Below are 57,671 nucleotides of genomic sequence, written 5' to 3'. Positions count from 1 at the left end.
CAGCGGAAGCCGGCGCGGGCGACGGGCGCGGCGCCTTCACCGGCGTATCGCGCACGAGGCGGAAGTCGATCTTGCGTGCATCGAGATCGACGCGGCTCACCTGCACGCGCACGCGATCCGACAGGCGATAGCGGATGCCCGTGCGCTCACCGCGCAGCTCGTTCTTGATCTCGTCGTACTGGAAGTAGTCCGAGCCGAGTTCCGTGACGTGCACGAGCCCTTCGATGAACAGCGTGTCGAGCTGCACGAAGATGCCGAACGACGTGACGCCGTTCACCATCCCGCCGTACTCCTCGCCGAGCTTGTCGCGCATGAAGTAGCACTTGAGCCAGGCCTCGACGTCGCGCGATGCTTCATCCGCGCGGCGCTCGTTCGCCGAGCAGTGCAGGCCGAGCTCTTCCCAGATCGCCGTGTTCGAACGCGAGCGGCCGCGCGATTCGTCGTCGGCCTGCTGCATCGCGCGGGCGCGCGGCGACAGCGCGGTGTTCAGTTCGAAGCCTTCCGGCGCCTTCGGCACGTATTTCTTGCCCGACAGGATCGCGTAGATCGCGCGGTGCGTGAGTAAGTCCGGATAACGGCGGATCGGGCTCGTGAAGTGCGCGTACGCCTCGTAGGCCAGGCCGAAGTGACCGATGTTGTCCGGGCTGTAGACGGCCTGCTGCATCGAGCGCAGCAGCATCGGCTGCAGCATCTGCGCATCGGGCCGGTCGCGGATCTGCGCCATCAGCGCCGCGTAGTCGCTCGCATGCGGCTTGTCGCCGCCGCCGAGCGACAGGCCCATGCCGCGCAGGAACGCACGCAGGTTCTCGAGCTTCTCCGGCGTCGGCCCCGCGTGCACGCGGTACAGGCCAGGATGCTTGTTGCGCTTCAGGAAATCGGCCGCGCAGACGTTCGCGGCCAGCATGCATTCCTCGATCAGCTTGTGCGCATCGTTACGCTGGCGCGGCACGATCTGCTCGATCTTGCCCTGCGAGTTGCAGACGATGTAGGTCTCGGTCGTGTCGAAGTCGATCGCGCCACGCTTCTGCCGCGCGGCGAACAGCGACTTGTAGACGCCGTACAGATCCTGCAGGTGCGGCAGAAGATCCGCGCGACGCGCAGCCTCCGGCCCCTTCGTGTTCGACAGCACGGCAGCGACTTCGGTGTACGTCAGGCGCGCGGCCGAATGGATGACGGCCGGATAGAACTGGTACGCCTTGATCTCGCCGCGCGCGGTGATCACCATGTCGCACGCGAGCACGCAGCGGTCGACCTGCGGATTCAGCGAGCAGAGGCCGTTCGACAGCTTCTCCGGCAGCATCGGAATCACGCGGCGCGGGAAGTAGACCGACGTGCTGCGCTCGAGCGCGTCGGCATCGAGCCCGCTGCCCGGCTGTACGTAGTGCGATACATCGGCGATCGCGACGATCAGCCGGTAGCCGTCGCCGCGGCCGACCTTGACCGGCTCGCAGTAGACGGCGTCGTCGAAGTCGCGGGCGTCCTCGCCGTCGATCGTCACGAGCGGCACGTCGCGCAGGTCGACGCGGAAACGCAGGTCGGTCGGGCGCACCTTGTCCGGCAGCGCGGCGGCTTCGTCAAGCGCCGGCTGGCTGAACTCGTGCGGCACGCCGTACTTGCGCACCGCGATTTCGATTTCCATGCCCGGATCGTCGATGTCGCCGAGCACCTCGACGACGCGGCCGAGCGGCTGCGAATGGCGGCTCGGGAAATCGGTCAGCTCGACGACGACGACCTGCCCGACCTTCGCCTTCTTCACGTTCTGCGTGATCAGGATGTCGTGGCCGATGCGCTTGTCTTCCGGTGCGACGATCAGCGCGCCGTTCTCGTTGAGCAGGCGGCCGATCACGCGCTTGTTCGCGCGCTCGGTGACTTCGACGACGTGCCCTTCCGGGCGACCGCGGCGATCGTAGCCGACGATCCGCGCGAGCACGCGATCGTTGTGCATCACCTTCTGCATTTCGCCGTTCGGCAAGAACAGGTCGTCCTGGCCGTCGTCGCGGATCACGAACCCGTAGCCGTCGCGATGCCCCTGCACGCGCCCGGCGACGAAGTTCGACGGATGGGTCAACTGGTAGTGGCCGCGCTTGTCGAGGCGGATCTGGCCGTCGCGTTCCATCGCGGCGACACGCCGGAAGAACCCCTCGCGCTCCTGACGCTTGATCGACAGTGCTTCTGCGATGTCGTTGGCGGCCAGCGGCGCGTCGCTCGTACGCAGCACGCCGAGAATTTCTTCACGGCTCGGAATGGGGTACGGATATTTGCTCAAGGGTTTGTCGATGGTTGTTCTCGTTGCGTTGATTGATGGTGCACGGCATCAACATAGAGGTGTCCGTCAGACAGTTCTATATTGACGGCGGCGGGTCATTCTATCACCCGCCTGTGTCACCAAAAGACCGGAATGCCGCCGGCAGGCGCGGCGGAGCCCGGTTTGCGATGCATCGCAAAAAAGTGTTGACACGAATAATTGGGGCGCTATAATTTCGCTTCTTTGCAGCAAGCAGCTACTGCAAAACGTGCCCAGGTGGCGGAATTGGTAGACGCACTAGGTTCAGGTCCTAGCGGTGGCAACATCGTGGAGGTTCGAGTCCTCTCCTGGGCACCATCTGTATTTAAAAAGGTCGGCTTCTAGCCGGCCTTTTTTCATTTCTAGCCCAGGGAACCGTGCGCCGGGGTCGCGCATGTGCTGCCGAACCCTCTCCTCGGCACCTCGGTATTCAAAAAGCACAAAAGCCGGCATCGTGCCGGCCGCCTTCGTTTCCTAGCCTTGGGCGCCCATCGCGGCCCACCCGGCATCGTCGTGAATCAGCACCAAAGTGGTGCGCGCGTGGCGGATCGACATCCGCCTCGCGCCACGCCCTCATCAGAGCATGCGCTTCAGCACGTCGTTCTTCGACACGAAATGATGCTTGAGTGCCGCCCCCGCGTGTACCGCCACCACGAATGCCAGCGTGTAGCAGCCGAACTTGTGAAGGTCGAACCAGTGCTCGGTCACCGGCCCCGCGCTATACGGCGTCTTCACGTAAAGCACGCCAAACAGCCAGTAACCGTCCGGCACCATCACGAACCCGCTGAACAGCACGAAGGCGACCAGCGCGTAAATCAGCGAGTGCACCAGGTGCGCGATCGATTGCTGCTGACGCGGAATCGACGCGACGTCAGGCGGCGTGCGGCGGAAGAACGACCACACATAGCGCAGCGGAAACAGCACGATCAGACAGCTCGCGAGCGACATGTTCAGGGTCGACACGAAACGCCAGAGATCCGGCTGCGTAATGAAGTGCAGCGAAATTCCGGCCACCATCGTGTACAGGATCACGGCCGCGAAAATCCAGTGCAGCGCGCGGGAAAAGCGGTCGTATCGACCGCTGGATAATGTTTCGTTGTGCAAATCTGTTTGGGAAGCCACCTGCATGATTCATCCTTTATCGGTTGCGAAGACATGGTTGCCATGGATATGTGGATGAAATTATCGAGGTGGAAACCCGTGTTGATAACCATTCTCAAGGATTTCCAAATACCCGGCGCAGCGTCAGCGCATCTCGATCAGGAACGTCATCACGCCGTCGCCCGACCCCGCCGTCACGCGCTCGCCGTACTGGTAGTACTGCGCGGTATACGGCAACGTGGTCGCCCCGACCGTCGCGTCGCCGAGGCTCTGCCAGGTATTCAACGTGACCGGCGCGTCGTGCTTCAGCACGCGAATGCCGACACCCTGCGCGGCGTCGTCGCCGAGCAGCTTCAGCACGTCGGTCGTGCCCGGCACCGTCTCGCCGAGCAGCTGGATCGACAGCGGTGTCGGCCGTGCCTCGCCGAACGGGCTGCAGGTGAGGTCGATCGCGAATTCGCGTGACGCCTGGGTCGAGCCCGGACCGTCGAAGGCCGACGCGGGCACGGCGCCGAGCGGCACGACGAGATGCTTCGAGGCCGTATTGACGGTGCACGCGACGCCCCGCACGTAACTGCTCGTAATGTGCTTGCGTACCACGTAATGGCTCGGATCGCCGCTCACGGGCGACGCCTCGACGACAAACGCCTGGCCCAGCAGGAAGCCCGGCGTCACCGGCCCGATCTTGACGAGCTCCATGTCGATCACGAACGTGCGCGCCGAGCCGTCCCCCGGATGCGTACCGAGCACGCCTTCCGTCTTGCTGCCGAGATCCTCGCCGTCGCGCACCATCCGCAGCGCAAGGCCCGGGAGATTGGTTGCCCACAGGTTCATGCCCGGCGCGGGGCCGAACTCGCTCGAGTAGTTCAAGGTCCGCGCCAGCGGCTCGCCCTGGCCATTCGGCGCACAGGTGAGGGTCAGCGTGAACCGGACCGACCGGACGACGCCGCCGACCTCGACGCCGTCGGCCGCGATCGAACCGAACTCGATCGGATTGAAATCTTCGGGGAGGCTCAGGCACGCGGCAAACGCGGGCGCCGTGCAGAGCGTCAGCGCGACGAACGCCGCCCAGCGGCGCAGGCATGCGGCAAATCGGGAGATCGTGGGTTTCATGAACGGGGTGAAGTAGGTGAAGCAGCGTCGGCCCGCAGCGCCGGATGCGTGCGCGAGCAGACGACCTCGAGTTCGGGGAAATTGCTGTGCGGCGTCGACTCGCCCATGTTGTACGACAGCGCGCAGCGCTCGTCCGGGCGCGCGCCCCATCGCACGAACAGGTCGCCGGCCCGGCCGACGCCGGTGACGAAGCCCTGCCCGTTCGGGCCGACCATGCCGACCTCCTTGCCGGCCGCCGTCAGCACGGCGGCACCGAACGGCACCGGCTGGCCCGCGTCGTCGGTCATGTCGAGCATCAGGCGGCCCGCCTCGACCTCGAACGGCGCCAGCACGATCGCACCGTGCGTCGGCACGACGTGCACGATCGCGTTGCGGATCTCGAGCTGACGATCGAGTTCCGCCGTGCGCAACGCGATGCGGTTCTGCCGGTACGGCGTGACGTTCGGTACGACCGCATAGCCCGCGCGGTCGGTACGCACGCCGGCATGCGCGATCACGCCGACGTCGGCCGCGCCCTCGCTGCGCACCAGTGCGACGGTTTCGCCGAGCGGCTGCGACAGCGTGACGCCGCCGTCGTGCGCGATCATGCCGCCCGCCGCGCTGACCGAGGTCTGCGAGCCGCTGCGCGTCTGGTTGTGGGTGGCCCCGAACTGGCCGGCCGTCGCACGGTAGTTCAGGTTCACCGCACCGCCCAGGCCGTGTGCCGTGCGATCGGCGTCGACGCCATAGCTCAGGCGATCGTCGTCGAACAACGTGCCGAACACGCCCGCGCGCTGCTCGGTGCCCGCGGTACCGGCGATCAGCGTCGCGCTGCCGTACGCGTGCGGTGTCGTCGTGCGCCCGCCGCCGAACGGAATCGACAGGTTCAGCGACACCTGCCGGCTGCGCTCGCCGCGCGCGCGCTGCTCGGCGCTCAGGCTCACGTTGTAGGACACGCGCGACACGCTGCCCGAATAGCCGAGCTGGAGCAGCCGGTCCTCGCCCGCACCGTCGCGGTAGGCGCGCCGGCTCGCGCTGACGTACAACGAGCCCGCGCGCCCCAGGCTCTGCGACACGCTCACCTCACTGCGGCTGCGCTTGCCCGCGCGGCCCGCCCACGTGTCGACCGACGTCGCGTAGCGCACCACGACGTCGGACAGGCTGCGATAGCCGCCCGAGTACTGGTGATGCGCGGCGCGCAGTTCCGTGCCGGTCGACGCGAACGCCTTCGCGTACATTGCCCGCACGGCGCTGCCCGCGCCCGCCTGCCCCGCCTGGTCCCGATAACGGGCGTGCGTCACGTCCACCGACAGTGCACCGATGCGCGCCAGGTTGCGCGCGGCGCCGGCCGCCAGCGCCGCATACCCGTTCGCGAACGTCACGCCGCCGTAGATCGTCGTCTCGCCAGGCAAGCCGTAAGCGGCGCTCGCCGACGTGAACCACTGCGATTGGGCGGAATCGGCACGCAAGCGCCCCGCGGCCGCGCGATACGACCAGGCCTTCTGGCGCAGCAGGGTCGGAATGCTCGCCGACGGCTGGATGAAGCTGCGCTTCTGGCCATCCGCCTCGACGATCGTCACCTCGAGATCCGCATGCGCCGCGATCGCGTACAGGTCGTCGATCTCGAACGGCCCCGGCGGCACGTAGCTGCTGTAGATCAGATAGCCGTTCTGGCGAATCTCGACCTTCGCATGGCTTTGCGCGATGCCGCGCACGACCGGCGCGTAGCCGCGCTGGCTATCCGGTTGCATCGTGTCGTCGGACGCGAGCTGCACGCCGCGGAACGCCACGCTGTCGAACACGTTGTCGGACGTGAAGTTCTCGCCGAACGTGACGCGGCTGCGCCAGCCGGGAAGGTCGCGCTCGAGATAGGTGTTCATGAATTGCGTCTGCAGCCCCGACGCGTTGTGGTTCACCATCGCGCTGCTGCGCAGGCGCCACGCGCCGAGGTTCAGGCCCGCGCGCACGCTGCCGTACGCTTCCGTCGCGTGGCCCGACGGCCCGTCGTAACGCCGCTGCGCGGCGTTGAAGCGATAGTCGAAGCGCAGTGCATTGATGCCTTCGTCCCAGCGCGACGGATCGACCGAGCCGCGCGGCACGCGCTTCATCTTCGCTTGCGGAACCGTCAGCGCCAGCGTCTGGCGATCCGGATCCACCGTGACCGTCGCGTCCGGCATCGCATCGCGCGGATCGACGCACGCGAGCGTAGCGTCGGCCGCATCCGCGGCATCCACCTCGGCAATGCGCGGATAGGCCGCCAGGTTCACGCCGAACCCGTCGAGCTGCGCGGCGCCCAGGCAGGGCCGCACCGCATTGCCTTGTTCGTCGCGCGGATCGCGTTCGAAACGGATGTCGTGCATGCCCGACGCTTCGCCATTGACCGACACCTCGACCGGGTGCACGCCGGGCAGCAGCACGTTCGCTTCGGCGAACACGTCGAGATCCACGTCCGCCTGCGGGTTGCCGAACGCGAGGAACGCGGGATTGAACGCCGTGTTCGCGTGCGCGTGCGCCCCCGCGCTCGGCAATCCGAACGCGAAGGTCGAAGCGAGCGCGAGCACGCATCGGCGCAGCGGGTCAAGGCATCGTGTCATGAATGGGTGAACGGCGCGCGCCGGATGAGCGCACGCCGCATGAAGTCAAAAAATGAAAAGTCGGAAAAGCGGATCGCGGAGTGGCCGCTGGCCGGCCCCGCGACCGCGTTGCGTCAAACGGCGCCGGTCGGCACCTTCATCGTGACGGACGGTGTCACCGCGCCGTAGTCGTTGATCGTGCTGAACCGCAGCGTGACGGGCTGTGCCGGCACCGCGTGGATGTAGCGCAGCTTGTAGGTCGCCGCCTGTAGCGGCGGCACCATCTCTAGATCGACGTCCTCGATCGTTCCGGCATCGATGCCGATCTTCGAGAACGTGACGTGATAAGGCGTCGGATTGTTCACGGTCAGCAGCGCGCCGTCGCTCGACGGCGCGATGTGCCAGGTCAGCGCCGCCGGCGCATCGGCCGACGAGCCGGTCAGGCCCTGCGGCCGATAGAACGCCTTGATCCGCGTCTGGATCGCGATCTGGAGCACGTTGTCCTGCTTCGGCGTGGCCGGAATCTCCTTCACGTTCAGCCACATCAGCGACTCGCGATCGGACGGCAGCCCGTGCTTGACGGGCATCACGCGCAGCAGGTTTTCCTTGCCGGGATCGAGCCGCGACAGCGGCGGCGTGACGAAGAACGGCGCCTTCGCGCCGCCCTTCGTCGATCCGCCGTCAATCCAGGCCTGCACGACGTAAGGCTGGCTGTCCGCGTTCTTCACGGGCACGACAGCTTCGCGCCGGTCCTCCTGCAGGATCACGCGCGTCGCGCCCACCACCACGCCCGCCAGCGCGCCGTGGGTCATGCACAGCCCGAGCACGCAGGCCAGCGTACGTTGTCCGAATTGAATCGTCATCGGTCGATCCCGTCTGCTTAGCGGTAGTGCAACGTGAACGACGCCGTGCCGTTCGCCTCGCCCGCCTCGGTCTGGTTCGACGTCGAGACGTAGTTCGCGGCGAAGTTCAGCACGTTGCTGCCCGGCGTCAGCTTGAGCGTGTCGGTCTCGCTGTTGATGCCGATCTGCTTGCCCCCTTCGTCCATCAACTGGATGCCGACGCCTTTCGCGTCGTCCTGCGCGCCGGTGCCGATCGCGAGCAACGTCGGATCGTCGCCGTTCGACGTGCCCTCGAACTGCGCGCGTACGCCGCTCAGCTGGTCGTTGCACTCGCTCAGTGCGATCTGGAACGGCACGCGACGACTTTCCTGGCCGGCGGTGGCGAGCTGGTCGATACCGATCGCGCCGAGCGGCACCTGAATATTGCTGTTGTCGATCTTGCAGGTCGTCGCGACGATCTTGCCGTGGAAGTTGATCGTGCCATCCGCGGCGAATGCGGACGTCGAACCGAATGCGGCCAGCAGCGCGGCCAACAAGAGGGATTTCTGGTACTTTTTCATCGAGTATCTGGGTAGAGAATTGAGGATTTCCGCTGCCGGTCCCTGACAGCGGAACAACGAACCCGTCGAGTTCGCAGGCATTATTCCGAGCCGGCCATCGCCACCCAACAAACTTAAGAAAATTCTCAACGCATGCCGCCTGGACGGATGAATCACGATGCAATGCGACGCCGGCGACGCCCCCTTCCACCCTTCCCGGGCTCGGCTGCCGACGTTGCGGAAAGCATCTAAGCAATACTCAAGGAATCCTCATCATCTGGCGAAATATGCACCGTGCAGCGAGATGGCCGTCAATACGGATGGTGTGCGCAAACGCGCCCGAGGCCGGCACGGCCGAGCGTGCCGCTCGCGGCGGCGGTGACGAACGACGGGGGGATGTGATCGGAGCGCGGCGAGACGGGCTGCCGTGCCTCGCGAAAGCCTCGGGATAGCCTCGCGCAGGCGCGTCGATTCAATGCCGAACGGCGGCTGAAGCGGTGTACCGCGACAGCCTTGCCGGAATGGGAATACGGATGGGGACAGGAAGGATCGGCGATATCGATCCCGTGGTCAGCCGGCGCGCGTCGCCGCGGCCGGCCGATTGCTCAGGTCAACTCGAGCCGATACCCGTAGTTGTAGATCGTCGTGATCGCGAGCCCGTTCTTCGGCCGCAGCCCGAGGCTCGTACGCAACTTGCTGACGTAGGTGGCCAGCGTCGCGTCGTACTTTCGGTCCACCACGCCCCAGATACGCTTGATCATCATGTCCTTCGACACGATCCGCCCGACGCTCTCGAACAACATCAGCGCGAGATCGAATTCGCGCTGCGACAGCTCGACCGGCACGCCGTCGACGGTCGCGGCATGCGAGCTCGTGTCGAGCACGAACTTGCCGACCTCGACCACCTTCGCGCGCTGCGTCTCCGGGTAGTACTTGCGCGCCTGCGCATTGACGCGCGCGACGAGTTCGCGCTCCCGCAACGGCTTGATCAGATAGTCGTCTGCACCGGTGTTCAGACCGAACACGATGTCGTTCTCGCCGTCGTGCTGCGTCATCATGATGATCGGCAGCGTGTCGGCGAACGATTCGCGCGCCCAGCGCATCACCTCGATCCCCGACTTGCCGGGCACGTCCCAGTCGAGCAGCAGTACGTCGACGCGCTGCGTGCGCACCAGCTCGATGAAGCTGTCGCCGTCGTGACGCACCTCCGTGTCGTAGCCGGCCTTGTTGAGCCAGCCGGCCACGACGCCCGCCTGCGTCACCATGTCTTCGAGTATTGCGACAATCATGTTCGATCCAGTCTCAAGATGCCGCCCCGTCCCCAGGCCCGTTCGCCACTCCGTCGGCCGGAGCGGGCGGCAAGTAAACAAAAGCCCATTCGCCATAGGCGTCGCTGTCGCCGAACGTATCGTACCGCGCGGGGAAGCCCTGGCGCTTCAGCGGCTGCCCCGGCGCCTCGCTGTACACGCCCATGATGCCGCCGTCCGGCGCCTTCACGAGCCCCCACTGCGTCGATCCCGTCAGCGGATCGGCGTACAGGCGCCGCAAGTGACGCTGCGTCGGCAGCGCGCGGCGGTCTTCGAGCAATACGTCGAGCGACTCCGGATAGCGACTGCCTCCCGCCGCATTGTAGTAGCTTGCGATCGCCGCGCGATACTGGTCGCCGACAAACAGCAACTGCGCCTCGCGATCGCGCTGCTGCACCGTCTGCCAGATGCGCGCGGCCTGCGTCATGCCGAGCCCCAGCGCCGCGACGAGCATCAGCACGCCGAGATACGCGATGCCGCGCTGCCCGCGCGGGCCGCGGCATCGGCCGCCACGCCGCCGGTTACCACGTCCCATATGCGCTCCCGTCGAGCGCACGCCCTTTCGCGCCGCTCTTCACGTCCGCGACGCCGCCCCGGTCGCCGGCCTGCGGTTGCCAGGAGCCGCGCTTGCCCGTGACCGGGTCGAGCGGGATCTCGCGCAGATAGCGCTTGTCGACCAGCACCTCGAGCGTGTCGGGATCGCGGCCGTGATCCGCCCGATAGTCGTCGATCGACTGGCGCAGCGTGTTCAGGTTGTGGCGCAGCACCGTCTCCTTCGCGCGATCGCTCTGCTTCAGGTAGCCGGGGGCGACGAACGCGGTGAGCGACGCGATGATCGCCATCACGACGAGCAGTTCGATCAGCGTGAAGCCCGCGATGCGGCGTGCACGCTTACCACTGGTTGTACGGGACGCCATTGAGGCTCTCCTTGCGGTTGGTCGAGCGGATGTCGAACACGTCCTCGCCGGACGAGAACGCATCGGGGTCGCTCGCATAGCTGCGCGTTTCCCAGGTGTCCTCCGGCGCCTTGCCCTCGCATTCGCACATCGGATCGGCGGGGAGCTTGCGCAGGAAGTACAGTCTCGCGCCGTCCGGCGATTTCTTGTCCTCGACGCCGTCGACGAGCGCGTGCAGGTCGGGCGGATAGCCGCTCGCGTCGACACTGCGCTCGATGCGCCCGTCATCGGCCGCCGCCTTGTACGCGTCGAGCGCCGAGCGGATCACCACCAGCGCGCGGCGCAGTTCGGCCTCGTCCGAGCGGCGCTTGACCAGGTCGGTCAGCGGCAGCGAGACGGTCGCGAGCAACGCGAGCAGCGTCAACGCCACCAGCAGCTCGATCAGCGTGAAACCGCGCGCGCGCGCACGTCGACGGATGCTCATGCGAAGCCCCGTGCGCGCGACGGCAGTACCGGCGCGTCGGCATACCGCACCGGCGCCGATTCGCGCTCGCCCGTCAAACGCGCGACGAGCGCGTGGAGCGAGCCGATCAGCGAGCGTACCGCGGCGGTGATGCGATGCTCGCCGCGTGCCTGCGGCTCGGCGAACGTCGCGCGCGGCGCGGCGGCATCGGCCACCGTCACCGGCGCAACGGCGCGCACGACGGCGGCCGGTTGCACCGCCTGCGGAGCCGCATCGACTGCACCCGCAGGCGCCTGCCCGATCTGCGCGGCGACGACTTCCGCACGCGGGCCGGCAGCCGGTGCCGCTGCAGCGACGGCGCGCGTGATCTCGCCGCGCGGCGCGGCCGGACGGTCCTGTGCGGCGGGGGCCGCTACGGTCTTGATCGCCGCGGCCGGTTGCCGCGCGGCATCCGCACGCGTACGCATCATCCCGGTGCCGCGCGCGCCGTGCTCGGCTGCCGGGCTCGTCGCGTCGCCCTGCTCGGCCTGCGCCGGCGCTTGCGGCTCCGCGTCGGCGTTGGCCGGTTCGACGCTCACGTCGTTGCCCGCGGGCTTCGACGGCTCGATCGGCTCGATCGGCGCGTTCAGGTCCGGGCCGTCCGACGACGTCATCCGCGCCGGCACGGCGTGTGCCGACTCGAGCGTCAGCGCTTCGGTGGTCACGCGCGACTCGGTGCCCGACAGGAAGGTCGTCACCGCCGACGTCGGCAGGTCGAGATTGCGTTCGATATGCGGCGTGATCAGCAGCACGATCTCCGAACGCTCGCTGCTGCGGCCGTTCGAGCCGAACAGCCGGCCAAGCACCGGCAGGCCCGACATACCCGGCAGCCCCGCGATGCTTTCGCTTTCATTGCGCTTCACCAGGCCGGCCAGGATCTGCGTTTCGCCGTTCTTCGCGGTCATCAGCGTCTCCGCGTTGCGCGTCCCGAGCGAATACGCGACGAGCCCGGTCTTCGTGGTTTCCTTCGACAGGATGCTGCTGACCTCCATGTTCACCTTGACGCTCACCTCCTCGTTCAGGCTGATACGCGGCTCGACCTTCAGCATCAGGCCCACGTCCTGGTAGCTGACCGATTCGGTGACGACACCGTTCGCGTTGGTGGTCGTGACGATCGGCACGCGCTCGCCGATCTTGATGTTGGCCTTCTCCATGTTGCGCACGCGGATCTTCGGATTCGCGATCGTCTTGGTCTTGCCCTGCTTCTGCAACATGTCGATCGCGAGCGCGAGCCCGCCCGATTCGCTCGACACGCCGACGCGATCGCGATTCAGGCGCAGCAGGTCGCCGAGCGTCAGCGCACCGCCTTCCACGCTGCCCAGCGCGTTGAACTGGACCTTGCCGGGATATTGCACGCCCAGATCGAGGCTGTCGTTCATGTTGACCTCCAGCACCTGCACGTCGAGCGTGACTTCCGATTGCGGGATATCGAGGCCCATCACGACGCGCTCCGCGACCTGGATCGTCTCCGGCGTGTCGCGCATGACGACCGCGTTCACGCGCTCGTCCACGTAGACGTCCTTCGGCTTGATCATCTGGCGCAGCGCGGCCATCACCGACTTCGCGTCCGCGTGCGACAGGAAGAACGTGCGAATCGCGAACTCCGTGTAGTTGCGCGCCTTGTCCGGCTGCGACGGGTAGACGAGCAGCGTGTGCTTGTCGAGCACCTTCTTCTCGAGCTGGTTGGTACGCAGCAGCAGGTTGATCGCATCTTCGGCGGTCGTGCGCTCCGCGAACAGCGTCGCGGGCTGGCTGGTATCCACGTCGCGGTCGAACACGAAGTTCACGCCGGACACGCGCGAAATCACGTCGAAGATGTTCATGAGCGGCTGCTGCTTGAAGTTGAGCGACACCGGCTTGCGCAGCGCGTCGGCCAGTTGCGGGCGCACCGTGCGGCCGGCCTGCGATTGATTCAGCAGCGTATCGCGCAGACGCTTCGCGTCCGTATGGTTCGGCTGCTCGGCGAGAATCCGCCGCACGATCTCGAGCGCTTCCTGCGGCTTCTCGCCGCCGATGCGCTGTGCGCGCGCGAGGTCGACCGACATCTGCTGGCGGCGCTTGACCTGCTCGAGCGACTGGCTGGCCTTGAAGTTGCCCGGCTCCTCGCGCAGTACGTTGTTCAGGTGGTCGATCGCAGCGGCATGGTTGCCCTGCGCGACCTGGCGGTCGGCGGCCTTCAGCTCGGCGCGCACATATTCCTGCCGGCTGCCCTCGACGGCGGTGGTAAGGGCGATGTCGTCGGGCGCGGCCTGCTTCTGCTGCTGCAGCGTGCTGAGGCGCTCGGCGGGTGTCGTAGCAGCGGCAGGCGCGGCGTTGAACGGGGCACTCGCGCATCCTGTCAGCGCGAGCGCCGAGATCAGGAGTAAAAGACTGAGTTTACGTTTCATGATGGTGTTCGGCACAGGTTCAAATCGGGGTTCATGGAGTCGGGACGGGCGGCGACAGCTCGATATCGGTGCTGCCACGGGTCACGATCACCGCGCCCTGTTTGCCCAGTTTCTTCAGCCGGTAGCCTTCGGCGATCTCGCCGCCCGGCAGTACCGCGTCACGCACGCCGCAACGCGATTCGCACAGCAGGAACGTCTTGCCCGCGCCGTCCAGCACGACGATGCGATGACCGTTCTCGCGCCACTCGCCGGCAATGTCGAACGGCGCCGACGCAACCGGTGGCGCGTCGATCGGCGTGTCGAGCGGCGGCATGTCGGACTCGGGCGCCGCGTCGGGAGGCGGCTCGGCTTCGGTCGCCGTCTCCGCGCCGAGCGAGGCCCAGCTCTGCGCGGGAAAAAGGTCGACGACCGGTGCCAGCGCGTGCGTTTCGTTCGCCGCGCTGCCGCCGGCAACGCACGCGGCAGCGAGCGCGAGCGCGGCCGCTATCGGGATCAGGGGTGCGCGCATCATGCATCCGGCCCCAGCAGGCTGACCCGCAGGTCGGCGATCACGTTGGGACTGTCGATCCGCTCGCGCTCGACCGACAGGCCCTCGATGCGTACCATCGGCTGCTGCGTAATCTCGCGGATCGCTTCGCGCAGCCCGACATAGCTGCCGGACAGCGCGACGTTGATCGTGAGCCGGCGCAGCTTGCCCGGCACCTCGACTTCGCGGCGATAGGTCGCGTGCTTGCGCTCGATGCCGTGCTGGGACAGGATCTGGAAGATCGAGTACGCCTGCTCGGTGCTGCGCAGTTGCTGCACCTGCTGCAGCGTCATGCCGCCGGGACCGGCCTTCTGGCCCGGCTTCGGCAGCGCGGCCAGCGCCTTCGTACGCGCGTCGCGATCGGCTTCGAGCTGCTCGGCGCCCGGCTGCAGATAGCACGCGTGCACGCCGATCAGCGCCACGACGAGCCCCCCTGCCACCAGCCCCGGCATGCCCAGCTTGCGGGACGCCGCGTAGGCGCCCCAGCGCAGCCGCTCGGCGAGCGCGGTCATGTCGATTGATTTCAGGTTCGTCATGGGTGTTCGATGTTCAGGCTGAAATAGAAAATGTTCTTGCCGTCCTCGGCTTTCGTCCGGTGCTGCAGCAGGCGGACCTTGCGGTCGGGGTGACGGTCCTTCAGGCGGTCGACGAACATGTAGATGTGCGACAGATGCGCTGCACCGCCTTCGAGGCGCGCTTCCTGTCCGGCCTTGTCGACCGTCAGCAGCTTCAATGCGATCTGCGGCGTCCACGCGTGCTCGATCCAGTCGACCACCGCCGGTCCCGCGCCGGTCGCACTCGTGCGCTGCTGGTCGAGCACGCGCGCGATGCGGCGCTCCTCCGCCGTCATGTTCTTCTGCAGGCGCTGCTCGCGCTCGATCGCGCGCTGGCGCTGGTCGATGCGGCTTTCGATGCTGTCGACCTCGTCGCGCAACTGCTCGACGTTGGGCCACTCGCTCGCGACGAACGCGCCGGTCACCAGCGCGCAGCACAGCGCGACAGCCGCCCACGGCGTGACACGCGCGCGAGGCGCCACGAAATCCAGTTCATTCAGGCGCTTCATGCCGGCTCCTCCTGCGTGGGCACGGCCTGGTCCACGTCGTCGTCGAGCAACGTGACGCCGTCGGCGGCCGCGCTCGGCAGCGTGCCGTCGAGCGCGCTCGCGAAGGCCGCACCGGCGAGCGGCTGTCCGGCCATCAACGCCGCGGCCGCGAACCAGTCGTCAAGACGGCTGCCCCCCGCGCGCGGTAGCGTGACCACGTCGGCCCACTCGCCCGCACGCCGGAACACGCACGTGACGATGCGCGGCTGCAGCAATGCATAGCGGTAGTCGTCGCCGCTCAGGTGCTTCGCATGCGTGGCGAGCACAACCGACAGCGCGTCGCGCACGCTGACGAGCCGCCAGCCGGCTGCGCGGCACGTCTCGTCGAGCGACACGAGCAACGTGTCGCAAGCCGCCACCGCGAGCTGCGCGCGGCCGCGCCGCCCGCCTTCGAGGCGAATCCGCAGCGCGCCGCGCTGCGCACGGGCGGCGAACAGCGCGCGTGCATAACCGTCCCACGCGGCGTCCGACACCAGTCCGTCCTGCCAGGGCAACACGACGCCATGCGTCCACGGATGCCCCGCGACGACGTGCACGCGGTTCAGCATCGGCAGGCGCGCCTTCGGCAGGTCGCCGAGCACCTGCGCCAGCGCGTCGGCGGGCGCACCGTCGTGCGCGACGACGATCCGCGGCTCGCCGGCGCGCCGTGCGCGCCAGTCGTTGCTCGTCCATACGCACAACCGGTCGGCGTCGAGCACCGCGAACACGTTATTCCACGGCGATCGCACGCTGCACCTCCTGAAACGTCGTCAGTCGCGCGCGAATCGCGGCAAGGCCCGCATCGCGCATCGACTGGTAGTCGGCGTTGTTCGCGAGCGCCTGCGCGCGTTTCTCGATCGAACGCTCGAGCAACGCAGCCTTCATCGCCGCATCGAGCGTCAGCACTTCGGCGAGGCCGATCCGGCCGTGATAACCGGTGCCCCGGCAGGTTTCGCAACCCTCGCCGGGCGTGACCACGTGCTTCAGGTCGTCGAGCGACGCACCGGACAGATCGGCACCGTCGGCCGCCGCGCCGCCGCAGCTTTCGCAAATGCGCCGCACCAGCCGCTGCGACACGACGCCGTTCAGCGCCTCGAGAAACGTCGACGGCTCGACACCCATGTAGATGAAGCGGTCGATCACGCTGAAGCCGTCGTTCGCGTGGACCGTCGACAGCACGCGGTGGCCGGTGAGCGCCGATTGCACCGCGATCGACGCGGTCTCCTCGTCGCGGATCTCGCCGACCATCACCGTATCCGGATCGTGCCGCAGGATCGCGCGCAGCCCGCGTGCGAAGGTGAGCCCCTTGCGCTCGTTGACGGGAATCTGCAGCACGCCTTTCAGTTCGTATTCGACCGGGTCCTCGATCGTGATGATCTTGTCGTCGCCGGTGTTGACTTCCGACAGCACCGCATACAGCGTCGTCGACTTGCCGCTGCCGGTCGGCCCCGTGACAAGCATCAGCCCGTACGGCCGGTGCGCGAGCGCACGCACGCGCTCGGCCGTCTGCGCGTCGAAGCCGAGCACGTCGAGGCTCACGCTGTCGCCGCGCTGCGACTTGTCGAGCACGCGCATCACCGCGTTCTCGCCATAGGTGCCGGGAATGATGGACACGCGGAAATCGATCTCGCGGCCCTGCATCACGACCTTGAAGCGGCCGTCCTGCGGCACGCGCTTTTCCGCGATGTCGAGCGCCGCCAGCACCTTGAGACGCGACAGCGTCTGCGCGGCCGTCTCGAGCCCCGGGATGTGACGGATCGACTGCAGCACACCGTCGATCCGGTAGCGGATCGCCAGGCCGTCGGGTACCGCTTCGAGGTGGATGTCGCTCGCGCGGCTCTGCAGCGCGTCGTAGAGGGTCGTATTGACGAGCCGGATGACCGGGCTTTCGTCCTTCGCGATGCTCGCGAGCGAGATCGACTCGATCGCCTGCGCGAGCGAATCGCCCTGCGCATCGATCGTCACGTCGTCCATCAGGCGCTCGTTCGACTCGACGTCGCCGAGCAGCCGCTCGACCTCGCCCGGCACGCTCATCGCCATCTGCACCGGCTGCGCACCGAAGCGCGCGAGCAGCTCGTCGCGCACCTGGCGCGCGAACGGATCGGCCAGGACGACGCAGGCCGCGCCGTCGTGCTCGATCGGCAGTACGCGCCAGGTCAGCGCGTCGTGCAGCGGCAGCAGGTCGAAGCGCGTCGGCGCCGCCTGCAGTGTCTGCGCGTCGACAGCGTCGACGCCGAGGCAGGCCGCCACTTCGGCCAGCACCGATGCGTCGCCGCTCAGCAGGCCGTCGACGTATTGCGCGAAGCCAACGCCGGATGCCTCCGATTCCGACTGCCAGCGTTGAGCGATGTGTTCCGTTTTCATTCAGTTTTCTCCTGTTGGTCAGCGGGATCGCGAGAGCCGGGTCGGCCCGGATCGCTATCCGACGCTGCCGGCCAATTCGAAGATCGGCATGTAGAGCAGCAGGACCACCGCGCCAACCGTCGCGCCCACCGCCAGCATCAGCACCGGTTCGAAGACCTTGCTGAGCATCTCGATCGCGCGGTCGAGCGCGCCGTCATGAAACTGCGCGATGTGTTCGCACATCCCGCCCAGGTCGCCGCTCTGTTCGCCGACGCGCAACAGCCGTTCGGCTACCGACGTCGTCAGTGCATGCGCGGCGAGCACGGCGGCGACCGGACGCCCTGCGCGCATTTCGGTCAGCGCCGCCGCCAGCCGCCCGCGGAAATGCTCGGGCAACACCTTGCCGGACAGTTCCAGCGCGACGATCACCGGCGTGCCGCCCGCGATCAGCAGGCCGACGGTCCGGTAGAACCGCGTGAGCGCGAACAGCGCGCAGATGTCGCGCACTTTCGGCGCGCGCCACATCAGCCGCTGCATGGCGCGCGTGGCGGCCGCCGAGCGCACCGCCAGCCCGATGCCGACGAACGACGCCACGACCGCCAGCCCGACCGCCATGCCGTTCTCGCGCAGCAGGGTCGCCCACCAGAGCATCGCCTGCGCGGTCGCAGGCAGCGTGGCCAGCGACTCGAACACCACCGCGAAGCGCGGAATCACGAAGAACGCCATGAACAGCAGGATCGCGATACCCACGCCGATCACGACGACCGGATAGATCAGCGCGCCGGTGACGCGCTTGCGAACCTGTTCGATTCGCACTTCGTACTGTTGGTAGCGCTTCAGCACGACCGGCAACTGACCGCTGCCCTCCGACGATTCGATCGTCGCGACGAGCAGCGGCGGAAAGATCGCCGGTTGCTGCGCCAGCGCCTTCGACAACGGCTGCCCTTCGACCATCACCGCGAGAATCCGGTCGATCACGTGTTTCGCGTCCTTGCCCGAATCCGCCTTGTCGCGCAGCGCTTCGAGCGCCTCGATCAGCACGAGGCCCGCATCGAGCAGCGTCGATAACTCCTGCAGGAACAGCGTCAGCGCAAACTTCGGCGCTGCGCGGCGGCGCCCGAAGCCCGCCTCGCGCCGGATCTCGACCACGACCCAACCCTGGGCCGCGAGCCGCGCGCGCACCTCCGCCTCGCTCGCCCCTTCGGCCGTCTGCTGCGAGACCTTGCCGTCGGCAAGCACCCGTACCCGGAACGTGTTCATCGCGACGGCCTCCGCCATTCGTCGAGTTTCGCGAGGCTCGCCTCACGATCGCTCGTCAGCACCCGGTATTCCTTCCAGACCTTGGTCGCGTAGGCCTTGCGGGCCGGCTCGCGCTTCGGCGAAGACCCGGCGTTGTACGCACCGACCGCGTTCCAGGTATAGCCGTGCCGATCGATGAAATCGGCGAGGATCGATGCGCCGGTGGCGATCGACGTGCACGGCTCGTCGATCAGCCGCTTGTGCGTCACGCCGACCTTGACCAGACGCGGCAGATGCGTGCTGTTGATCTGCATGAGCCCGATGTCGTAGGTGCCGTTCCGGTTCCAGTTCATCGCGCGCGGATTCATCGACGATTCCACTTTCGCGATCGCGACGAGCAGCAGCGGATCGATGCCATGCTGCTCGCCTGCCCAGGTCCAGCAATCCCTGGCCGCGACGCCGGAGGTGCCGGCGGCGAACAGCGCCACCGCGGCCACCCAGCGACGCAGGCCCTTACATGCCATAGACGAGGTCTGCATCGAGACCACTCCCGCCAACCCGACCGTCGCGCCCGAGCGATACGATCTCCGCTTCGCCGTCGCGGCCCGGCACGTTCCACTGGTACACGCGGCCCCAGCCGTCCTTCGGCACGGCCTTCGCGAGATACGGGCCGTTCCAGCCGTCGGTGCCCTGCGGCGCCGCGACCAGTGCGTCGAGCCCTTCGTCAGCCGTCGGATAGCGGCCCATGTCGAGCCGGAATTGCGAGACCGCGTCGCCCAGTGTCTTCATCTGCGCTTCCGTCGACTTGACCTTCGCCTTGTCGACCTGCGAGAAGAGCTTCGGTCCGACATAGCCGGCCAGCAGCGCGATGATCAGCAGCACGACCAGCAGCTCCAGCAGGGTGAAGCCCTTCTGGCCCCGTCGTTTCGTCCATTTCAGATAGTTCGGTTTCACGTCGTATGCCCTCGGTAGAGATCCCGGCGCGGCATCGCGGCCGGAGGCCGTCGTATCGCAGACGGCAGGTGAATCGCGCTTTCGCTGATGCGTATTTCGATTGAAGGAAAGCGCCGATCGATGACGTCATTTTCCCGGGGGGTGCCCCGCGCTACCACCTTCCTCAACGAAATATCAATAAGGTTTTCAAGGTGCGGGCCGGTACGCTCCGACCCGAAAAAAAGAGCCGCACGCATTGCTGCGTGCGGCTCGTCTCAATGCCCTTTCAGGTCGTTACTTGGCGCAGGCGCCCAGATCCTTCCACACCTTGCCGGTGTGGTCCGCACCCGTCGAGGCCGGGCTGCCCGGAACCTCGTTCTGCGTCCACCAGCGCGCCTCGTACGTGCGGCCGTTGTGCTGCACCTTCGCGCCGCCCGTGTAGGCCGTGCCCTGTTTCCACTCGGCCTGGCATTGCGCGCCTTCACCGCCGCCCGCGTCGCCGGTCAGCTTGAACGTGGTGGTTTCCTGCTTCAGCGTGCCGCCTTCGATCTGCGACGTCGCCACGGCCGTGTGCTGGCCGGCCTTCGCGTTCGCGATGTCGACGCTCACGTCGCCCTGCATGCGCATCGTCGCCGACTTCGAGCCGACCAGCGAGTTCGACGCGTCATAGACCTTCACGTTGACGTTCGTGTCCTTCGCGTGATTGAACTTCAGGAAGAACTTCGCGGTCGCCTTGCCGTTCTGGATCTTGAATTCACCGTTGTTCGAAATGCTGAAGCCTTCGTCGAGCCCGCTTTCCGGCTGGTGATCGATCGTCGTCTCGGTGCGCACGATGCCGCTGCCCTTCTTCGAGAACACGTCGTTCTTGCCGAGCGACGGCTCGATGCGACCGTCGCGCTCGACGCCGGCCATCAGGTTCGCCGACTGCACGCGGTTGATTTCCTTCGCGAGCAGCATCGGCCACATGTTGCGTTCGCCCTGCTGCGCGGAGCCGATCGTCACCGTGGTCTTCATCGACGGCACTTCGCCGCTCGACTTGAACACGCGGTTCGTGACCTTGTCGCCGGCCTTCAGGTCCATGATCGGCGCGATGCTGCCGACGTTCGACCACGAGGGCTTGCCCGGATCGGTCGCGCCGCCGTCGTCGGTGATGTTCAGGTCGGCGACGTTGTAGAACATGCCGGCCGTATCGCCGACGTGCCACGTCGTCAGCATCACGTGATGACCCTTCTTGTCTGCCGGAATCGTGCAGTTGTGCGGGCCGATCTCGTCGGCTTTCTTCATCCCGCCGTCGACCGTACAGAACGGGTTCAGGTCGAACTGGTCGCGCGTGAGCTTCTCGTTCGGATTCCAGCCCTGCTTCGTCAGGTAGTACTTGAATTCCTTCGTCACGTGCGCCGCGGTGAACGTCCACTTGAACTTCTGCGCGCCCGGCTTGATGCTGGTCTGCTTCCAGCGATCGACCGACTGCTCGTTGAGTTCGCTGAATTGCGTCACGCCGCCGCTCGCGATTTCGCCGTCTTTCGGGCCGGCTGCCGGGAAGCCTTGTTTGCCTTCGATACTTTGCGGTTCATAGGCGACCGAGCCGCAGTTGAAGTTTTCGATCTTCCCCGCCTTCGCGCTGCACAGCAGGCCGCGCGACGGCGGCTCGGACAGGTAGCCATGCGCGAATGCGGCCTGGGCGAAGAACATCGACGCGCACGCAACGAGCGGCGACAGGGTAAAGAGGGTCTTTTTCGCAGTTCGGGTTCTCATCTGATTTCGTTTGGTTGAAAGTTGGTCAGGGTTGGCTTCGTTCGACGGATCGCGTTCGAACGTCTCGAATGGCGTGACGCATGTTCTGCTGACGAAACGCTGAGTGAAGTATCGGCAAGCGTCTTTCAATCGAGAATCTTCCTCAACGATCTCTAAACGATTCCCTCCCGAGTCATCCGCAGTCCTGATATAGGCATGTCCCGCGTCGAGCAGCCCGCGTTTAGATTGCATTGAGATTCGTTGCCGCCCCGCCCTCCACGAAGAAAAATGCGCTGGCATTCGCGACACTTTTTTTCAACACCAGGATGGATGGCTATCAAATTGAATTCGAAGAAACCGACTCTTGATCTCGTGGTTCGACGCCGCTCGCTGCGCCGCACGCACATCGCCTATGCGGCACTCGCCGCGGCCAGCGCACTCAGCTTTGCCAACGCCGCATTCGCCGCACCCGGCAAACCCAGCCTGAAACAGTACGAAATCACCTCGCAGCCGCACGGCTTCGTCGAAATCGACATGCAGAAGGCAGGCGTCGCGCCGTACAAGGACATCGTCAAGCTGAACAAGAAGGTCGACGTGCCGCTGCCGTTCGACATCTGGAGCAACGGCACCGCGGTGAAGGCGGTCGCGCTGGTCGACGGCGTCGTCGACGCCACGTCCGAAGTGAAGATGACGCCCGGCGGCACGCAGAGCGGCCAGGTGGTCGCGAACGTGAAGACGCCCGGCGTGAAGAAGATGCAGGTGCGCGTGATCGACGCGAACGGCGCGGCGACCGACAGCGCACCGCTCGACGTGGTCGTGTTCGACACGATTCCCGAGCTCGCCGACGATCTGCCGAACAACGCGAGCAAGAACCACAAGCCGTACGCGAACACGTCCGGCTCGGTGGTCGGCACGTACTTCGCGACCTGGTCGATCTACGACCGCAAGTTCAACGTCGACAACGTGCCGGTCGAGAACCTCACGCACATGCTGTACGGCTTCATCCCGATCTGCGGCGGCGCGGACGTGAACGCCTCGCTCGCGAAGGACCTGCCGGGCTCGTTCAACACGCTCCAGCAGAGCTGCAAGGGCCTGCCCGACTTCAGCGTCGCGATCCACGACACCTACGGTGAAATGGCCAAGGCATTGCCGGGCCAGACCGCGAACTCGAAGCTCAAGGGCGTGCTCGGCCAGATGATGGCCGCGAAGAAACGCAACCCGAACATGAAGATCCTGCCGTCGATCGGCGGCTGGACGCTGTCCGATCCGTTCTTCAAGCTGCATGACCCGGCGAAGCGCAAGGTGTTCGTCGACTCGACCGAGCAGCTGCTGCGCACGTGGAAGTTCTTCGACGGCGTCGACATCGACTGGGAATTCCCCGGCGGCAAGGGCGTGAACCCGTCGCTCGGCGATCCGGTGAAGGACGGCCCGCTGTACGTGACGCTGATGAAGGAACTGCGGCAGATGCTCGACAAGCTGTCGCAGGAAACCGGCCGGACGTACGAACTGACGTCGGCGATCGGCGCGGGCAAGGACAAGATCGACGTGGTGAACTACAAGGAAGCCACGAAGTACATGGACTACATCTTCGACATGACGTACGACTTCTACGGTGCGTTCAGCCTGAAGGAACTCGGCCACCAGACCGCGCTGTATGCACCGGGCTGGAAGCCGGACACCGCGTACACGACGCACAATTCGATCCAGGCGCTGCTCGCGCAGGGCGTCGATCCGAAGAAGCTCGTGGTCGGCGCGGCGGCCTATGCCCGCGGCTGGACCGGCGTACACGGCTATGCCGACGGCAATCCGTTCACCGGCACGGCGACGGGTGCGCACAAGGGTCAGTGGGAGCCGGGCATCCTCGACTACAAGAAACTCAAGGCGGAGATGATCGGGCCGAACAACGCCGGCATCAACGGCTGACCTGCCCTGGAATTTTCGGACCGGCTGAAACTTGAGAGAATGGCTTCCAACGGAGAGAAGGAAGTCATGAAGAAGAGCCGGTTCACGGAAGAGCAGATGGTCACGATCCTGCGCGAGGCGGACAAGATTCCGGTCGCGGAGGTGGCGAAGAAGCACGGAATCAGCGAACAGACGATCTACAACTGGCGGCAGCATTTCGGTGGACTGGAAGCGTCCGACGTAAAACGGCTGAAGCAACTCGAGCAGGAGAATGCACGGCTCAAGAAGATGCTGGCCGAGCGTGATCTCGAACTGGACGTCATGAAGGAGATCAACGCAAAAAAATGGTGAGCGCGCCCGCGCGGCGCAAGCAGGTTGCCTACGCGCAAGCGCGGGGCCTGTCGGTGCGACGTGCGTGCGCGCTGATGTCGGTGGCGAGATCGGCGCTGCACTATGAATCGAAGCTTGCATTGCGGGACGCTCCGGTGCTTGCGGCGATGAGCATCCTGTCGGCGCAGTATCCCCGTTATGGCTACCGCCGCATCCAGATTTTTCTGGAGCGGCAGGGCCATTCGATGAGCTCAGACCGGGCATGGCGGTTGTGGCGACTGGCGGGCTTGCAGGTGCCGCGCAAGCGTCCGCGCCGGCGCGTGTCGGTGCATCGTCCCCGGCCGCAACCGGCAACAGCAGCACGGCACGTCTGGGCCTACGACTTCGTGTTCGATGCGTGCGCCAATGGCCAGCAGTTGAAGTGCCTGACGGTGATCGACGAATACACGCGCGAGTGCCTGGCCATCGACGTTGCAGGATCGATCCGGTCTGGACGAGTCGTTGAGGTGCTGTCGCAACTGGTCAGCCTGCACGGTGCACCGCGTTACCTACGCTCGGACAACGGGCCGGAATTCGTGTCACGGGCGATTCTGAAGTGGGCAGCAGACAACGGCATGGACATGGCGTTGAGCGATCCCGGCAAGCCCTGGCAGAACGGCGCGGACGAGAGCTTCAACGGCAAGTTCCGAGACGAATGCCTGAGCCTGGAATGGTTCAGGACCCGGCCAGAGGCGAAGGTCGTGATCGAGCAGTGGCGGCGTCACTACAATACGATCCGGCCACATTCGAGCCTGGATTACCTGACGCCCAACGAGTTCAAGCAGCGGTATTGTTCAACTGAAGCAATCGAGGCCGTTCTCCAAGATTAAAACGGTCCGAAGAACTCAGGCAGGTCATGACCACTTTTCATCGCTTTCGATGAAATTGTGTTGACAGCCCCTTCGGACACGCTATAATTGCGTTCTTTCGCGATGCAGCAACAAGCGAAACGTGCCCAGGTGGCGGAATTGGTAGACGCACTAGGTTCAGGTCCTAGCGGTGGCAACATCGTGGAGGTTCGAGTCCTCTCCTGGGCACCATCTGTTTTTTAAAAAGGTCGGCTTCTAGCCGGCCTTTTTTCATTTCTAGCCCAGGAAGCAAAGCGCCTGCGCGCTTTGCGTGAGGACTCGAAAGGCTGCGCTTGCAAGCGCAGCCGGGGTCGCGCATGTGTGACCGAGTCCTCTCCTGGGCACCATCTGCATTTAAAAAGGTCGGCTTCTAGCCGGCCTTTTTTCATTTCCGGCGCGCGAAAATACGCGCCTGCCGCAAGATGGCGTCGTCGCTCATGCAAGCGGCTCGCATGCCCGCCTCCCCCCTCTTTTGCCCGACCGAACAGCGTGCTCAATTATTTTCGTTCGCGACCTGAAATTGTGTTGACAGCCCCTTCGGACACGCTATAATTGCATTCTTTCGCGATGCAGCAACAAGCGAAACGTGCCCAGGTGGCGGAATTGGTAGACGCACTAGGTTCAGGTCCTAGCGGTGGCAACATCGTGGAGGTTCGAGTCCTCTCCTGGGCACCATCTGTTTTATAAAAAGGTCGGCTTCTAGCCGGCCTTTTTTCATTTCCGACGCCGGAAACACCTCCCTCCTTCCGTCCCCGAGAGCAAAGCAATCACTTTGGTTTGCACGCCGGCACCAGCGAGCCCGAACGGCATGCGGCAACAACCCGGTGTCACGCGCTCGAACCCACGCCACAAGCCACCCTGCGCCTGATTTCCTCGATCCCCACGATCCATCCCCGATTCCGAACACCCCGCACCCACGCTCCCACACAAACCGGGATTTCCCTAGGCTGACATGCCGGCGTGCGCGCGGTTAAATAAATCAACGTGATTTATTTAATGCGCTGCCCGACAGCGCACCATGGAAGGAGACGCCATGAGAAGCCCGCACTTCGGCCAGGGAAGCAACTCGGCCAACGTGCGCCGTTACAACGAGCGCCTGCTGCTGAAGACGCTGCGCCGCGCAGGCAGCGCGTCGAAGGCCGACCTCGCCCGCCTCGCGAGCATGACGGGAACGGCAGTCGGCAGCATCATCGCGTCGCTCGCCGATGCGAAGCTGATCGAATTCGCGGGCCGCACCGAAGGGCAGCGCGGCCAGCCGGCCTCGCTGATCCGCCTCGACCCGCGCGGCGCGTTCGGCATCGGCGTCCATCTCGACCGCATGCGCATCGAAACGGCGCTCGTCAACTTCGCCGGCGACGTGCTCGGCCGCCGCTCGCACGACACGCTGCTGCCGCCGCCCGCCGACGTACTCGAGATCGTCCGCCACGACATCGACGCGATGCAGGCGCTGCTCCCCGACCACGAGCGCGCCCGCCTGACCGGTATCGGCGTCGCCCAGCCCTACAACCTCGGCGCGTGGATGCGCGAACTCGGCCTCGCACCCGACACGTTCCGCGCGTGGGAAGACGTCGATTTCGCGGCCGACCTCGGTCGCACGTTGTCGCTTCCGGTGTTCGGCGAAAACGACGGCAACGCAGCCGCGATCGCCGAGCTGTTCTACGGATACGGCCGGCAGTGCGACGACTTCGTCTACCTGTTCATTGGGCCGGCCATCGGCGGCGGCATCGCGATCGACGGCGACTGCCTGCGCGGCGTGACCGGCAACGCGGGCGACATCGCCGTGATTCCCGTGCCGCCGAGCCGGCTGGCTTCCGCGCCGCCGCCACGCGGCCCGTGGGACATCCTGCTCGCGCGCGCGTCGCTGCATGCGCTGGTGCGCCATCTGCGCCATCACGGCGAAACGGTCGACAACCGGGCCGATCTCGAAGCGTGCATCGCCCGCGGCCTGCCCGCCGTCGACGAATGGATCGACGATTGCGTCGACGCGCTGGCGCCGGCATTGCGCGCGGTGCTGTGCGTGGTCGACGCGCCGGTGGTCGTACTCGACGCCGATACCGACGCGGGCCTGCTCGACGCGGTCACGACGCGCCTGCGCGCCGCGCTCGTGGCCACCGCGCCCGAAGCACGCGGCACGCCGGTGCTCGTACGCGGCACGTTCGGCGCCGACGCCGGTGCGATCGGCGCGGCCACGCTGCCGATGTTCTTCAACTTCTCCCCGCGGGCCGGCATCCTCAAGGGCGCCCGCATCGACTCGCAGGAGGTCAACCATGTCGCGATCTGAGTCGCCCCGTCCGTTGCTCGAGATGCGCGGGATCAGCAAGACGTTCCCGGCCGTGCGTGCGCTCGACAACGTCAGCCTGACCGTCTATCCCGGCGAGATCCATTCGCTGATGGGCGAAAACGGCGCGGGCAAATCGACGCTGATGAAGATCCTGTCGGGCGCATACCGCGCCGACGCCGGCGGCGAAATCCTGATCGACGGCGCCCGCATCGACATCGACGGCCCGCTTGCCGCGCGCGATGCTGGCGTCGCGGTGATCTACCAGGAACTGTGCCTGTCGCCGAACCTCACCGTCGCGGAAAATATCTACATCGGCCGCGAACTGCGGCGCGGCAACCGGCGCTGGGGCACGATCGACCGGGCGGCGATGGCGCGCGGCTGCGAGGACGTGCTCGCGCGCCTGGGCGCATCGTTCGGGCCCGACACGCTCGTCGACACGCTGTCGATCGCGGAGCAGCAGCTCGTCGAGATCGCACGCGCCGTGCACACCCGGGCGCGCATCCTCGTGATGGATGAGCCAACCACGCCGCTGTCGTCGCGCGAAACCGAGCACCTGTTCCGCCTGATCCGCCAGTTGCGCGAGGAAGGTCTCGCGATCATCTATATCAGCCACCGGATGGCGGAGATCTACGAGCTGTCCGACCGCGTGTCGGTGTTGCGCGACGGCGCGTACGTCGGCACGCTCGAACGCGCGTCGCTGTCGGCCGAGCGCCTCGTCGCGATGATGGTCGGCCGCGACATCTCCGGCTTCTACAAGAAGGAACACGCACCGTACGACCCCGGCCACCTGCTGCTGTCGGTCCGCGACATCGCCGACGGCGCACGCGTGCGCGGCTGCAGCCTCGACCTGCACGCCGGCGAAGTACTGGGCATCGCGGGGCTGGTCGGCGCAGGCCGCACCGAACTCGCGCGGCTGATCTTCGGCGCCGAACCGCGCGTGCGCGGCGACGTGAAGGTGGGCGAACGCACGTTCGGCGCGCACTCGCCGCGCGACGCAATCGACGCGGGCCTCGTCTACCTGACCGAAGACCGCAAGCGCCAGGGCCTGTTCCTCGACATGAGCGTGCGCGACAACATCAACATCTCGGTCTGCAACCGCGACGCGCGGCTCGGTGCACTCGATCTCGCGCGCGGTGCCGAACGCGCGCAGGACGCCATTGCGTCGCTGTCGATCCGCGTGCCGAACGCGAACGTCAACGTCGGCGCGCTGTCCGGCGGCAACCAGCAGAAAGTGTTGCTGTCGCGCCTGCTCGAGACGAAGCCGCGCGTGCTGATCCTCGACGAACCGACCCGCGGCGTCGACATCGGCGCGAAATCCGAGATCTACCGGATCATCAACGAACTGGCCCGGGCCGGCGTGGGCGTGATCGTGATCTCGAGCGAACTGCCGGAGATCATCGGTGTCGCCGACCGCGTGCTGGTGATGCGCGAAGGCGAGATCGCCGGCGAACTCGGCGGCTACACGCCTACGCCCATCACGCAGGAAGCCATCATCGCGCTCGCCACCGGCTCGCAAGCCGAGCTCGCCGACGCGCACTGAGGCTCGCCCCTTTTCATTTCCTTCTTACATCCAGGTTACCGAAATGATCAACCCGACCAAGCAGCGGAACCTCGCTTCCGCGACGGCCCAGCCGGTGGCCACCCGCACGCCGCTGTTGCGCGGCGCCGATCAACGCGCCCGCATGCAGTCGCTGATCCGCACCGCCGGCATGCTGCCGGTGCTGCTGGTTCTGTGCATCGGCTTCGGCTTTCTGACCGACGGCTTCTTCACGCTGCAGAACCTGTCGATCGTCACGCAGCAGGCGTCGATCAACATCGTGCTGGCCGCCGGCATGACCTTCGTGATCCTGACGGGCGGCATCGACCTGTCGGTCGGCTCGGTGCTCGCCGCCGCGGCCGTCGCGGCACTGCTCGCGTCGACCATCCCCGGCTGGGGCTGGCTCGGCGTGCCGTTCGCACTCGTCGTCGGCCTCGTGTTCGGCGCGATCAACGGCGGCCTGATCTCGTTCCTGCGCCTGCCGCCGTTCATCGTCACGCTCGGCGCGATGACCGCCGTGCGCGGCGTCGCGCGCCTGATCGGCAACGACACGACCGTGTTCAATCCGCAGTTGCCGTTCGCGTTCATCGGCAACGGCACGATCCTCGGCGTGCCGTGGCTCGTCGTGATCGCGTGCGCGGTGATCGCGATCTCGTGGTTCATCCTGCGCCGCACGGTGCTCGGGATGCGCATCTATTCGGTCGGCGGCAATCCGGAAGCCGCCCGCCTGTCGGGCATCAACGTGCGGGCGATCCAGCTGTTCGTGTACGCGGCGTCAGGGCTGCTCGCCGGCCTCGGCGCGGTGATGTCGGCCGCACGGCTCTATGCGGCCAACGGCCTGCAGCTCGGCCAGTCGTACGAACTCGACGCGATCGCCGCGGTGATCCTCGGCGGCACGAGCTTCGTCGGCGGCGTCGGCTCGATCGTCGGCACGCTGATCGGTGCGCTGATCATCGCGGTGCTGACCAACGGGCTCGTGCTGCTCGGCGTGTCCGACATCTGGCAGTACATCATCAAGGGGCTCGTGATCATCGGCGCCGTCGCGCTCGACCGCTACCGCCAGCGCGATTCGGCCCGTACCTGAGCCCCTGCCCGTCCATTCAACCTGGCGGCGCAGGCCGATCCCTGCGCCCGCCCGCCAAGCCACTTCACGGAGACACCACGACATGTTCAAGCACAAAGCCGCCCTGACCGCCGTCGCCTGCGCACTCGCGTTCGGCGCTTCCGCCGCGCACGCGGCCGACAAGCCGCTCAAATCGATCGGCGTCACGGTCGGGTCGCTCGGCAACCCGTACTTCGTCACGATCGTCAAGGGCGCCGAGGCGCGCGCCAAGCAGATCAACCCGAATGCGAAGGTCACGGCCGTATCGGCCGACTACGACCTGAACAAGCAGTTCACGCAGATCGACAACTTCATCTCCGCGCACGTCGACATGATCCTGCTCAACGCAACCGACCCGAAAGCGATCGAACCGGCGGTGAAGAAGGCGCAGGCGGCCGGCATCACGGTCGTCGCGGTCGACGTCGCGGCCGCCGGCGCGAATGCGACCGTTCAGACCAACAACGTGAAGGCCGGCGAGCTGGCATGCGACTACATCGCGAAGAAACTCAACGGCAAGGGCAACGTGATCATCGAAAACGGCCCGCAGGTGTCGGCCGTGATCGATCGCGTCAACGGCTGCAAGACCGTGCTCGCGAAAAGCGCCGGCATCAAGGTGCTGTCGAGCGACCAGGACGGCAAGGGCTCGCGTGAAGGCGGGATGAACGCGATGCAGGGCTACCTGACGCGCTTTCCGAAGCTTGACGCGGTGTTCACGATCAACGACCCGCAGGCGATCGGCAGCGATCTCGCCGCGAAGCAGCTGAACCGCCCGAACATCGTGATCACGTCGGTCGACGGCGCGCCCGATATCGAGGTCGCGCTCAAGTCGAATACGCTCGTGCAGGCGTCGTCGAGCCAGGACCCTTGGGCGATGGCGCAGCAGGCCGTCAACGTCGGCTACGGCATCATGAACGGCCAGAAGCCGGCCAACCCGATGATCCTGATCGAGCCGACGCTCATCACGCGCGACAACGTGAAGAGCTACAAGGGCTGGAGCACCCCGCGCTGATCGCGCCACCTGTCCGCCCGAGCAACCGGGCGGTGCCGGGCCGCGTCGCGACGTGCGACGACCCGCACTGCCCGTCCTTTCAGATCAACCGCTGCATGGCCGCGTACAACGCCGCCGCACAAGGTTTCGACATGACGACGACGTTTCCCCGCCTGATCGTATTCGGCGAAGCATTGACCGATTTCATCCGCGACGACGCACAGCACTGGCATAGCGTCGCCGGCGGCTCATGCTGGAACGTCGCGCGCGTCGGTGCGCGACTCGGCGTGCCGACGGCCTTCGCCGGCACGGTCAGCCGCGACACCTTCGGTGACGAGCTGATGCGCAAGAGCGCCGACGCGGGGCTCGACCTGCGCTTCATCCGGCAGGTCGATCGCGCGCCGCTGCTCGCGATGGTCGTGTCGAAGCAGCCGCCCCACTACTTCTTCATCGGCGAGAACAGCGCCGATCTCGCGTTCGATCCGGCGGACCTGCCCGCCGGCGCACTCGACGCGGCCGAGATCGTGCACGTCGGTTCGCTCGGCGTCGTGCGCGAGCCGCTCGCGTCGCGCCTGATCGATGTGGCGCAAGCGGCGCGGGCGGCCGGCAAGCGGATCTCGTTCGACCCGAACTTCCGCGCACCGATGGCCGCGCCGTCGTATCGCGACACGCTGCGCCGGCTGGCCGGGCTCGCCGACTGGATCAAGGTATCCGACGAGGATCTGCGCGGGCTGTTTCCCGAACTCGACGAAGCCGCCGCGCTCGCGCAGCTGCGCACGTGGGCGCCGGACGCCGCGATGCTCGTCACGCGCGGCGCATCCGGCATGCAGCTCCTGCATCGCGACCTCGTGCTGTTCCAGCCCGCGTTCCCGACCGACGTGGCCGACACCGTCGGCTGCGGCGATGCGAGCATCGGCGGCTGGCTCGCGAGCCAGCTTGCGCGTCCCGATGCATCCGCCGCCGAACATCTGCGCTACGCGGCCGCGTGCGCGGCCGTCGCCTGTGCGCATGCAGGCGCCTATGCGCCGACGGCGGCCGAAGTGACCGACATGATCGATCGTTCCGCCGACGCCGTGGTGTCGCCATAGCACTCACCGGCGCGGCGCCCCCGCGCCGCCCCGTCACGCGGCGGTCGTGCCGTCGCTGCCGTCCGGCGGCATCCGGGCCTGCAGCAGTTGCAGGCTCTCGTCGACGCTCAGTTCGGACATCGCATCGTCGTGCAGCGTGTCGTCGGCCGCGCGACGCAACGCATGCAGCGCGTGCACCTTGAGCCGCACGATCGCGAGCCGCAACCCGCGCGCCGTGCATTCGGCCGCGAACGTGCGCAACGATTCGATCGTCGTGCTGTCGACATCCGGCGTTTCCTCGAGGCTCAGCATCACGGTATGCGCGTCCGGCGCGGCCTTCATCAACGCACGCACGCGGTTCAGCATCCGGTCCGCATTCGCGAAGAACAGTTGCGCCTCGGGCCGCACGATCAGCACGCCCGGCACCGGCTTCGCGTCGGCATGGCTCGCCACGTCGACGAAATCGTGACTGTCGCGCAGCCTGCCGAGCACGCTGACGTTCGGTTCGGACAGCTTGCGCAGCGTCAGCAGCAGGCTCACGCCGATGGCCGCGAGCAGCCCGTGCAGCACGCCGAGCACGAGCACCGCGAGCAGCGCGGCGATCACGACGAGGCGGTCGCGATGCCAGGCCCAGTACGGCCGGAATACCGACGGATGCAGCGAGTGGCTGACCGCGAAGATCACGATCGCCGCGAGCACGGGCTCCGGCGTGCGCGCGAGCTGCGGCAGCAGCAGCCAGACGATCAGCGCGACCACGCCCGCCGCCCACAGGCCGGCAAAGCGCGACTGCGCGCCGGCCGCTTCGTTCGCCGAGGTCGCCGAATAGCCGGCGCCGACCGGCATGCCGTGCAGCAGGCCCGACACGAGGTTCGCGCAGCCGAGCGCGACGAGGTCGCGGTTCGGCGACACGCTGTCGCCATGCTTCAGCGCGAAGTTGCGGATCGATCCGTACGATTCCGCGTACAGGATCAGCATCAGCGCGAACGCAAGCTCGATGGTCTGCATCCACGCGTTGCGGTCGAGGGTCGGCAGGCCGAACTCGATATGCTTGAAATCGATATGGCCGACGATCGCGATCCCGTATCGCTGCCAGTCGATCGCATAGCCGGCCGCGATCGACAGCACGATCACGACGAGCGTCGCGGGCACGCGCGAGCTGCGCCCGAGCGTGAACAGCAACGCCAGCGCAATGGCGCCGAGCACGACGCTCGCGAGATTCGCGTGCGGCGCGCCGGTGATCAGGTCGAGCGCGACATGCGGCGCATCGCTGTGCTGCACGGAAATCGCGAGGATCTTCGGCAACTGCTTGATGACGATCGTCAGCGCGAGGCCGAACGTGAAGCCGCGCAACACCGGCCGCGCGACGAAATCCGACATGCCGCCCAGCCGCGCGGCACCGGCCAGGATGAACAGCACGCCCGTCATCGCGACGAGCGCCGCCGCGAGCGCGAGTTGCGCGGCGAGCGCCATCCCCGACTCCGCGAGCACGGTGGCCGCGAGCACGGCGGCCGAAGACGACGTCGACGACACGATCGCGAAGCGGCTGCTGCCGGTGAGCGCATAGACGACGAGCCCCGACAGCAACGCGATGAGACCGGCCTGCGGCGGCAGGTTCGCCAGCCCCGCGTACGCGACCGCCTCGGGGATCAGCAGCCCCGCGATCGACAGGCCGGCCAGCGCATCGAGGCCGATGCGTCGCGTAGGCGGCGGCACGGCCGCGTCGAGCGCGGCGAAATGGTCGGCATGCTGCGGGCCGGCATCGGGGCGGATCGGGGCGGTCGTCATGAGGCGGTCAGGGCTTGACGGCAATGACGCCCGACCAGCCGGGCAGATAGCGTGCATCCTGCTCATGCGCGCGACGCAGAGCGATGTCGAGCGCCTTCGCGAAGTTCTTGCGGATCTGGTCGAGCGACACGTGCTGGCGCAGGTAGTCGGCCCACAGGAATTCGCTGAACGGCGTCGCATCCTTCGCATAGCCGCCCGCCGTGCGCAGCTCGCCCGCGAGGCTGCGGTACGGATCGTCCACGAGCCCGGTCAGCGCCTTCGGCAGATTCGCGTAGTCGCGACGCGTGCCGTCGGCGCCGAACGGATGCACCCACTGGTTGTGTTCCATCATCCGCCAGAAGATCGTCTCGTCGAGCCATGACAGATCCTTCAGCAGCATCGCGTTCACGCGTGCCTCGCCTTCCTCGATCAGCGCGAGGCCGAGGTGGTGGTGGTCGGTGATGTAGTGCAGCCCGTCCGGGCCGAGCACCGCCGGGAACCAGTGCGATTCGATCGCGGCCTTGCGCGCGCGCTTGCCGAGCGCCTTCCAGTGCTTGCGCTTCGCCTTGACTTCGCGATAGCCGACCGTCATCTGCGTGGGACGCAGTTCTTCAAGCTTGACGGGAATCAGGTGAACATCGTTGCCGAGAGCCATGGTCGTACCCCATGTTGCGAAATTCCGGCAACGATACTCCTGATCGCGCGAGCCGTTAATACGTCATGACCTCGATACGCGTCCGGTTGACGATCTCTGACAACCGCGCGACCGCCCGCCCGCGCACGGCGCCGCGCTACGCGCGCAGATCGTTGCGCTCGAGACGATGTCGAATGTAAGGAATGCCATCGTGCACGACGCTCACGCGACGCATCCCGAGCTTGCGCGCGACATTCAGCGAGCCGCTGTTGGCCTGGGCGATATCGGCGATCACGCGCGGCAGGCGCACGGTGTCGAACGCGTGGCGCACGACGGCTGCCGCGGCTTCGCTCGCGATGCCGCGCCCCCAGGTCGCACGCACCAGCCGCCAGCCGATCTCGACGTCGCGCGCGCCGTCCGCATAGTCGGGAATCAGCAGGATCCAGCCGATGAACGCATCGGGCGCGGCCTTCTCGAAGATCGACCAGTAGCCGAGGCCCGGCGGATAGTCGCACGTGATCCGGTGCGTGACGAAACGCCGATGCTCGACAGGATCGTGCCACGGGCCCGCGATATGGCGCGTGACCTCGGGATCGCGATCCATCGCGAGGCATGCGTCGAGATCGGCCAGCACACGCGGACGCAGCCACAGCCGCGCCGTCTCGAGCACGGGCAGCGTGGCGGCGGAACGTTCGGTCATCGGGACTCCTGATTCGGTGACGATGTGCATCGGACGCATTACAAAACAGATACAAACAGCCTTCCGGAAGGATACAGACGCCTGTCGCCGGCTTGGGGCGACGGCATTGCCATTTCCGAAACAGTTCATTTCCTAGGGATTATTCCCGATTCGACGTTATCGCGCCCCACATCGTCGGGCGCCGCCGCCTACACTCGATCCATGCCCCCGCACCGCGCGCAGGCCGGGCCGGCATCCGCATCCACAACGTGAGCGCGCAAGCCGACGAGGAGACCTCGGACATGAGCTGGACCCGCGAACAACGCAACGTCACGATCGCCGCCTACCTCGGCTGGACACTCGATGCGTTCGATTTCTTCCTGATGGTGTTCGTGCTGAAGGACATCGCCGCCGAATTCGGGTCGACGATTCCCGCCGTCGCGTTCGCGCTCACCCTGACGCTCGCGATGCGCCCGCTCGGCGCCCTGATCTTCGGCCGGCTCGCCGATCGCTTCGGTCGCCGCCCGACGCTGATGGTCAACATCGCATGCTACTCGCTGCTCGAACTCGCATCCGGTTTCGCACCGAGCCTGACCGCGCTGCTCGTGCTGCGCGCGTTGTTCGGCGTCGCAATGGGCGGCGAATGGGGAGTCGGCTCGGCTCTGACGATGGAAACCGTGCCGACCCATGCGCGCGGCTTCGTGTCGGGGCTGCTGCAGGCCGGCTATCCGAGCGGCTACCTGCTCGCGTCCGTCGTGTTCGGCCTGTTCTACCAGTACATCGGCTGGCGCGGCATGTTCATGGTGGGCGTGCTGCCCGCGCTGCTCGTGCTGTACGTGCGTGCACACGTACCCGAATCGCCGGCATGGAAGCAGATGGAAAAGCGCCCGCGCCCGAGCCTGGGCTCCACGTTGAAGCAGAACTGGAAGCTCACGATCTACGCGATCGTGCTGATGACCGCATTCAACTTCTTCTCGCACGGCACGCAGGATCTCTATCCGACGTTCCTGCGCGAACAGCATCACTTCGATCCGCATACCGTGTCGTGGATCACGATCGTGCTGAACATCGGCGCCATCGTCGGCGGCCTGTCGTTCGGCGCGATCTCGGAGCGGATCGGCCGGCGTCGCGCCATCTTCATCGCCGCGTTGATCGCCCTGCCCGTGCTGCCGCTGTGGGCGTTCTCGAGCGGCCCGGTTGCCCTCGCCGCGGGGGCGTTCCTGATGCAGATCTCGGTGCAGGGTGCGTGGGGCGTGATCCCGGTTCACCTGAACGAGATCTCGCCCGACGAGATCCGCGCGACCTTCCCCGGCGTCGTCTACCAGCTCGGCAACCTGCTCGCGTCGGGCAACGCGACGATGCAGGCGTCGCTCGCCGTGTCGAACAACAACAATTACGGCTTCGCGCTCGCGCTCGTGGCCGGCATCGTCGCCGTCGTGATCGCCGTGCTGATCCTGTTCAGCCGCGAGCGGCGCGGCATCGACATGACGCAATCGGTCAATACGCGTAGCACGGTCGGCTGATCCCGCGCATTGCCGCACCGCATCATCACGCGTACCCCGTCCCGTCGAGGGCACGCCCGATACTTTCCGCATTCGCACATCGAACTAGAGGAATTTGTCCAGATTCCCCGCTTGCCCGCTCCGTCCGCGATTTTTTATCTTAATAAAAACGGCTGTTTGAATCAGACAAACAAATCACCAGTTCGCGGCCGGGCGACCGGCATGGGAGGCGGGACATGGCAGTAAGTCAGGAGGGGCGGCCATCCGCGGGACGGCCGTCCGGGGCACGGTCATCCGGCACGCGGCAGACCGGCGGGACGAAGGCGCGCATCCTCGATGCGGCCGAGGACCTGTTCATCGAGCATGGCTTCGAGGCGATGTCGATGCGCCAGATCACCTCGCGCGCGGCGGTCAATCTCGCCGCGGTCAACTACCACTTCGGCAGCAAGGAAGCGCTGATCCACGCGATGCTGTCGCGCCGGCTCGACCAGCTCAACCAGGAACGCCTCGGCATCCTCGACCGCTTCGATGCGCAACTCGGCACGCACATCACCTGCGAGCACGTGCTCGGCGCGATGTTCATTCCGGCGCTGAAGGCCTCGCGCAATCCCGATCGCGGCGGGCCCGGCTTCCTGCGCCTGATCGGCCGTGCGTACACCGACCCGTCGCCGTTCGTGCGCAACTTCCTGACCGCGCACTACGCGAGCGTCGCGGGCCGCTTCTTCGACGCGTTCCAGCGCGCGTTGCCGCACCTGCCGCGCACGGAGCTCGGCTGGCGGCTGCACTTCGCGATCGGCGCGCTGTCCGGCGCGCTCGCGGGCGCCGAAACGGAAAGCCTGATCGACGAGTTCTCGCAAGGCCGCACGATGAACGACGTGCAGATGATCGCGCGACTGTCATCGCTGATCGTCGCCGCGCTGAAAGCGCCGATGCCCGACAGCGCGCAGTTGTCGATCTTCGCGGCCGTGCTCGACGATGCGGGAGCCAGCGAAGCATTCGGGCTGCCGCAGTCGGCGCCGCCCCTCGTCGATACGACGACGCTGCATTCCACGAACTGAGCGCGCGAGGCCACGCGCGGCTTCCTGTTCACGATTTGATTGAAACGCGCGGTCGTGCGGGGCGTCGAGGCGCCCCGTCGATCGACCGTGCGGCACGGGGCACGGGCCGGCGCCGAAGCGCCCGCCCTCGCCGAGAGCAAAGACCGGAGACTCGTCATGTCATCTTCCGCAGCAACCGCAGCGGCCCAGGTTCCGCCGAACACCGACGGCATCTGGTACGCGTCGTACCCGCCCGGCGTCCCGCACGAGATCGACGTCACGCAATACGCGTCGCTCGTGCAGTTCTTCGACGAATGCACGAGCCGTTTCGCCGAGCGCGTCGCCTACGTGAGCGCAGGCGCATCGATGACCTATCGCACGCTCGCGCAGAAAGTCGACGCGTTCGCGTCGTACCTGCAAGGCATCGGCATCAAGCCCGGCGACCGCGTCGCGATCATGCTGCCGAATACGTTCCAGTACCCGGTCGCGCTGTTCGGCACGCTGAAGGCAGGCGCGATCGTCGTCAACGTCAATCCGCTCTACACCGTGCGCGAACTCGCGCATCAGTTGAAGGACAGCGGCGCGCAGACGATCGTCGTGTTCGAGAACTTCGCGCGCACGCTGCAGGACGCGCTGCCGGAAACGCAGGTGAAGAACATCGTCGTCACCGCGCTCGGCGACCTGCTCGCCGACGGCTTCAACGCGAAAGGACGCCTGATCAATTTCGTGCTGAAGCACGTGAAGAAGCTCGTGCCGGCCTACCACCTGCCGCAGGCCATCCGGTTGCGCTCGGCGCTGGCGCTCGGGGCGCGCGGCAAGCCGCAACCGGTGCAGACCACGCGCGACGACCTCGCGTTCCTGCAGTACACGGGCGGCACGACCGGCGTCGCGAAAGGCGCGATGCTCACGCACGGCAACCTGATCGCGAACCTGCTGCAGGCGAAGGCCTGGATCGCCGACCAGGTCTCGGGCGACGTCGAAACCGTGCTCACGCCGCTGCCGCTGTATCACATCTATTCGTTGACGGTGAACGCATTCATCTTCATGGGGCTCGGCGGGCGCAACATCCTGATCGCGAACCCGCGCGACATGACGATGGTGATGAAGATCATCCGCAACGAGACGTTCACCGGGATCACCGGCATCAACACGCTGTACAACGCGTTCCTCGACAACGAGGAATTCCGCAAGCGCGATTTCTCGAAGCTGAAGCTCGCGATGGCCGGCGGGATGGCGATGCAGCGCGCGGTGGCGGAGCGCTTCCAGCAGGTGACGGGCCGGCCGGTCGTCGAAGGCTACGGCCTGACCGAGTGCTCGCCGATCGTCACGATGAACCCCGTGGACCTGAACGACATGGCCGCGTTCAGTGGTTCGATCGGCCTGCCCGCGCCGTCCACCCTCGTGCGCTTTCGTCGCGAGGACGGCACCTGGGCGCCCGTCGGCGAACCGGGCGAGCTGTGCGTGCGTGGCCCGCAGGTGATGCGCGGCTACTGGCAGCGCCCCGACGAGACGGCCAAGGTGATCGACGCCGACGGCTGGCTCGGCACCGGCGACATCGGCGTGATGGACGAACGCGGCTTCATCCGCCTGATCGACCGCAAGAAGGACATGATCCTCGTGTCGGGCTTCAACGTGTATCCGAACGAGATCGAGGAAGTGCTGGTGATGCATCCGGGCATCAGCGAAGCCGCGGCGATCGGCATTCCTGACGAGATACAGGGCGAACGGATCAAGGTGTTCGTCGTGCGCCGCGACCCGTCGCTGACGGTCGACGACGTGCTCGCGCACTGCCGCAAGAACCTGACCGGCTACAAGATGCCGAAATTCGTCGAGTTCCGCGACGCGCTGCCGCAGACGAACGTCGGCAAGATCCTGCGCCGTGCGTTGCGCGACGAGGAACTCGCCAAAATCAAGGCCGCGAAGCAAGGCTGAACGCACCATCGCCCCGGGAGACGCCGTCGATGAACGAAGGAAAGAAGCGCCACGCGCGGCATGCCGCCGCTATGGCAGTCGCGTGCATGCTGTCGCTCGCCCAGACCGGCCTGCATGCGCAGGAAGCCGCCAGTGCCGTGAGCGCGGCGCAGGAGGTCGCCCTGCCGCCCGATCTCGCGAAAGTCACCCGCGAGCCGGTCGCGCAACAGGCACGCTGGCTGCGCACGGCCGCGCAGCGCGGCACGCTCGCGCAACTCGATGACGCCACGCTCACGGCGCTCTTCAAGGCGCTCGATCCGCTCGCCGTGCCGCTCTATATCCGTAACGGTCCCAACGGCTATCCGTCCTACCAGTTCACGATGGTGCGCCAGGAACGCATCAGCGGAAAATGGTCCGATACGCCCGACCGCATGCTGGTGAAGACCACCCGCGAGCCGCTGCGCGTCTATGCGAAATGGCTGCCGGGCGGCGCGCACGCCGGGCAGGAAACCATCTACGACACGACGCAGCGCAAGGACGAGATGTACGGCCACCTCGGCGGCCTGCTCGGCAAGATTCCGCTATGGACGGCCATCGACGGTGCACTCGCGCGCGCCCAGTCGAATCACCAGGTGAAGGATCTCGGCACCGAATTCATCACGAACCTGTACCTGACCGAAGGGAAGAAATACCTGGAAGCCGGCGTGCAGCGGCCGACCGATGTGGAAGCCAGAACGATCAACGGCGTGCGCGTCGTTGCGCTCACCTACGAAACACCGACCGGCCGGCCGCAGTTCTATGCGAAGAAGGAAGTCCTGGGGCTCGACCTGCACGCGCCCTATTTCCGGACCGTCGAGTCCTATGACAACGACGGCAAGATCTTCGAGCGGATCGTCATCGAGAAAATCGCCCCGACGACGCTCGACGACACCGCATTCGACCCGAAAAACCCCGACTACGCGTTCTGATGCGCGCCGGCGGGGCTGGCCTCGGACTCAATCGTCATCGTCGTCGCCGTGGTGCCGGTGCCAATGCTTGTCATAGTGCCTGCGCCACTTGCGATAGCGATCGTCGTCGTCATCGCCGTAGTAGCCGTATCCGTAGCCCGGATAGGCGACCACGGCCGGTTGCGGCGCCACATAGACCGGGGCCGGCTCGACATAGACCGGTGCGACCGGTACGCCGATGCCGACCGACAGGTCGACATGCCCCGCCATCGCACTGCCCGAAGCCAGCAACGCCACGCTCCCGACCCACCCTGCCCATCGTCTCTTGTTCATGTTCTGAATCCCTGATATGCCGGCCCGCCCGGCGCGCGCGACTAAAGTAAACGTCGCGCGCGAACCCAGGTGATACGGCCTTGCGAGAGTCGTAACGCGACGTAACGAAATGGCATTAGCCGTTTGGCCGAATCGCGAAATCGCGCTGGAACGTCTATAGTGGGTTACGGTTCGACACAATCACGACTACGCGCTCCCCGATTGAACAGGGTAGAATCCCGCCAAACACCTTGTGGACGAACACGCCACACACACGCACAACATATTCTCTGACGCAGGCTCCTGCCGCACCTCAATGGCCAATCCCGCAGAATCCCATCCGCAAAACGACTTCATCAATTCGGCGCGCAAGGAACGTAAGCGCGTTGAAATCTATCTCGTCAACGGCATTCGTCTGACGGGGTGCATCGAGTCGTTCGACCAGTACCTGGTGATGCTGCGCACCCCCGTGGGTCTGCAAGGCATCTACAAGCGCGCGATTTCCACGATCCAGCTCGACACGGGCGGCTCGCGCCCGGGCGGCAGCGGCCCCCGCGGGCCGCGCACCGGCGGGCGCCCCGGCGGCCGTGAAGGCGGCGGTCACAGCCCGTACGGCTCGCACGGCGGCCCGCGTGAATCGCGCGGCGACGGCGGCTACGGCTCCCGCGAACCGCGTGAAGGCTATGGCTCGCGCGAACCGCGCGAAGGCTACGGTGCCCCGCGCGAACCCCGTGAACCGCGCGAAAGCTACGGCGCACCGCGCGACACCGGCGACGCATCCGGCAACGCCTCGTCGTCGGATGCCCGCGGCGGCAGCGGGCCGGTCATCGTGACGCGCCGCCGGCGAATCGTGCCGGACGGCCAGTAAAGCAAAAGGGCAAGCCAACCGGCTTGCCCTTTTTACTGGTGCGGCCGGCGCGGCATGTCGCCGCACCGCCGCCGGGTTCAGCGTGCCGTCGTCGGCAGGCCCGCATCGGCCTCACGCTGCAACGAACGCACCTGCTGCTGCAACGCGCGCAGTTGCGACTGAAGCTCGGCCTGCTGCGCCTGCAATGCGGCCGTCTCGTTGCGTACGCTCTTCTGGCGATCCGCGACCGCCGCCTGCTGCTGTCGGGCGATCGAGATATCGGCCTGCAGACGCCGCGCGCGATCCTGCGTGACCTCGATCTGCTTGTCCATTTGCGCCTTCTGCGATTCCAGCTTCGCCGCCCGCAGTTCGTTCACGGCCAGCCGCTCCGCCTGGCGCGAGAAGTCGCGATAGATCGCTTCCGCACGCGTTTCGTCGTAAGTCTTGATGACGCGCCAGAACGCCTTCTGCTGGAACAACGCGACGAAGTACGCCCCGTCCTTCACGTTGAACAGCAGGCTCGCGCCGTAGCTGCCGTTGTAGCTCGTGCGCATTTCCGTCAGCGAGTGCGCCTGGATCTGGCGCTGCAAGTCGTCGACCGTGCTCGGCCCCGTCGACTCGCCCGCCTGCGGCTGCAGCGACGTCTGCGAATCGATCACCGGAATCGCCGCCACCGGCGCCGATGCCTGCTGTACGGCCGGCGAACCGCTATCCGCCAGACTTTGCGCGTATGCGCCCTGAATGCCTCCCGCCAGGGCGAACAATACGCACGCCCTTCCCAACCCCGTCATATGGCTCATGAAGTTCTATTCCCGCCCGAGTCGTTGTAATTCAGCGCGATTTTATCTCATTAATTACTCGCTTTCGCGGGTCTCGGGTTCCTCGTCGAAGATCTGGTATTTGCGCATTTTTTCCCACAGTACCTTGCGGCTGATGCCGAGCTGCTGCGCCGTATCCTGACGCCGCCAGCCGTTTGCGTCGAGCGCCGCAATGACGCGGTTGCGCTCGTTCATGTCCCACTTGCTGCGATCGACGAACACCTCGGCCGCACTCTCCGCCGGGACCGGCTGGGCCGAACTGCGCGCATGCGCGATCAGCCGCTGCAGCCGCGCGGCATCCCAACCGCCCGTCTGCCGCACCGTCACGCCGACACGCTCGGCGAGGTTGCGCAGTTCACGCACGTTGCCGGGGAAATAGCTGTCCGCGACGGAATCCGTCAGCCAGTACGGCAGATCGGACAACTGAGCGAGCCGCTCTTCGCCGACGACCTGTGCGACGAACGACTTGAACAGCGCGATCTTGTCGACGGCGCCGCGCTCTTCCAGCGACGGAATGCTCAGCTCGATCACCGCGAGCCGGTAGTAGAGATCGGCGCGGAACAGGCCATCCTTCACGAGCTGCGGCAGCTTCTTGTTGCTCGCCGCGACCAGCCGGAAATCGACCTTGACCGGCGACGTCGCGCCGACGCGCAGCACCGCGCCATCCTCGAGCACGCGCAACAGCTTGACCTGCTGGTACAGCGGCAGATCGCCGACTTCGTCGAGGAACAGCGTGCCGCCGGCCGCCTGCTCGAAATAGCCTTTATGCGCAACAACCGCGCCCGTGAACGAACCCTTCGCATGACCGAAGAACAGCGATTCGAACAGGCCGTCGGGAATCGCGCCGCAGTTCACGGGCACGAATTCGCCATGCCGGTAGCGCGAATGTTTTTCGTGCAGCAGTTGTGCGATGCGCTCCTTGCCGACGCCGGTTTCGCCGTGCAGCAACACGTTGGTGTCGCAATCGGCGAACGTATCGACTTCGTGCAGCAGGGCCTGCATCGATTCCGAGTGCGCGACGAGTTCGGTCGGATGCGACGTTTCGGCCGTATGCGCCCGCAGCTGCGTGACGAGCTTGCCGATCATGCCACGCAGCTCGGCACACGTGAAGTCGAGCGGCAGGATGTGCGAATACTCGGGCGGATACTGCGACGCGTCGTGATCGCGCGCCGCGCCGACCCAGACGACCGGCATGCCGATGTTGGCCTGCCAGTCGCGCAGGAACGCGGCGCCGATTTCGATCATCGTCACGCTGATGATCGCCAGCGACGGCCGCAAGGCGGCGCGCTCGGGCGAGATCTCCGCGTTGTCGGCGCGGATCACTTCGACGTCGAAGCTCGCCATGCACCGGGCGACGCGGTCGACAATGTCCGCCTTGCCTTCCCAGACGTACAGGTCGAGCTCTTCGATTGCGGGCGTGGTTCTCATGATTCGGGTGCGGCTTCAGTGATTGACGAGTTGCTTTGCATTGCAGATCAGCGATCTGTTGCAGGCAGCAGCGACGCTGCCCGCATTGATGACTGAACGTTCAGGCATTTATTGAACCAGCATGGGGTTGCCGCATTTGATCGAGTCCGGTGTGTTCGTGACATAGGCGTTCCCCAGGCTCAATCCGAGCAGGCCCGTGACGGAGGTCAGGAGCGAGTCGATTGGTTGCAGGAGCAGCGGAACGAGTGTGCTTCCGAGCGCGGTCAGAAGCGGCCCGGTCAGGATATCCAGCAAGGGATTCAGGATGCCGGCCAGCACCCCCACCAACCCGCCGCTCGCCGACACCGAAACCGACAGGCCGCTACCGACGATACCCTGAACCGCGGGCGCCAGGAATTGGTCCGTTCCCGTGCCCAGGGTGTACGGTGACGCCGGGCTCGGCGAAGCGGATGACCCGGGGCCGGGATACGTGAACGTCAGCGCAGTCGGCGTTTGATTAGCCACGGGAACCGTCAATTGTCCGGGCTTCAGGCTGATATTGACGGATATCTGATTCAGGTTGATCAACCCCAGCGTCAGCACATTGAGCGCTGAAATCACGGTATTGAGCCCCAGTAGACTGAGCAGGCTCTGCAGGTTGACGGCTACCAGCGTGATCGGGGTTCCACTGCCGGTGGTGTACCCGGATGGCGCGTTCAGGTTGATCGGTGTATTCGCCGAACCGCCGATGTACACGGCTACCACTCCAGTCTGCACGTTCACCTGAGCGGTCTTCGTGCCGTTCGCGGTACAGGTGACCGAAGCGAGGCCCGCCGTCGCGGGTGCCACATAGGCGGTAATCGGCAGTTGCACCGCGGCAAGCGGCGTGGGACTACCCGACGGGCACGTACCTCCCGGATAGACCAGCCCGCCGGTCGGACAGGTCGACAGTAACGATATCGACGTATTGAGGAACACATTCCCCTGCGCAGTCGACGTGTTGGTCGTGCAATTGGAGGTTCCGCAATTCGTCGGCCCGGCCGGACCGCTCGCGGTGGACGGCGGCGTCCCCGCAAGCGACACCGAGCCCGATACGGTTGCGTTCAGCAGCGGCGCCAGCGCGGTCGGCGTCTGAACCGTGATGCTGGGAATGGCGACCGAATTCGTGCCGTTCGCGATCTGCAATGCCGTCGACAGCAATCCGAGAGCATTGACGCTGGCGTTGACGGCGGAGGTTCCGGTAGCGGTAGCGGCAGAAACCAGCTGACCAAGCGCGATCTGCGGACCGCCGCAGACGGTGCCGGAACAGAGCGAGGCAACGATCGCGTTCAGCACGTTCAGGTTGGCTCCGACCAGATTCTGCTGCGTCGCTGCCTGAACTGCGGCGTAGGCCAGTTGCCCGAGCGTCACGGTACCGTTCAATACGCCCGTGGTCGTGCCGACCGGCAGATTGGCGAGAATACCTGCCAGTTTCAGGTTGACTTGCGCCAGCCCCTGGTAGTCGAGGACCGTCAGACTCAGCGCATTCGGAGACCCCGTCAGCACTTGGAGCAACTTGTTGGCCAACCCGCCGTTCAACGCAGCCAGCGACGTGGTCAGCGTAAAGCTGTCGGTCGGCACGCTCTTGGCGATAGCCGACGCACTGATCGTTACGTCGTTGATAAAAATCCCGCTCACCGGCTCCGAAACGGTCACGCACACGGCGTTGACCGATTGCCCGGCGCCGACTGCGCCGCCTGACAAGCCGGCGCACTGGTTATTGGCCGGCAGCGCTGCTCCCGAGGTGCGTGTGAACTGGGCACTCGCGCCGCTGGTTGCCGGTGGGCTCCAGATCCCGCACGTCACGGCTGCCGTGGCCTTTCCCGACAGCAGGCTTGCCGGCACGTTCGTGACTTGATTAACCGCAGTCGTTGCGGCCGCACAAGTGGCATCGCTGGCGACCTGCGTCACGGCAGACAGCGCGGCCGTATCGGCGGCCGCCTGCATATGGCGTCGTTCGGCATAGAAGCGACCTATATCAGTCGCGCCCAACACGATGACCGCGATCGCCAGGAAGATCGTCGCCATGATCGCTGCACCACCACGCTGGCGACGCCCCCCCGGGCAGCCGACGCGGCGCCGCCGAGCCACGTGTGATTGATCTGTGCGCATCGCCGTCTCGCTTACTGCGCGCTTAGACCGCCACCCGACATACCGCTGGCAGAGCCGAGCTGCGAATTCATCGTGTCGGGAATCTTGTTCTTGAACGAGTCGAGATAGCGTTGATAGACCAGCGACGCAACGTCGCCGAGCACCGGTTGCGCCGGCGCTGCAGCACGATTGTCGCGCTGCATGGCGAGCCATTCCTTCGCGGAGCGCTCGACGTCGGACGCGCGCGGCGCACCGGCATCCTGTGCATAGGTGACAGCCGAGCCGACCGCGATCCACACGATCGCACCGAGTACCGCGATCCGGCCCACGCGCACGTTTCGATGATATTTATTGTTCATGTCGTTTTCCCGATGTCTGTTCATTGTGCAAAGCGCTGCAACAGTGGCACGGTCTGGTCATAACCGAAATTGTTCGCCATCGGTGTAATCGGCGCTGCAGCAGCGCGACGCGACACCACCGATGGTGTCGCGACCGCACGCTGCTGCGCACGTGCCGCCGCGACGATCTTCGCCGCGTCGCCGGCGATGTCCTTGCGGATATCCGCCGGCAGATGTTGCTGATTCATCAACCGTTGAGCATCCTGTGTACGCCCCGCCGCGATCAGGTAAAGCGCAAGATTGCTGACGATCTTGGGATTGCGCTGATCCAATTCGGCCGCCTTCATCAACGGCACCCGCGCACCGACGACGTCGCCGCTGCGCAACTTCGCATATGCGAGATCGGACAACAGCGACGCATCGGTCGGCGCAAGATCCGACGCCTGCGCAAGTACCTGCGCCGCACGATCGAAATCGCCTGCCGCGCCCGCGATCAACCCGAGCCCGCGATAGCCTCGCGCGGCAAGCGGTGTTTTCAGCAGTTGCGTATAGACGGCCGCGCTGGCCACCGGCTGGTCGGTCATCCGCAGTGCGTCCGCGCGCAACAGGATCGACTCCGGAATCGCGCCGTAGGTCTTGTCGTACGCATCGATGTGCGCAAGCGAAGCAAAGTAAAGCCCCTGCCCCTGCATCCGCTGGATCAGGCCGAGGTACATCCCGGGCGTATCCGGAACGGACTGCTTCTGATCGGCCGCCTGCATCAGCGCCGCACGCTCGGTCTGCGCGCTGACGCCATACCCGTTTTCCTTGGTTGCGCACGCACCGAGCAGCAGCACCACTGCCGCAGCCACACCCATTTGCGATGCCATCCCGCTGATCCGCTTCATCGTCTTTCCTTCCACCGTCAATGGCGCGCCGACAATGCGTGCGTCACCGCCAGCAAACCCGGCCCGGCTGTCACGATCAGCAAGGCGGGCAGCAACGTCAACACCATCACGCCTGTCATCTTCACGGTCAATCGGCCAATCCGTTCACGCAACATCGCACGGCGCGTCTCGCGCAACCGGTCGCCGAACTGCTTGAGCGGCTCCTGCACCGCACCGCCATGTTTGTCGACCTGGACCATCAATCGCACGATTGCGCGCAGATCCTCGTTGTCGAATCCGCCGGACAGACGCTGCAACGACTGCTCGCGCGTCCGGCCTGCCGCGAACTGGCGCTGCGCGATCCCCATTTCCGAGGACAGTACCGGCATCATTCCGCGAAAATCGTTTGTCACGACCTGCAGGCTCTGATCGAGCGACAACCCGACGCCTTGCAGCAGACGCAGCATGTCGACGAGCAACGGCAGTTCGTCGATCACGCTTTGACGCCGCGCCGCCGCGCGGCGCTGTACGTATAGCTTCGGCAACATGAAGCCGAGCCCGAAAGCGGCAAACATGCCGACCATCCACATGCTGCCCTTCATATGCCCGCTCGCGAAAATCGCGAACAGCAGCGGCAGCCCGATCCCACACGCGACCCGCGCGCTCAGGAACAGCCCGCGCGTGCGCGTGTCGACGTAACCGCATTGCTCGAGCAAGCGGCGATCCTCTTCCGCGACAGCGTATTTGCCGAGCCCGGTATCGAGCCAGCGCACACCGGCCGCCGACAGACGATCGAGAATACGTTCGACGCGCTGCCCCCGCCGGACGTCGGGCGTGGCTGGCGCATCGCCGCCGTCCGGCGCGGTTCGCGCTTTCGCTGCTTCGAGCGTGGCCATGCGCCGGTCGAGCGCATCGACAAGCGCGCGCTCGGCACGCGTCGCGGCACTTGCGCGTAACAATGCGATCACGCCGAACAGCAGCACGCCGAGTGCGCCGCTCGCCAGGGCAATCGCTCCGATCTGATTCGCTGTCATAGCATCACCTGAGCCGAGCCATTCGATACAGCCACACACTGCCGGCCAATTGCAACAGGAACGCGAACATCAGGAGCGTCCGCCCGCCCGGGTCGTTCCACATCCCGTGCAGATACTTCGGATTGGTCACGACGATAAAGCTGCCGATCCCGATCGGCAACATCACGAGCACGAACGCCGACAACCGCGTTTCTGCCGACATTGCTGTCAACTCGCGCTCCGCCTGTTCGAGGTCGCGCATGAACACGGCCATGCGCTCGAGCATCACGTCCGCGCGGCCGCCGTACTTGACCGACAGTCGCAACACGGAACCGACGAGTTCGAACTCCTCGGTTCGGTAGATTTTCGCGATGTGCACCATTGCGCGATCGATTTCGACACCGCCTCGCAGCATCCTCGACACGTGGTCGAGACAGCCGCGAAGCGGCTCCTCGGTCGTCAGCAGCGCGGACTGGAATGCCGCCGGCACGCTATTGCCAAGCGTCACGAGACGCACGATGCCGTCGAGGAACGACGGGATCTGCCGGACAATCTTCAGCCTGCGCCGCTGGATTCGCGACGCGAGCCAGACGCCGAAAATCGAGCATCCGCACGCAAGCGCGGCAAAGCACGCGAGCGCGCCACCGCGGTTGCCCGCGAACGTCGCGACCGCAACCAGCACGGCGAGCGCGACGAGCGTCTTGCCGCGCGCATCCTCGATCCCCGCGCGACTCGCAAGGTTCGTCAGATATTCGGATGCGACCGCATACTGGTGCTTCCAGAACGTAACGGACGATGCGCTCCGTGCAGTGCCCGGTTGCGGCGACACCGCACGCGCGGCGCCTGCCGTGGACGGCCGTGCTGCCTGCGTGGCAACCCCGGCACGTGCACCCAGTTCGAGCCGGCTGTCGATAAATCGCTTCGCATCGGTCCGTATGCGCCGGTTCTCCGCGTGACGCCACAGCATCACCGCTGCCGCAACGCACAGCATCGCGAAAGCCAGCACCCACGCCATCGCGCTATACATTGAAGCCCCCGCCGCCGCGGCCGAACCCGCCGCCGAAGCCCCCGCCAAACCCGCCATCGCCGAACCCACCGCTCGTCAGCGTCTGACGGAAGCGCGCTAGCTTCGGCGAATGCGGATGAATGCCCAGCGTCTCCCAATGGTCGACTTCCTCGCCCTCAGGCGTCACGCGCGCTTCATAGCGGTAAAGTTCCTGCGTCGCGATGATGTTGTCGGACAACCCGGTCACTTCCGTGATCGACAGGATCCGCCGCCGTCCGTTCGACAGGCGCCCGATCTGCACGATGAAGTCAATCGCGTTCGCGATTTGCCGACGCAGGCTCGACTCAGTGCCCTGGAAGCCGGCAAAGCCGGCAAGCATCTCGAGACGGTACAGACACTCACGCGGCGAACTCGCATGCACGGTGCCCATTGAGCCGTCGTGACCGGTATTCATCGCCTGCAGCATTTCCAGCACTTCGCCGCCCCGCACTTCGCCGACGATGATCCGGTCCGGACGCATCCGCAGCGTATTGCGCAACAGGTCCCGAATCGACACGACCCCGGTGCCGTCGAAACCGCCCGGTCGGCTCTCGAGCCGTACGACGTGCGGGTGGTTCAGCGACAGTTCCGCCGTGTCCTCGATCGTTACGACACGCTCGATCTCGGGAATGTGGAATGCGAGCGCGTTGAGCAACGACGTCTTGCCGGAACTCGTGCCGCCCGACACGAGAATGTTGCAGCGCGCCTCGACCGCAGCCTGCAGGAGCGTGTTGATCTCTTCGTTGAAGGTCCCGTTGCCGAGCAGGTCGGACGGTTTCAACGGATCCTTGCGGAATTTCCGGATCGATACCACCGGGCCGTCGATCGACAGCGGTTCGATCACGACGTTCACGCGGCCACCGTCGGGCAGCCGCGCGTCGACCATCGGGTTCGACTCGTCGAGACGTCGGCCGATCGGTGCGAGGATCCGGCGCACGATTCGCAGCAGGTGCGCGTTGTCGGTAAAACGCACCGGCAGCTTCGCGAGTATCCCGTGACGCGACACATACACGTCGTTGTACCCGTTGATCAGGATGTCCTCGACGGCCGGGTCCGCAAGCAGGTCCTCGATCGGCCCGAAGCCCGCAAGCTCCTTGGTAAGAGCCTCGGCGATCGCACGCACCTCGTTCTCGTTGAGCGGAATGCGGCGCAGGCGCACGAAGCTGTCGATCTCGAGATCGACGAACTGGTTGATCGCCTGGCGAGACCATCGGCCGAACTCGGCGCCCAGTTCTTCGATGCGCGTCAGCAGATGTTCATGCGCGGCATTCTTGATATCGTGGAATTGCTGCGTCTGGGAGAACGGCGCTGCGCCGTCGGCGAATTGAATGTCGTGTGCCATCGCTTACGACCGCTTGGACGAGGGTTGAATGAAGCGCTTCAGCGCAGACAGGCCGGATGCCGGTCGCGTGACGGTCGACCTGACCGACACACCCGGCAGCCGCGCGGCAAGCGACTCGAGCGCGCGCACGTACGGGTCGCGCTCCGTCATGTCGACGATGAGCCGGCCCTGGTTTGCCGCATGACCGATCGCGACGCGGCGCGACGGCAACGTCCCCACCAGCGCCAGACCGAGACGCTCGGCAATCTGCGCAGGCGTCAGGTCGAGTGCGGGATCGTACTGGTTGACGACGAGCCGTACGCGATCGGTGTCGACACCCGCGTCGCGCAGCCCGGTGAGCAGATCGGCTGCGGACACGATCGACGCGACGCCCTGATCGCAGACGAGCCACGCCTCATCGGCCGAAGTCGTCATCTGGGCAACGAACTCGCGATTCGAAAAACCACCGAGATCGACGATCTGCTGATCGAAGAAGGCACGAAACCGGTTCAGCAATCCCGCACACGACGCATACGAGACATCGCGCAGCCCGCCGAGATCGGCTGGAAGCGTCGTCAATGCGACACCGCTCTCATGCCGGGTCAGTGCGGTATTCACAAAGGTTCGGTCGATGCGGCGCAGGTTGTGAACCGCATCGATGAAATGGAATTCGCAGCGGGTATTCAGGAACAACGCGCCATCGCCTGCCGGCAGCCCCAGGTCGACCAGCGCTGTCTGGCGGCCGGCCGGCGTGCCGCCATTCGACTCACCGCTCCCCCCGGGACTCACTGCGTGCTTCTGCAGCCATACGGCGAGATTCGCAGCGAGCGTGCTCACGCCCATGCCGGCGCGCGCGCCAAGCAACGCGACGACCTTGCCATGGCGGCTCGCCGGCTCGCCGACGTTCGCAAGCAGTCCGCGTGTCGTCCGCAATGCCTCCTCTGCCGGCGCCGATACGTCGATGAAATCGCGCACGCCGGCACGCAATGCGGCAAGCGTGCTTTCCGGCTGGGCAAGTGAGCCGAGCGCGACAATCGGCAGGCCCGGATGGGATGCGCGTACCGCTGCAGCCGCCACGCTCGCCGCCGGGCTACCACCGGAAAAATCAATGAATACGAGCGCAGGGTTGAGACCCGTAATGCGCTGCGCGAGCACGCCCGGCTCAAGGGACGCAGCCTCGACCGCACCGGCCGATACGAGCGTATCGGCCAGCCAGCGGACATGCGCCTCCTGTAGCGATGCGCAAACGAAATGGTCGGTCACGGCGGGTTCACACAATGATTGGATTCGCGCGTTCATGCTGAACACCCCCGATTACACAAGGCGTGGCGAGGCGTCGCAATCCGCGATGCATCGCACTCATTTCGAGAAACCCGGAGCTGCATCTGGTGATGCCGCTCCGCCCAGATACGATTTCCAGACCGGCCCGTCACGCTGCTCCGACAGTTCGCCAGGCGTCGCGGGCAATACCGCGCCCTTCGCGATCGGTGCGACGAGATGCGGCGTCACGATGAACAGCAATTCCTTGTCGTTCTGCTGATAGTTCAGATTCTTGAAGAACGTCCCGATGATCGGCAAATCGCCGAGCAGCGGCACCTTGTTGACGTTGGACATCGTCTGGCGATCGATCAGGCCACCGATCACGAAGCTCTCGCCGTCGCCGAGCTCGACCGTCGTGTCGGCTCGGCGCGTCGTGATCCCCGGCACCGCAACACCGCTGATCGTCACGCTGTTCACGTAATCGAGCTGGCTCGATTCGGGCGCAACCTTCAACGCGATCCGCTGCGGGCTCAGCACCGTGGGCGTCAACGACAGTCCGACACCGTACTGCTTCCACTGGATCGCGGTCGAGCCGAGCCCTTGCGGCGACGGCACCGGAATCTCACCGCCAGCGAGGAAGCTCGCGCTCTGGCCCGACAACGCAACGAGCGTCGGCTCCGCAAGCACACGGGCGAGATTGTTCGCCTCGAGCAGCGATAGGTCGGCGAAGATCCCACGGCCCGCGGCATTCACGACCAGATTGAACGCGGACGAGACAGGCGAGCCGAGCGTCGGAACGTACCCCGCGGTGCCGGGTGACCCACCGCTATACGATTGCACGCCGCCGGGCGAAAACGAGCCGAACGAAAAGCCGTTGCTCTGTTTGAAGAAATTGAACCCGACCTGCTTGAGCACCGATCGGCTGAATTCGACGACCCGCACATCGACCTGCACGACGCTCTTGCCCGCGACCGTCGAGCGATCGATCACGGCGCCCTTCCCGCTCATGTTTTTGCCGACTGCCGCCGCACGAGCATGCGCATCGAGCGACGTCGACGAGCCCTGCAGCACCGCGGTGCCACCGTATGCATTCACGCGCGGCGTGGAGCCGTCGAGCACCGCTTGCGCAGCTGCGTCGACGACTTCGACGTTCCAGACCGTCGGTTCCTCGTGACCGCGCTCCCACAGCATCACATTTGTCGCGCCAGGCGCCTTCGCCGTCAGCAACACGGAACCCGAGCGGGTGCCCTTCATGATCAGGACGTCGGCGATGGCCGGATCGCCGACCGCAACACGCTGCAGCGCGCGGCCCGCCGAAAGCTGCCGCTGCGCGCCAACCGCCAGTTCGATCGTGCCGCTCGCGCTCGCAAACGATGCGAAAGTCATGGTGCAGATAGCAATCGCGAATGCAATCAGTGTGTTTTTCATTGTTTGGTAGACCGTCACGCGGCCCTTTATTTGTCGTCGCTGAAATCGATAGCCTTCGATGTCGTTCAATAGGCAACCGTTTCCGACCGGCCGCCGCGGATCACTTCGATGCCGCCGCCCCCGCCGCCCGCCCGCACCACCGGCGGCAGATGCGATGGCAGTGGCGGCACGTTCGGGTTGGCCACCGGGGTTCTCGGTGTGCCGGACAGTTGTTGCAGCGAGACGCCCGCGGCGGCGAGCGCCGACGGCGACAGCTTGTTGTCCGTCCGCACCGCGACCGTCTGGATTGCAAGCTCGTCATCGCGCGGGTTACGCAACGCGAAAGTCAGGCGGCCACTCGACTCGCCAAGCGTCAGTGCATCGACTTGCGCGGTCGGCACCGCAAGCACCGCGATGCGGACACTGGACGGTTGACCGTTGTTGCCATTGGTGGTGTTGCCGCTGTCTCGATCGGGTGTCGCGTCGCCAAACGACAACACACGTACCTTCGACAACAACAGCCGCGCCTGAGTCTGCGAAATTTCGCCGTCAAGCATCGTGCCCCCGCCTTCGCGCTTCAGATTGAGAAATATGTCGACGTAGTTGCCGGGCCGCAACCGGTTGCCGACCGCATTGGTTTCGTCGACTCGGACAGCGACCGCACGCTCGCCCGGCTGGACATCCTCGGCAAGCCCCGACACCAGCGCCCCCGCGACAACCGGCGACGAAGCCGGAATATCCGCTGCCGGCACCCGGCCAACGAGCACGGACGGATCGGCAAATGCGCCAGTCGGCACCGGCGCGGTCTGCCGGACCTTCAGTGCGTCGGCCGTGATCGGCTGGCCGGCCGGCAACACGCGCGTCGCAATCACGACCGGAACCGGGTTTGCCGCAACGGTTTGCTGGACTGGCACGGCATTCTGCGTGCTGCGTCCGAGCATCCACGCATAAATTCCGAGCAATACGGCGATTGCAATCAGCAGTCCCGCGATGATCTTCGTCAAATTGTTGGCCATGTTGTCGTGTAGATGCCGGATTGAAAGTCCGATAGGTTTCTGCCCGATTCGCGCGCCAGCTTGCTGGTCGCGTCACGATACGCACTTCAAAGGATCGACTGCGGAATCTGCACGACCGCCGTACTCGTCAACGGTTGACTCAGTATGCTTCCCAGAAATGGCATGGTCGTAATCCAGTCTTTGGGGGTGTAGTTCACCGTGACGGACAGGCAGTACAGCGACGGTGGAACCGACGTGTCGTAACTGCACTGCGGCGCCGCAACTTGCGGCGTACCGACATTCAGCCAGGCGACGACGCTCTGCGCGGTCGTTGTTGCGTTCGTAATACGCGCAGCGAGGCTGGGGGCGTAAGCCAGCCCGGCCCGTGCACCTTCGCTGGCGGCAAACGTCAGGCTCTGCTGAATCGTGAATATCATCCCGAAAGTGACGATGCCGTAGAAAATCACGAACAATAACGGAAACACGATCGCAAACTCGACGGCCGTCGCGCCACGCTGCCGGCGGCGTCCATGCCGCTGCATCTGTCGTTTCATCGCAAGCTCCCCGTGGCGACAAGAAAGACAACCCATGCGGCAGCCGGTGCCGCGAGGCATGCCGCATAGGGTGTTGCCCGGTATTTGCCGAGCGCCATCGCCGGCTGGCCCGGTTGCCGCAACGCGCCGATCGACGTGCGCGACAGCAGCATCACGGCCAATGCATGAATACCGGCGGCAAGACTGGCGGCAATCCAGATCCACAGCAGCGCATATGCGCCGCACCACACGCCGATCACGGCAAAGATCTTGACGTCCGCCGCGCCCATGACGCGCAGCAAAAAGAGCGGGAAAAAGGCGGCCAGCCCGACCAGCAGGCCGATCATCGCCTGCGCCGGGAGAATGCCAAACGGACCGGCGTTGAAATACGCTCCGCCTAGGCCACTGACCAACCCGGCCAGGACGAGCGAATTCGAAACACGCCGAAAACGGATGTCGCTGGTCGCGACGAACGCAGCCCAGACCAGGAACATCCCGCTGAATATGAAATGTGTCATCGCAACACAACCTGCCGCAAATGTCGCAGAGAGCGGACTGCCAAAGGCAATCCGCTCGCCGCAACATCAAGACGACTCAATGTTTCGAGGTCGTACCAACTAACGTCAGGTGTATTACGTAAAGATCTTGGCAGCCGAGCAGTTCGCGCCGCCCGGGGTGGTGAGACACGTCCCGAGATTCGTGAACATATTGCCGAGATTAGTGCCGATCGTTGAGGCACCAGCCAAGATCGCGACAGCGATAAGACCCGCAATCAGCCCATACTCGATCGCGGTAACCCCGTCATTTTCCCGAAGGAAACGCTTGATGATTGCTTTCATTTTATTCCTCGTGCCTGTATTTACGTTCTTTGGCCTTTTATACGTATACGTCCCCGCATATCTGGCCGGTTGCCCCACGCTGTTCGCCACATCTGCTGTAACGACAACCGGGTGCGCTTTCTTTATAGGTCGCCCCGAGGGGCATGGCTCAACATTTGATGCAAGTTAACATTCGCGATAGTCACCTCCTCGAACGTTGTGTACCGAACCGTACATTTGCTTACATCTGCTGCCGATTCTATATCCGATCCCATTTAAATTCCAACCTCTTTTAACAACACGGATCGAAAAAATGACCAGGAGCACCATGTATTTGTACGGCGTTTCGGTACGACTTACACATAGGATTTACGATAGGTTAGATGTGCACACCTAATCCACCAGTAAAACAATTGCCTCGTCCACCAAGCCTGCGCGGCCCCCACGTTACGCCGCACGCGTAACGCCAATGTTGTGACGTTACGTTACGAAACGCGCGAAACCGTTCTCATTTGCCTGCCCTTAAACAGATTCAACAATCTTTCAATTTCCATAACTTCCTTTTCCGACAAGGAATTGCCTCGTTTAAAACCTGTTGTCGAACGGTCGAGCATCGAAATGGCACGACAGTTGCAGAGTAGTGCGCGCACCACTCAACACAACGAAGTTCACAACACATTTTTAATGCGAGGACAAAATGGACATTAAGGTTATCCCTCATGGCGTGTTCCGGACGACTCTGATCGCGGCCACCGTTGCAGCCATGCTTTCCCTCTCCGCGTGCGGCGGTTCCGGCTCCATCAGCCAGGGGCTCGGCGGCGGTTCGAGCTCGGGCGGCGGCGATACGATCTCTACCTCCGGCACGAGCGGTACTTCGGGCACGAGCGGTACCAGCGGCAGCAGCGGTACCTCGGGCACCAGCGGTACGTCCGGTACGAGCGGTACATCCGGCACCAGCGGCACCTCGGGCACGAGCGGTACCTCCGGCACCAGCGGCACCAGCGGTACGTCGGGCACGAGCGGCACCTCGGGGGTATCGTCGAACCCAGTGGGAACTGTCCTCGCAAGCAGCAGCAACATCATCACGAGCGCCGGTGGGACCGTCTCGGGCCTCGGCTCCGTCATCGCCAACCAGTCGCTGCCGGGCGTCAACCCGGCCACCACGCAAGCCGCGGGCGGCATCGTGCAGAGCGTTGGCGGCGCCGTGACCGCACTCGGCAACGGCCTTGGCAACGGTCTCGGCCAGCTTGGCGCGACGAAGGATCCGCTCGGCACCACGCTCGCCAGCACGGGCGGGGTGGTCAACCAGCTCGGCGGCGCGGTCACGCAGACGGGCAACCTGGTCTCGAGCCTCGGCAGCGGTCCGCTGACGCCGCTCGCACCGGTCACGGGCGCCGTCGGCGGACTCGTGTCGACGCTCGGCGGCGCCGTATCGAACGGCGGCACCACGCTCACCAACGCACTGTCGACCGGCCCGATCCAGCAAGTCACGCAGACGGTCAGCTCGGCCATCACGCCGATCACGACGATGGTCGGCCAGACGACCCAGACGATCGGCACCGCGACCGGCCTCGGCGCGCCCGTCAACACGCTGCTCGGCACCGTCGGCAACGGCCTGAACCAGGCCGGCGCCCTGCTCGCGTCGGCGGGCGGCAACCCTGTCACGACCGGTCTTGGCAACACGGTCTCGTCGACGGGCAACACCGTGAAGGCCGTCGGCGGCCTGCTCACGGGAGGCACCGGCGGCGTGACCAACCCGCTCGCCCCGCTCACGGGTCTCCTCACGACGGTCACGGGTACGCTCGGCGGCGCAACGGGCGGCGCCAGCAGCCCGCTCGCCCCGGTCACCGGCCTCGTCTCGACGGTCACGGGTGCGCTCGGCGGCGCAGCAGGCGGCGGCAGCGGCCCGCTCGCTCCGGTCACCGGCCTCGTCTCGACGGTCACGGGCGCACTCGGCGGTGCAGCAGGCGGCGGCAGCGGCCCGCTCGCCCCGGTTACCGGCCTCGTCTCGACGGTCACGGGTGCGCTCGGCGGCGCAGCAGGCGGCAGCGGCGGCCCGCTCGCCCCGGTTACCGGCCTCGTCTCGACGGTCACGGGTGCGCTCGGCGGCGCAGCAGGCGGCAGCGGCGGCCCGCTCGCGCCGGTTACCGGCCTCGTCTCGACGGTCACGGGCGCGCTCGGCGGCGCAACGGGCGGCACGAGCGGTGGCCCGCTCGCCCCGGTCACGGGTCTCCTCGGCGCGGTCACGGGCGCACTCGGCGGCGCGACGGGCGGTGCAGGCGGCAGCAGCCCGCTCGCTCCGGTGACGAACGTCGTGTCCACGGTGACCAGCACGGTCGGCGCACCGGCATTGACCGGCGGTACGGGCGCCGTCACGAACTCGGGTTCGTCGTCGAATCCGCTCGCGCCCGTCACGTCGCTGATCGGCGGCCTGCTCGGCGGCACGCACGGCAAGTAAACCAACATCCATCAATCGACAAGACAGCGAGGAGTCCATCATGTCCCAGCAACGTTCTCTCACGACAGCCGCCCTGCGCCAATGGCGCGCGCCCCTCACGGCCTTCGCCGCCGCCTGCCTGCTGGCCGCCTGCGGCGGCGGTGGCGTCAGCTCGCC

52 protein-coding genes and 3 tRNA genes (2 of these 55 cut by a window edge) are annotated in these 57,671 nt (G+C 65.8%); 17 read left to right on the top strand and 38 right to left on the bottom strand.

All coding sequences use genetic code 11. The features are described from left to right. Positions 1–2,266 carry the 5' portion of a ribonuclease R gene (rnr, locus tag CFB41_RS08030; RefSeq protein WP_089425263.1) on the bottom strand. Its footprint begins 203 nt before the window's first position, so the window shows 2,266 of its 2,469 coding nt (coding positions 1–2,266); the start codon lies at positions 2,264–2,266; its stop codon lies beyond the left edge, outside the window. 249 nt (positions 2,267–2,515) lie between these two features. On the opposite strand from rnr, the gene CFB41_RS08025 reads away from it, so the two are divergent. Continuing rightward, a tRNA-Leu gene (locus CFB41_RS08025) sits at positions 2,516–2,602 on the top strand. Between the two features lie 258 nt (positions 2,603–2,860). On the opposite strand, the gene CFB41_RS08020 is transcribed toward CFB41_RS08025, so the two are convergent. The 19 genes from CFB41_RS08020 to gbpA form a co-directional block, all read right to left on the bottom strand. Then, positions 2,861–3,412, bottom strand: coding sequence for a cytochrome b (locus CFB41_RS08020; protein ID WP_089456130.1), 552 nt, complete (start codon positions 3,410–3,412; stop codon positions 2,861–2,863). Between the two features lie 117 nt (positions 3,413–3,529). Then, positions 3,530–4,498, bottom strand: a complete 969-nt coding sequence (locus tag CFB41_RS08015; RefSeq protein ID WP_179249982.1) for a fimbrial protein — start codon at positions 4,496–4,498, stop codon at positions 3,530–3,532. Next, a complete protein-coding gene (locus CFB41_RS08010) occupies positions 4,495–7,071 on the bottom strand; it encodes a fimbria/pilus outer membrane usher protein (RefSeq protein WP_089456128.1) in 2,577 nt (858 codons plus the stop codon). The genes CFB41_RS08015 and CFB41_RS08010 overlap by 4 nt, the downstream gene beginning before the upstream one ends. A gap of 113 nt (positions 7,072–7,184) precedes the next feature. Beyond that, positions 7,185–7,913, bottom strand: a complete 729-nt coding sequence (locus CFB41_RS08005; RefSeq protein ID WP_089456127.1) for a molecular chaperone — start codon at positions 7,911–7,913, stop codon at positions 7,185–7,187. A gap of 17 nt (positions 7,914–7,930) precedes the next feature. Further along, entirely contained in the window at positions 7,931–8,452 is a 522-nt protein-coding gene (locus CFB41_RS08000) for a fimbrial protein (protein ID WP_179249980.1), read from the bottom strand. Positions 8,453–9,036: 584 nt separating this feature from the next. Then, positions 9,037–9,720, bottom strand: coding sequence for a response regulator transcription factor (locus CFB41_RS07995; RefSeq protein ID WP_089425257.1), 684 nt, complete (start codon positions 9,718–9,720; stop codon positions 9,037–9,039). 13 nt (positions 9,721–9,733) lie between these two features. Next, positions 9,734–10,192, bottom strand: coding sequence for a type II secretion system protein (locus CFB41_RS07990; RefSeq protein ID WP_256940974.1), 459 nt, complete (start codon positions 10,190–10,192; stop codon positions 9,734–9,736). A gap of 67 nt (positions 10,193–10,259) precedes the next feature. Next, on the bottom strand, positions 10,260–10,655 hold the full coding sequence (locus CFB41_RS07985; protein ID WP_089456124.1) for a type II secretion system protein: 396 nt from the start codon (positions 10,653–10,655) through the stop codon (positions 10,260–10,262). Further along, positions 10,630–11,118, bottom strand: a complete 489-nt coding sequence (locus CFB41_RS07980) for a type II secretion system protein (protein WP_089425254.1) — start codon at positions 11,116–11,118, stop codon at positions 10,630–10,632. The genes CFB41_RS07985 and CFB41_RS07980 overlap by 26 nt, the downstream gene beginning before the upstream one ends. Next, positions 11,115–13,523 (bottom strand): secretin N-terminal domain-containing protein, encoded by a 2,409-nt coding sequence (locus tag CFB41_RS07975; RefSeq protein WP_089456596.1) that lies wholly within the window; start codon positions 13,521–13,523, stop codon positions 11,115–11,117. Before CFB41_RS07975 ends, CFB41_RS07980 begins: the two co-directional genes overlap by 4 nt. Before the next feature lie 31 nt (positions 13,524–13,554). Next, the gene (locus CFB41_RS07970; RefSeq protein ID WP_256940885.1) at positions 13,555–14,031 is read right to left on the bottom strand and encodes a hypothetical protein; all 477 of its coding nucleotides are present in this window, start codon (positions 14,029–14,031) and stop codon (positions 13,555–13,557) included. Then, positions 14,031–14,585, bottom strand: coding sequence for a hypothetical protein (locus CFB41_RS07965; protein WP_089456122.1), 555 nt, complete (start codon positions 14,583–14,585; stop codon positions 14,031–14,033). The genes CFB41_RS07970 and CFB41_RS07965 overlap by 1 nt, the downstream gene beginning before the upstream one ends. Further along, the gene (locus CFB41_RS07960; RefSeq protein WP_089456121.1) at positions 14,582–15,112 is read right to left on the bottom strand and encodes a hypothetical protein; all 531 of its coding nucleotides are present in this window, start codon (positions 15,110–15,112) and stop codon (positions 14,582–14,584) included. The genes CFB41_RS07965 and CFB41_RS07960 overlap by 4 nt, the downstream gene beginning before the upstream one ends. After that, on the bottom strand, positions 15,109–15,879 hold the full coding sequence (locus tag CFB41_RS07955; RefSeq protein ID WP_256940884.1) for a hypothetical protein: 771 nt from the start codon (positions 15,877–15,879) through the stop codon (positions 15,109–15,111). Before CFB41_RS07955 ends, CFB41_RS07960 begins: the two co-directional genes overlap by 4 nt. Beyond that, a complete protein-coding gene (locus tag CFB41_RS07950; protein ID WP_089456120.1) occupies positions 15,860–17,494 on the bottom strand; it encodes a GspE/PulE family protein in 1,635 nt (544 codons plus the stop codon). The genes CFB41_RS07955 and CFB41_RS07950 overlap by 20 nt, the downstream gene beginning before the upstream one ends. 54 nt (positions 17,495–17,548) lie before the next feature. Then, a complete protein-coding gene (locus CFB41_RS07945) occupies positions 17,549–18,733 on the bottom strand; it encodes a type II secretion system F family protein (RefSeq protein WP_089456594.1) in 1,185 nt (394 codons plus the stop codon). Next, the gene (locus CFB41_RS07940) at positions 18,730–19,251 is read right to left on the bottom strand and encodes a lytic transglycosylase domain-containing protein (RefSeq protein ID WP_089456593.1); all 522 of its coding nucleotides are present in this window, start codon (positions 19,249–19,251) and stop codon (positions 18,730–18,732) included. The genes CFB41_RS07945 and CFB41_RS07940 overlap by 4 nt, the downstream gene beginning before the upstream one ends. Further along, positions 19,226–19,666, bottom strand: coding sequence for a type II secretion system major pseudopilin GspG (gspG, locus tag CFB41_RS07935; RefSeq protein ID WP_089425248.1), 441 nt, complete (start codon positions 19,664–19,666; stop codon positions 19,226–19,228). Before gspG ends, CFB41_RS07940 begins: the two co-directional genes overlap by 26 nt. 273 nt (positions 19,667–19,939) lie before the next feature. Further along, positions 19,940–21,400 (bottom strand): N-acetylglucosamine-binding protein GbpA, encoded by a 1,461-nt coding sequence (gene gbpA, locus CFB41_RS07930; protein ID WP_089456119.1) that lies wholly within the window; start codon positions 21,398–21,400, stop codon positions 19,940–19,942. Between the two features lie 309 nt (positions 21,401–21,709). Between gbpA and CFB41_RS07925 the strand changes: the two genes are divergently transcribed. The 9 genes from CFB41_RS07925 (at position 21,710) to CFB41_RS07885 (ending at position 31,494) form a co-directional block, all read left to right on the top strand. Then, entirely contained in the window at positions 21,710–23,302 is a 1,593-nt protein-coding gene (locus tag CFB41_RS07925; protein ID WP_256940883.1) for a glycosyl hydrolase family 18 protein, read from the top strand. A gap of 66 nt (positions 23,303–23,368) precedes the next feature. Next, positions 23,369–24,480 (top strand): IS3 family transposase gene (locus CFB41_RS07920; protein ID WP_089455657.1). Its coding sequence is split into 2 segments (ribosomal slippage): positions 23,369–23,627 and positions 23,627–24,480, totalling 1,113 coding nucleotides; the frame shifts between segments, so codons are not numbered across the junction. 123 nt (positions 24,481–24,603) lie between these two features. Continuing rightward, positions 24,604–24,690, top strand: a tRNA-Leu gene (locus CFB41_RS07915). A gap of 396 nt (positions 24,691–25,086) precedes the next feature. Continuing rightward, positions 25,087–25,173 (top strand) — tRNA-Leu (locus tag CFB41_RS07910). 358 nt (positions 25,174–25,531) lie between these two features. Next, on the top strand, positions 25,532–26,779 hold the full coding sequence (locus CFB41_RS07905) for an ROK family protein (RefSeq protein WP_089439986.1): 1,248 nt from the start codon (positions 25,532–25,534) through the stop codon (positions 26,777–26,779). Then, complete coding sequence (locus CFB41_RS07900; RefSeq protein WP_089456118.1) at positions 26,766–28,319, top strand: sugar ABC transporter ATP-binding protein; 1,554 nt, start codon at positions 26,766–26,768, stop codon at positions 28,317–28,319. Before CFB41_RS07905 ends, CFB41_RS07900 begins: the two co-directional genes overlap by 14 nt. A 43-nt stretch (positions 28,320–28,362) precedes the next feature. Then, positions 28,363–29,400: a ribose ABC transporter permease gene (locus tag CFB41_RS07895; protein WP_089439984.1), complete on the top strand. Its 1,038-nt coding sequence runs from the start codon at positions 28,363–28,365 to the stop codon at positions 29,398–29,400. 82 nt (positions 29,401–29,482) lie between these two features. Next, positions 29,483–30,427, top strand: coding sequence for an ABC transporter substrate-binding protein (locus tag CFB41_RS07890; protein ID WP_071334393.1), 945 nt, complete (start codon positions 29,483–29,485; stop codon positions 30,425–30,427). 131 nt (positions 30,428–30,558) lie between these two features. After that, positions 30,559–31,494, top strand: coding sequence for a carbohydrate kinase (locus tag CFB41_RS07885; RefSeq protein ID WP_089456592.1), 936 nt, complete (start codon positions 30,559–30,561; stop codon positions 31,492–31,494). Positions 31,495–31,527: 33 nt separating this feature from the next. Here CFB41_RS07885 and CFB41_RS07880 read toward each other — a convergent pair whose 3' ends face one another. The 3 genes from CFB41_RS07880 to CFB41_RS07870 all read right to left on the bottom strand — a co-directional run bounded on the left by CFB41_RS07880 (position 31,528) and on the right by CFB41_RS07870 (position 34,571). After that, positions 31,528–33,258 carry a SulP family inorganic anion transporter gene (locus CFB41_RS07880; protein WP_089456117.1) on the bottom strand — a complete coding sequence of 577 codons (1,731 nt, stop codon included), beginning with the start codon at positions 33,256–33,258 and terminating at the stop codon, positions 31,528–31,530. A 7-nt stretch (positions 33,259–33,265) separates the two neighbouring features. Further along, positions 33,266–33,892, bottom strand: coding sequence for a ParB-like protein (locus CFB41_RS07875; RefSeq protein WP_089456116.1), 627 nt, complete (start codon positions 33,890–33,892; stop codon positions 33,266–33,268). A gap of 136 nt (positions 33,893–34,028) precedes the next feature. Further along, positions 34,029–34,571 carry a GNAT family N-acetyltransferase gene (locus CFB41_RS07870; RefSeq protein ID WP_089439981.1) on the bottom strand — a complete coding sequence of 181 codons (543 nt, stop codon included), beginning with the start codon at positions 34,569–34,571 and terminating at the stop codon, positions 34,029–34,031. A 281-nt stretch (positions 34,572–34,852) separates the two neighbouring features. Between CFB41_RS07870 and CFB41_RS07865 the strand changes: the two genes are divergently transcribed. The 4 genes from CFB41_RS07865 (at position 34,853) to CFB41_RS07845 (ending at position 39,968) form a co-directional block, all read left to right on the top strand. Further along, the gene (locus CFB41_RS07865) at positions 34,853–36,073 is read left to right on the top strand and encodes an MFS transporter (protein ID WP_089456591.1); all 1,221 of its coding nucleotides are present in this window, start codon (positions 34,853–34,855) and stop codon (positions 36,071–36,073) included. Positions 36,074–36,288: 215 nt separating this feature from the next. Then, positions 36,289–37,110, top strand: a complete 822-nt coding sequence (locus CFB41_RS07855) for a TetR/AcrR family transcriptional regulator (protein ID WP_089456115.1) — start codon at positions 36,289–36,291, stop codon at positions 37,108–37,110. A 156-nt stretch (positions 37,111–37,266) separates the two neighbouring features. After that, positions 37,267–39,021 carry an AMP-binding protein gene (locus CFB41_RS07850; RefSeq protein ID WP_089456589.1) on the top strand — a complete coding sequence of 585 codons (1,755 nt, stop codon included), beginning with the start codon at positions 37,267–37,269 and terminating at the stop codon, positions 39,019–39,021. A 29-nt stretch (positions 39,022–39,050) separates the two neighbouring features. Then, complete coding sequence (locus CFB41_RS07845; RefSeq protein WP_089456114.1) at positions 39,051–39,968, top strand: DUF1571 domain-containing protein; 918 nt, start codon at positions 39,051–39,053, stop codon at positions 39,966–39,968. A 27-nt stretch (positions 39,969–39,995) separates the two neighbouring features. Here CFB41_RS07845 and CFB41_RS07840 read toward each other — a convergent pair whose 3' ends face one another. After that, positions 39,996–40,280 (bottom strand): PXPV repeat protein, encoded by a 285-nt coding sequence (locus CFB41_RS07840; protein ID WP_089456113.1) that lies wholly within the window; start codon positions 40,278–40,280, stop codon positions 39,996–39,998. Positions 40,281–40,575: 295 nt separating this feature from the next. Between CFB41_RS07840 and hfq the strand changes: the two genes are divergently transcribed. Then, positions 40,576–41,127, top strand: coding sequence for an RNA chaperone Hfq (gene hfq / locus CFB41_RS07835; protein ID WP_089456112.1), 552 nt, complete (start codon positions 40,576–40,578; stop codon positions 41,125–41,127). Positions 41,128–41,204: 77 nt separating this feature from the next. On the opposite strand, the gene CFB41_RS07830 is transcribed toward hfq, so the two are convergent. The 14 genes from CFB41_RS07830 to CFB41_RS07765 all read right to left on the bottom strand — a co-directional run bounded on the left by CFB41_RS07830 (position 41,205) and on the right by CFB41_RS07765 (position 55,078). Further along, positions 41,205–41,906: a DUF2968 domain-containing protein gene (locus tag CFB41_RS07830; RefSeq protein WP_089439974.1), complete on the bottom strand. Its 702-nt coding sequence runs from the start codon at positions 41,904–41,906 to the stop codon at positions 41,205–41,207. Between the two features lie 54 nt (positions 41,907–41,960). Continuing rightward, positions 41,961–43,352 carry a sigma 54-interacting transcriptional regulator gene (locus CFB41_RS07825; protein WP_089439973.1) on the bottom strand — a complete coding sequence of 464 codons (1,392 nt, stop codon included), beginning with the start codon at positions 43,350–43,352 and terminating at the stop codon, positions 41,961–41,963. Positions 43,353–43,460: 108 nt separating this feature from the next. Further along, positions 43,461–45,398, bottom strand: a complete 1,938-nt coding sequence (locus CFB41_RS07820) for a pilus assembly protein TadG-related protein (protein ID WP_089456111.1) — start codon at positions 45,396–45,398, stop codon at positions 43,461–43,463. A 95-nt stretch (positions 45,399–45,493) separates the two neighbouring features. Next, the gene (locus CFB41_RS07815) at positions 45,494–45,820 is read right to left on the bottom strand and encodes a DUF3613 domain-containing protein (protein WP_089439971.1); all 327 of its coding nucleotides are present in this window, start codon (positions 45,818–45,820) and stop codon (positions 45,494–45,496) included. 20 nt (positions 45,821–45,840) lie between these two features. Then, positions 45,841–46,686: a tetratricopeptide repeat protein gene (locus tag CFB41_RS07810; protein WP_089456588.1), complete on the bottom strand. Its 846-nt coding sequence runs from the start codon at positions 46,684–46,686 to the stop codon at positions 45,841–45,843. Between the two features lie 17 nt (positions 46,687–46,703). Continuing rightward, positions 46,704–47,699 (bottom strand): type II secretion system F family protein, encoded by a 996-nt coding sequence (locus CFB41_RS07805; protein WP_089456110.1) that lies wholly within the window; start codon positions 47,697–47,699, stop codon positions 46,704–46,706. 4 nt (positions 47,700–47,703) lie between these two features. Beyond that, positions 47,704–48,705, bottom strand: a complete 1,002-nt coding sequence (locus CFB41_RS07800; RefSeq protein WP_089439968.1) for a type II secretion system F family protein — start codon at positions 48,703–48,705, stop codon at positions 47,704–47,706. Beyond that, a complete protein-coding gene (locus CFB41_RS07795) occupies positions 48,698–50,065 on the bottom strand; it encodes a CpaF family protein (RefSeq protein WP_089439967.1) in 1,368 nt (455 codons plus the stop codon). The genes CFB41_RS07800 and CFB41_RS07795 overlap by 8 nt, the downstream gene beginning before the upstream one ends. A 3-nt stretch (positions 50,066–50,068) precedes the next feature. Beyond that, on the bottom strand, positions 50,069–51,343 hold the full coding sequence (locus CFB41_RS07790) for a fimbrial protein (RefSeq protein ID WP_089456587.1): 1,275 nt from the start codon (positions 51,341–51,343) through the stop codon (positions 50,069–50,071). A 60-nt stretch (positions 51,344–51,403) separates the two neighbouring features. Beyond that, positions 51,404–52,732: a type II and III secretion system protein family protein gene (locus CFB41_RS07785; RefSeq protein ID WP_089456586.1), complete on the bottom strand. Its 1,329-nt coding sequence runs from the start codon at positions 52,730–52,732 to the stop codon at positions 51,404–51,406. A 65-nt stretch (positions 52,733–52,797) separates the two neighbouring features. Beyond that, a complete protein-coding gene (gene cpaB / locus CFB41_RS07780; RefSeq protein WP_089456109.1) occupies positions 52,798–53,727 on the bottom strand; it encodes a Flp pilus assembly protein CpaB in 930 nt (309 codons plus the stop codon). Positions 53,728–53,813: 86 nt separating this feature from the next. Further along, complete coding sequence (locus CFB41_RS07775) at positions 53,814–54,260, bottom strand: TadE family protein (RefSeq protein ID WP_089456108.1); 447 nt, start codon at positions 54,258–54,260, stop codon at positions 53,814–53,816. Further along, a complete protein-coding gene (locus CFB41_RS07770) occupies positions 54,257–54,757 on the bottom strand; it encodes a prepilin peptidase (protein ID WP_089456107.1) in 501 nt (166 codons plus the stop codon). Before CFB41_RS07770 ends, CFB41_RS07775 begins: the two co-directional genes overlap by 4 nt. 114 nt (positions 54,758–54,871) lie before the next feature. Then, positions 54,872–55,078, bottom strand: a complete 207-nt coding sequence (locus CFB41_RS07765; RefSeq protein ID WP_089456106.1) for a Flp family type IVb pilin — start codon at positions 55,076–55,078, stop codon at positions 54,872–54,874. Positions 55,079–55,754: 676 nt separating this feature from the next. Between CFB41_RS07765 and CFB41_RS07755 the strand changes: the two genes are divergently transcribed. Both CFB41_RS07755 and CFB41_RS07750 read left to right on the top strand, forming a co-directional pair. Beyond that, a complete protein-coding gene (locus CFB41_RS07755; protein ID WP_089456104.1) occupies positions 55,755–57,515 on the top strand; it encodes a collagen-like triple helix repeat-containing protein in 1,761 nt (586 codons plus the stop codon). Positions 57,516–57,555: 40 nt separating this feature from the next. Further along, a protein-coding gene (locus CFB41_RS07750) for a collagen-like triple helix repeat-containing protein (RefSeq protein WP_089456103.1) crosses the window boundary here: on the top strand, positions 57,556–57,671 show its beginning. 1,309 nt of this gene lie beyond the right edge of the window; 116 of the gene's 1,425 nt are visible here — the first part of the coding sequence; the start codon lies at positions 57,556–57,558; its stop codon lies beyond the right edge, outside the window.

The organism is Burkholderia sp. AU33803 (assembly GCF_002223095.1).
Lineage (GTDB): Bacteria > Pseudomonadota > Gammaproteobacteria > Burkholderiales > Burkholderiaceae > Burkholderia.
This window is presented reverse-complemented; position numbering and strand designations above follow the sequence as displayed.

Coding starts and splice junctions, on each gene's coding strand:
- CFB41_RS07960 (WP_089456121.1), bottom strand. CDS start 15,112: ATGAAGCGCCTGAATGAACTGGATTTCGTGGCGCCTCGCGCGCGTGTC.
- CFB41_RS08010 (WP_089456128.1), bottom strand. CDS start 7,071: ATGACACGATGCCTTGACCCGCTGCGCCGATGCGTGCTCGCGCTCGCT.
- CFB41_RS07970 (WP_256940885.1), bottom strand. CDS start 14,031: ATGCGCGCACCCCTGATCCCGATAGCGGCCGCGCTCGCGCTCGCTGCC.
- CFB41_RS07950 (WP_089456120.1), bottom strand. CDS start 17,494: ATGAAAACGGAACACATCGCTCAACGCTGGCAGTCGGAATCGGAGGCA.
- CFB41_RS07785 (WP_089456586.1), bottom strand. CDS start 52,732: ATGAAAAACACACTGATTGCATTCGCGATTGCTATCTGCACCATGACT.
- CFB41_RS07820 (WP_089456111.1), bottom strand. CDS start 45,398: ATGGCGACGATCTTCCTGGCGATCGCGGTCATCGTGTTGGGCGCGACT.
- CFB41_RS08015 (WP_179249982.1), bottom strand. CDS start 4,498: ATGAAACCCACGATCTCCCGATTTGCCGCATGCCTGCGCCGCTGGGCG.
- CFB41_RS07870 (WP_089439981.1), bottom strand. CDS start 34,571: ATGACCGAACGTTCCGCCGCCACGCTGCCCGTGCTCGAGACGGCGCGG.
- CFB41_RS07770 (WP_089456107.1), bottom strand. CDS start 54,757: ATGACACATTTCATATTCAGCGGGATGTTCCTGGTCTGGGCTGCGTTC.
- CFB41_RS07850 (WP_089456589.1), top strand. CDS start 37,267: ATGTCATCTTCCGCAGCAACCGCAGCGGCCCAGGTTCCGCCGAACACC.
- CFB41_RS08000 (WP_179249980.1), bottom strand. CDS start 8,452: ATGAAAAAGTACCAGAAATCCCTCTTGTTGGCCGCGCTGCTGGCCGCA.
- CFB41_RS07900 (WP_089456118.1), top strand. CDS start 26,766: ATGTCGCGATCTGAGTCGCCCCGTCCGTTGCTCGAGATGCGCGGGATC.
- CFB41_RS07885 (WP_089456592.1), top strand. CDS start 30,559: ATGACGACGACGTTTCCCCGCCTGATCGTATTCGGCGAAGCATTGACC.
- hfq (WP_089456112.1), top strand. CDS start 40,576: ATGGCCAATCCCGCAGAATCCCATCCGCAAAACGACTTCATCAATTCG.
- CFB41_RS07795 (WP_089439967.1), bottom strand. CDS start 50,065: ATGGCACACGACATTCAATTCGCCGACGGCGCAGCGCCGTTCTCCCAG.
- CFB41_RS07990 (WP_256940974.1), bottom strand. CDS start 10,192: ATGCTCGTCGCGGCGCTGGGGCTCGGCATGACGCAGGCCGCGCGCATC.
- CFB41_RS07765 (WP_089456106.1), bottom strand. CDS start 55,078: ATGAAAGCAATCATCAAGCGTTTCCTTCGGGAAAATGACGGGGTTACC.
- CFB41_RS07995 (WP_089425257.1), bottom strand. CDS start 9,720: ATGATTGTCGCAATACTCGAAGACATGGTGACGCAGGCGGGCGTCGTG.
- CFB41_RS07800 (WP_089439968.1), bottom strand. CDS start 48,705: ATGTATAGCGCGATGGCGTGGGTGCTGGCTTTCGCGATGCTGTGCGTT.
- CFB41_RS07980 (WP_089425254.1), bottom strand. CDS start 11,118: ATGAGCATCCGTCGACGTGCGCGCGCGCGCGGTTTCACGCTGATCGAG.
- CFB41_RS07880 (WP_089456117.1), bottom strand. CDS start 33,258: ATGACGACCGCCCCGATCCGCCCCGATGCCGGCCCGCAGCATGCCGAC.
- CFB41_RS07830 (WP_089439974.1), bottom strand. CDS start 41,906: ATGAGCCATATGACGGGGTTGGGAAGGGCGTGCGTATTGTTCGCCCTG.
- CFB41_RS07895 (WP_089439984.1), top strand. CDS start 28,363: ATGATCAACCCGACCAAGCAGCGGAACCTCGCTTCCGCGACGGCCCAG.
- CFB41_RS07890 (WP_071334393.1), top strand. CDS start 29,483: ATGTTCAAGCACAAAGCCGCCCTGACCGCCGTCGCCTGCGCACTCGCG.
- CFB41_RS07975 (WP_089456596.1), bottom strand. CDS start 13,523: ATGAAACGTAAACTCAGTCTTTTACTCCTGATCTCGGCGCTCGCGCTG.
- cpaB (WP_089456109.1), bottom strand. CDS start 53,727: ATGGCCAACAATTTGACGAAGATCATCGCGGGACTGCTGATTGCAATC.
- CFB41_RS07755 (WP_089456104.1), top strand. CDS start 55,755: ATGGACATTAAGGTTATCCCTCATGGCGTGTTCCGGACGACTCTGATC.
- CFB41_RS07865 (WP_089456591.1), top strand. CDS start 34,853: ATGAGCTGGACCCGCGAACAACGCAACGTCACGATCGCCGCCTACCTC.
- CFB41_RS07985 (WP_089456124.1), bottom strand. CDS start 10,655: ATGGCGTCCCGTACAACCAGTGGTAAGCGTGCACGCCGCATCGCGGGC.
- CFB41_RS07825 (WP_089439973.1), bottom strand. CDS start 43,352: ATGAGAACCACGCCCGCAATCGAAGAGCTCGACCTGTACGTCTGGGAA.
- CFB41_RS07840 (WP_089456113.1), bottom strand. CDS start 40,280: ATGAACAAGAGACGATGGGCAGGGTGGGTCGGGAGCGTGGCGTTGCTG.
- CFB41_RS07855 (WP_089456115.1), top strand. CDS start 36,289: ATGGCAGTAAGTCAGGAGGGGCGGCCATCCGCGGGACGGCCGTCCGGG.
- gbpA (WP_089456119.1), bottom strand. CDS start 21,400: ATGAGAACCCGAACTGCGAAAAAGACCCTCTTTACCCTGTCGCCGCTC.
- CFB41_RS07790 (WP_089456587.1), bottom strand. CDS start 51,343: ATGAACGCGCGAATCCAATCATTGTGTGAACCCGCCGTGACCGACCAT.
- CFB41_RS08005 (WP_089456127.1), bottom strand. CDS start 7,913: ATGACGATTCAATTCGGACAACGTACGCTGGCCTGCGTGCTCGGGCTG.
- CFB41_RS07965 (WP_089456122.1), bottom strand. CDS start 14,585: ATGACGAACCTGAAATCAATCGACATGACCGCGCTCGCCGAGCGGCTG.
- CFB41_RS07845 (WP_089456114.1), top strand. CDS start 39,051: ATGAACGAAGGAAAGAAGCGCCACGCGCGGCATGCCGCCGCTATGGCA.
- CFB41_RS07810 (WP_089456588.1), bottom strand. CDS start 46,686: ATGAAGCGGATCAGCGGGATGGCATCGCAAATGGGTGTGGCTGCGGCA.
- CFB41_RS07945 (WP_089456594.1), bottom strand. CDS start 18,733: ATGAACACGTTCCGGGTACGGGTGCTTGCCGACGGCAAGGTCTCGCAG.
- CFB41_RS07805 (WP_089456110.1), bottom strand. CDS start 47,699: ATGACAGCGAATCAGATCGGAGCGATTGCCCTGGCGAGCGGCGCACTC.
- CFB41_RS07905 (WP_089439986.1), top strand. CDS start 25,532: ATGAGAAGCCCGCACTTCGGCCAGGGAAGCAACTCGGCCAACGTGCGC.
- CFB41_RS07875 (WP_089456116.1), bottom strand. CDS start 33,892: ATGGCTCTCGGCAACGATGTTCACCTGATTCCCGTCAAGCTTGAAGAA.
- CFB41_RS07815 (WP_089439971.1), bottom strand. CDS start 45,820: ATGAACAATAAATATCATCGAAACGTGCGCGTGGGCCGGATCGCGGTA.
- CFB41_RS07940 (WP_089456593.1), bottom strand. CDS start 19,251: ATGCAGACCTCGTCTATGGCATGTAAGGGCCTGCGTCGCTGGGTGGCC.
- CFB41_RS08020 (WP_089456130.1), bottom strand. CDS start 3,412: ATGCAGGTGGCTTCCCAAACAGATTTGCACAACGAAACATTATCCAGC.
- CFB41_RS07925 (WP_256940883.1), top strand. CDS start 21,710: ATGGCTATCAAATTGAATTCGAAGAAACCGACTCTTGATCTCGTGGTT.
- CFB41_RS07775 (WP_089456108.1), bottom strand. CDS start 54,260: ATGAAACGACAGATGCAGCGGCATGGACGCCGCCGGCAGCGTGGCGCG.